Source organism: Streptomyces sp. NPDC002643 (assembly GCF_053592555.1).
This window is the reverse complement of the sequence record NZ_JBSFVY010000019.1, coordinates 151,613-209,283: the sequence shown is the minus strand read 5'-3', so window position 1 is coordinate 209,283 and position 57,671 is coordinate 151,613. Positions and strand designations below refer to the sequence as shown.

The following is a 57,671-nucleotide window of genomic DNA, read 5'->3' as shown; positions in this document are numbered from 1 at the left end:
GCAGTACGAGGGCCTCGAACGCGGCCCTCAGGGCTTCGGTGTCGACGTCCGCGTGGATGCGCAGGGCACACGCGATCGTGTAGGCGGAGGTGTCAGGAGCCAGCCTCTGGAGAAACCACATGGCGGCCTGCCCGGCGGACAGCGGATGCCCGGATACACCCTCGGTGGCGGCGGGCGAGAAGAGACTAATGGGCGCCGGGGCGTCGATCGCCTCGGCGAGCCGGTCGATGATCTCGCTCACCGTCGGGCCGTCGAGGAGCAGCGCGAGCGGCAGCAGAACGCCCAGATCGGCTTCCACCGCGTGCTGGAGTTGGGTGGCCTTCAGGGAGTCCAGGCCGAGGTCGGCGAGCGAGTGGTCGGCCGACACGTGTCCGGCGCCGCCGGGCAGACCGAGTGTTCGTGCGATCAGCCGCTGCGTATGGGCCGCGACGAGCGCTCGCCGCTCGGCCCCGGGCGCGGCGAGGATCTCCTCACGCGGACGCGGTCCGGTCGCCGGCCCGGCCGTCCCGGACGGGTACGTGTCCGTCACGTCGAGCCGGTGCCGGGCCACCACGAGCAGTTCCCCGGCGAGATGGCGTTGCCTGCACCGGCCACGCTGTACCTTGCCGCTGGTGGTGCGGGGCACACTGCGCGACCTGACCAGGACCACCTCGAAGACCGGGAGTTCGTGGTCCCGGAGCACCTCGCGCCGTACCGCCGCCGCGATCTCCTCGGAGGGGAGGTCGTCCCTGCCGACTTCCACCTCGTGCACGAGGACCAGGCGTTCCTCGCCCGCCTCGTCCACGGAGAAGGCCGCGGCGCCGTCGGGCCGCAAGGCGGGATGCGCCCGGGTGGCGCTGGCCTCGATGTCCTGCGGATAGTGGTTGCGTCCGCGGATGATCACAAGGTCCTTCTGCCGCCCCGTGACGAACAGTTCTCCCTCATCGAGGAATCCCAGGTCCCCGGTGCGCAGATAGGAGCCGGTGCCGTCCTCAAGGCACGCCGCGAACGTCTCGGCGCTGAGTTCGGGCCGGTTCCAGTAGCCGGCGGCCACGCTCGGCCCGGACACCCAGATCTCGCCGACACCGCCGGGCGGGCTCGGCCGGCGCGTCTGCGGGTCGACGATCCGGACGTCCAGCTCCGGCCGGGGCCGGCCACAGCCCACAAGCCGCGCCGCGGCGGTGTCGTCGGCCCGGCTCCGCCGTACCACGCCGTCGGCGAGCGCCGTGCGCGCGAAGAAGCGGGTGACCGGCGCCGCCGCCGGTTCCACGCTGCTGACCAGCAGGGTCGACTCGGCCAGTCCGTAGCAGGGGAGGAAGGACTCCGGCCGGAATCCGCACGGGGCGAAGCGGTCGGCGAACCGTTCCAGGGTCTGCGCGCGCACGGGTTCCGCACCGTTGAACGCCACGCGCCAACCGCTGAGGTCTAGCTGGGCGAGCTGTTCGTCGGTCACCCGCTGAACGCAGAGGTCGTAGGCGAAGTTCGGGCCGCCGCTGATCGTCGCGCCGGTCTCGCTGATCTGGCGCAGCCAGTCGAACGGTGACTGGAGAAAGGCCAGGGGCGCCATGAGGGTCACGGGGAAGCCGGCGTAGAGCGGCTGGAAGATTCCTCCGATAAGCCCCATATCGTGGTATGAGGGCAGCCAGATCACCGCGCGTGTGTGCGTGTCGCTGCCGAAACTCCCGGCGATGAGCGAGGAGTTGTGCAGCAGGTTCGCGTGAGTCACCACCACGCCGCGGGGGCTGGCCGTCGAGCCGGAGGTGTACTGGAGCAGGGCGGGCGCCGCGGGATCGAGCCGCTCCCCGGAGAGGACCTCGGCCGGCAGGTCGGCCGGCGCGTCCAGGGTGACCCTCGCGATCGAGTCGGGCAGCGCGTCGACCGCGTCCAGCTTGCGCAGCAGCGCCCGGGTCGACAGCGCGGCACGGGGGCGGGCGTCGGCCACGACCGCCGCCAGCCGGGAATCCGAACGGCCCGCCCGCTGCGGGTAGGTCGGCACTGCGACGAATCCGGCCGCCATGCAACCGAACATCGCGACGACGAAGTCCAGACCGGGCGGGCAGAGCAGCAGGGCACGGTCGCCGGGGGCCCCGTGAGCCCGGAGTTCCCGTGCGACCCCCTCCGCCCGGCGGAACAGTTCCGCGTATGTCAACGAGTACTCGTGTGTACCGTCGAGGAAGGTGTAGGCGATGTCGTCGCCCTGGTGTGTTGCCCGCCGGTGAAGGATGTCCACCAGGCCATGGGCCGATTCGTGCATGGTTTGCCCCGCCATCGTCACGTTCTCTTTACTCCCCGGGGAGGACGGTTCACTGGATCCGCGTCAGAATCGGCAGAGCCGACAGGTCATCACGACGACGATGTTCAAGAGCGCCGGCAGCGATAGAAGGTCTGGGTCCCCCACGGACCGCCGTACTTCTCCTCCCAGCGCAGTCCCGCGTCCTCCAGCAGCCGCTGCCAGTCGGCACGGTGCCGTACGGCGGTGACGTGCTCGTCGACCTCCACCCGGCGCTCGCCGTCCTGATGGATCACGAAGATGAACGTCGCGAGGCAGCGGGGATCGTCGGGCACCGGCTTGTGGTACGAGCGGAAGTAGACGACTTCGAGGCCGTCGGGTTTGTCCGCGGCTTCCGCCACGGACACGGGGGTGTGCAGGCGGGGGCAGGTGTCCCCGACCTCGTCGAGGGCGAGTACCAGTCGGCCGTCCGGCCGGAGGTGGCGGACGGCGGCGGCCAGAGCGCGGCGCACGTCCTCTTCTCCGAGCATGTATCCCATCGCGTCGTCGATGAAGACGCAGTCGAACTTCTCGTCGAGGTCCAGCTCACGCATGTCCGCCTGGAAGTAGGTACCCGTGGGGCACGCCTTGGCGGCGTGTTCGAGCATCTCGGCGCTCTGGTCGACGCCGACCAGCCTGGCGAACCGGGGGGCGAGGTTCTGGTCGTACCGGCCACCTCCGCAGCCGATGTGGAGGATGGACTTCTGCGCTAGGTCCTCGGTGGGTCCGAGGAGATCCGTCAACTTGTCCGTGAAGCTTCGGGCGAAGCCCGTCGAGTCCTCCAACATGGGCCAGAGCCAGGCCAGTTCTCCGTAGAGCCGGGTCGGTATCAAGGAGATTTCCTTCCTCAGGATTCGGTTCCGCGCCGCAGGATCGCGGTGTATTCCCAGCGTTCCAGGAGGGCGGTGGCAAGGTCGGTGTCGGTGGCGTCCGGGCCGAACGACCTGTCCGGCACGCGAAATTCGGTGACTTCCAGGCCGAGTCCCTTGATCAGGACCAGGAAATCCGCCGGGGAGTAGCAGCGGCCGTACTGGGAGATGACGGTGTCGGGGTCGCTGCGGCGCCACCACCGTTCCTCGAATCGGGATACCACCGGGTCGAAGCGGTTCTCACAGATCAGGTCACGGTATTCGTAACTCTTGCCGTGTATGGAGGCCCATCGCCAGGGCGAGTAGATGTCCATGATCAGCACTCCGCCCGGGTCGAGCCACTCCGTGGCGATCCGGCGCAGCAGATGCCGCTGGTTGTCGTCGGTGCCGACCCCGAACCCGTTCCAGCAGGTGACCACGTCGAAGGTCTCGGCCAACTCGGTGGTGTAGAAGTCCGCTCGGCGAAAGACCGGCCGGATCGCGGGCGTCGTCCCGGCGGTTGCCAGGAGTCCGGTGAGCCGGTCCTCGGCCTTCGCGATCCTGACTTCGCTGACGTCGATCCCGGTGACGGCGTAACCCGCCGCCGCGGTCGCCACCGCCGTCGCCCCCGTCCCGCAGCCGAGTTCGAGCACCTTGCCGGGGGCGGGCGCCGTGGACCGCAGCAGGCGCACCCGACGGTCGTCCTGCGGGCCGATCTCGGGCGTCGTCCACCAGCCCGACGCCACGTCGAAGAAGTCCGCGCACCAGCGGTCCAGTGACTCCGGTGCCGACAGGCCGCGGGGATGGCCGGCCCGTAGCGCCCTCCGCGCGTCGTCCGATATCGGTGCCGTCACCGGGCCGGCCCCTCCGGGGTGAAGAAGAACGTCTGGAAGAGCCGGGCGCTCTCCGCGTCGTGGCCGTAGCCGGCCTCACCTCTGTGCAGCAGAGGAGCCGAGAAGAGCACCAGCCGGTTGAACTTCGGCGGCACGGTCGTCAGCAGCCTGAAATTCTTGGGCCGGGCGTCGTACATCCATGTGGTGTCGGCGCAGCGGCCGGTGGCCCGGCGCACCCAGAACGACGTGCCGTTCGCGATGTCCTCGCGGTGGTCCAGGAACACCAGGCCGCTCCAGGAGCGTTCTCCCAGGTTGGCGTGGTTGTGGATGTCGCACGCGGTGGTGGTGAGCCAGTTCTCCGCCAGCTTCGCGTGCAACGCGCCGTTCCACCCCTTGGCCTGTCCGTCGCATTCGGCGGCGAAGGTCTCGGCGGACAGCGGTTCCCCGACCGCCTTCCCCAGCTTGACCCGGGCCTCCTCCATGACCTCCGACCGCAGCGAGGTCTCTCCCCGGACCGTGTTGAGCCAGCCCCTGTCGAACGGCCGCATGGGATGGCGCCGAGCCTGTTCGCGCACCGCCTCCGGGTCATCGTAGAAATCGTCGACGACGATGATGCGCGCCGTGTCGCCCAGGTACTGGCGTGTCAGCGGACCCGGCGTCAGAAGGTCGGTGTAGGACTCGACGAGCGGCTTCTCACCTCCCCTGAGCCGCTCTGTCGCCACGCCCCAGAACGCGCCCGCCCCCACGGTGTGCCAGAAGAGCGAGGACGGCCCCCGGTAACGCGGGTTGTCCGTCTTCCGCAGCCGGGACCGGTGCGCCTCGGCCAGCCCCAGCCACAGGGGCATTCCGACCGCGACCGTCGCGTGCCCGAGGAACTGGGCCCAGCGGGAAACCGAGTTCACGTAGAGCGTCGGGTCCGGGTTGGTCAGGGAACCGGAGAAACCCAGATGGAACGGCTTCGCTCGTGCCTCGTCGTGGATCGCCCATCCGGCTGTTGACACTTGTTCACCCGTCATCACACGAACTCCCTACTCGATGGTGACTACCTGAGCGCCGGCATACGCCTGTCACATGGAGCGGCCCTCCGTCCGCTCCTTCACCACCCCTCCTTCTGCGCACGTGCCTCGAACAGCATCACTGCCGCGGAGATCGACACGTTCAACGAGTCGGCCGACCCCAGCATGGGGATGAAGACCCGCTGGAAATCCGCCTCGTACCACGGCTTGGGAATTCCGTACCGTTCGGCGCCGAGAACGAACGCGGTACGCCGGTTCCGATAGGAATAGGAGCGGTAGCTCTTGGCATTGTCGGTGTCGGCCAGATACACGTCGAAGCGGTTCCGTTTCAACCAGTCGATCGCGCCCTCCGGCGAATCGAATTCGACGACTGGCAGGCTCAGGACCATTCCCTGGCTCGCCCGGAACACCTTGGGGTGGGTCAGCCTCGTACGGCGGTTCGTCAGCACGAGACAGTCCGCCTGGCAGGCGTCGAGCGTACGGATCAGGGTGCCCAGGTTCCCCGGGATCTCCATTCCGTCCGCCACCATGACGAGTGCCGACTTCTTGAGCCGGAGAGTTTCCGGATCCCATCGCGGCAACTGCGCCAGGGACAGCAGCCCGTCCGGCTTGTCCCGCTCCGAGATGCGCGCGAAGGTCTTCAGCGACACCTGGTAGGAGACACGCGCCGTGGCCATCATCTCCTCGGCCCGCTTGCGCGCCTCATCGCCGTACGCCGCCTCCGGACACCAGAAGAAGGTGTCCACGTGCGTGTCCTTGGCCAGGAGCAGGTTGTGCGCCCAAAGACCCTCGGCGATAAACAATTTGTGTGGATTGGGTGCGGAATTGTTCTGGATCGACTGGACTTGCTTGATCTTGGGGTGGTGCACACCGATGTGCTGGACGTTCATCAGACCCTTTTCGCTCAACTTCCGCGGCGGTCGCACGGCAGAGCCATTCAACTGGATTCCCGCCCTTCGGCCTGCCGCCCCGGCGCGCCGGTGATCATAGCCGCGAGCGCCACGACGGTCGGCTCCGCGAAGAACCGGCGCAGGGGCACATCGACCCCGAACGACTCGCGGAGACGCGCGATGAGCTGGGTGCTCCGGAACGAATCCCCTCCCAGGCCGAAGAAGTTGTCGTCTATCCCCGGCGGCTGTGCGCCGAGCAACTCCCCCCACAACTGGACGAGATGCTTCTCGACGTCCGTCCGCGGCTCCCGTAGGGGCCGGTCCACGACCGGTTCGGGCAGGGCGCCGAGGTCGGCCTTCCCGCTCGACGTCAGCGGAATCTCCGGCACTGCGACGATGACCGCCGGCACGAGGGCTTCGGGCAGTTGTTCCACCAGCCACTCCCGCAGGGCGTCCTCGGGCGGCGCCTCCGCCCCCGCGGGCACGACGTATGCGACGAGCGTCCGGCTTCCCGCCGCATGCGCCCGTGCGGTCAGGACGGCTGCCCTGACGTCCGGGTGACGTGCCAGCGCCTGCTCGACCTCGGCCGGCTCGATCCGTACGCCGTTGACCTTGAGCTGACGATCCAGCCGGCCGAGGTACTCCAGCACCCCGTCGGGGCGCTGGAGCACGAGGTCACCGGTGCGGTAGAGCCGCGCGCCGGGGGTAAAGGGATCGGGCACGAAACGCTCGGCCGTGGCCGCGGGGTCCCCCTGGTAGCCCCGGCCCACCGCGACTCCGCCGACGTACAACTCGCCGGGCATGCCGCAGGGAACCGGCTCCAGCGCGCGGTCGAGCACATACAGCCGGACGTTGGAGAGCGGTCGCCCGATGGGGCAGCGAGGCCCTTCCTGGAGCCCGGTCAGCAACCCGCCGGCCACATTGTCGGTGCACTCGGTGGGGCCGTAGACATTGGCCAGCGGCACCTCGGGATACCGTCGCGTCCAGCGGCGGGCCAGCGCGGGCGGCAGCACCTCACCGGTGCTGAGCAGCCGGCGCAGGTCCGGGAGCGCGGTGCGACCCGTCGGCTCGGCGTCCAGGACGGCTTGGAGGTGCGTGGGCACCAACTGGGCCACGGTGACCCCGGAAGCGGCCAGCTCGGGCAGCAGCCGGGCGGGGTCCCGTCGTACCGCGTCGGGTATCACCACCACCTGTCCGCCGACCAGCAGAACCGCCAGGAACTGCCACAGGGAGACGTCGAAGGTCAGGGGCGCGATCTGTGCCACGCGGTCCTCGGGCCCCAGAGAGAGGTCGTGGATCTTCGTGTACAGGTGGTTGACCATCGACCGCTGCTCGATCAGCACGCCCTTCGCCTCGCCCGTGGAGCCCGAGGTGAAGATCGTGTACGCGAGATTGCCGGGCCGGGCGCGCACGGGGCCGTCCGTGTCCGGCAGGCGTTCCTGTGCGGGGTCGTCGACCGACAGGATCGTCACCCGGTGATCCGCGGCGCCGCCCGACAGCGTGGCCTCGACCACCGCGCGGTGCCCCGGCGTGTGCAGCACCACGCCGACGCCACCACGCCGCAGCGCGCGGCCCAGCCGTCCGGGCGGGTCGTCCGGAGCGAGCGGGAGGATCGCCCCGCCGGCCTTGAACACCGCGAGGACGGCCACGAGATGGCCGACGCCGCGGTCCATGACCAGGGCGACCCGGCTCTCCGGTCCGACCCCGAGTTCGACCAGGCGGTGCGCCAGCCTGTTGGCCCGTCGGTTGAGTTCCTGGTAAGTGACGCGCTCATGGCCCGAGGCCACGGCCACGGCATCGGGCGTGCGCGCCGCCTGACGCTCGAAGAGCTGGGCGTAGCCGACGTCGGTGGGGAACGGGCGCCCGGTGTCGTTCCACTCGGAGATGACCCGTTCCCGGGTGCGGTCGTCGATCAGCCGCCGGTCCAGGTGCCGCCCCTCGGGCTCGGCGGCCATCGCCCTCAGGCACTCCTCGTAGTGCCGTGCGGCCACGGCGACCTGGTCCTCCCCCAGACCGTTGCAGTTGAGCACGAGGCGCACCTGGGACGTCTCGGCGTCCACGCTGAAGTCCGCCAGCAGGGACAGGTCGGTGCGCTCGAAGAAGTCGTCGTCGAGCAGTTCGACGCCGCTCCCGCCGAGGAGGCCCTGGTACACGTGGAAGTGCGTGAAGTTGAAGGCGTGGTCGCACAGGGGCTCGCCCCCGTCGGCGCGGTGCACCAGCGCCACCGGATACCGCCGGTGCGCCAGCAGCTCCCGCTCGGCCTGGAAGGCGGCCTGGACCAGGTCGTTCCAGGTTCCGTCAGAGACGTTCATCCGCACTGGCAGCGTGTTGAGGAACTGGCCGATCACACGTTCCCCGTCCGGCACCTCCAGCCTTCCGTTGACGACGAGGCCGGTCACGGCGTCCGTGGTGTCGCACAGCGCGGCCAGTACGCGCAGGTGGGCGGCGAACACCACGCTCTTCAGCGGCAGCCCCAGCCCGGCCGCCAGAGCGTGCAGACCGTCGGAGGTCCGCGCGTCGACGGGAACCTCGACCACCACATGCGCGCGCTCCTCCCGAGCCGCGCCCCCGCCCGGGAGCGGCCAGCGCGGCAGCCGGGTGTCGGTCAGCCCGTCGAGGTACGTCCGCCAGAACTCGCGGTGCTCCGCGTCGGCCAGAGCGCGCAGTTCGGCCGCGACGAAGTCGCGGTACTCGCTGCGGGGCGGGGCCAGGGGCAGCGGTACGCCGGCCAGGTGCGCGAGGTAGCGGGTGAACAGCTCCGACAGCAAGGAGGCCACACTCCAGCCGTCGGTGATCGCCTCGTGGACGGTGAGGGTGACCTGCATGGTCCCGGCGGAACGCCGGTGCACCGCGAAGCGGATCAGCGGCCCGGTGCCCCAGTCGAAGCGATTGTCCTCCTCGGCCCGGCGGAACGCCGCGAGGCGCTGTTCCTGCGCCTCGTCGTCGAGCCCGCTGATGTCCTCATGCAGCAGCGGTATCTCCAGCCGCCGGTGCACGAGTTGGAGCGGTTCGCGGAACGTGGTGAGGTCGAACGACGTCCGCAGCAGCGGGTGTTCCTCGGACAGTTCGTCCAGCGCCCGCCGCAGACACCCCGGGTCCCACGCCATCCGCAGATGGACCGTGCGGATGTTGTGGAAGAGCGGCTCCCGGGGGCGGTATTCGCCGTGGAAGACCATGCCCGCCTGCATCCGCGTCAGCGGACAGGCGTCGACGACGTCGTCCGGCAGCAGGGCGCGCTCCTCCCGCGTGAGCCCCGCGAACGGAGGCGTCCGTACCGGCTCTTCGCCCGCCTCGTCCGGCTCCGGCGTCAGAGCGGCGGCGAGTTCGCGGACCGTCTGGCAGCGGAAGAGCTGCTGGATCGAGAAGTGCAGCCCCTGCCGAGCCGCCCGCGTCCTGACCTGGATGCTGCGGATGGAGTCGCCACCGAGGGAGAAGAAGTTGTCGTCGACGCCGACCCGGTCCACGCCGAGGACGGAGCCCACGATCTCGGCGAGCGCCTGCTCGTCGGGCGTCCTGGGAGCGACATAGGCACTGCCCAGCAGCGGCCGGGCCGCGTCGGGAGCGGGCAGAGCCCGCCGGTCCAGCTTGCCGTTGACGTTGACCGGGAAGGCGTCCATCGGGACGAAGACAGAGGGGACCATGTAGTACGGCAGCAGCTGACCGAGGAAGTCGCGCAGTTCCTCCGCCTGTGGAGCCGACGGACCCCGCGCCACGAGATAGGCGGCCAGCCGCGCGTCGTCGCCCCGGGCGACGACCACCGCGTCGCGTACCTCGGGGTGACCGCGCAGTGCCTCCTCGATCTCACCCGGCTCGATCCGGAAGCCGCGCACCTTCACCTGGTCGTCGAGCCGCCCGAGGAATTCCACCTGCCCGTCCGGCAGGAAGCGGCCGAGGTCACCGGTCCGGTACAGCCGGCTGCCGGGACGAGCGGCGAACGGGTCCGGTACGAAGCGCTCCGCGGTCAGCCCGGGCCGCCCCGCGTACCCGCGGGCGACGGCGGGCCCTCCGATGTGGATCTCACCGGGGACCCCGACCGGCACCAGCCGCGACTGGGCGTCGAGGATTCTGACGCGGTACTCGGGCAAGGGTCCGCCGATCACCGGCGCGGACCGCCCGGCGTCGATCCGTACGGCCGTGGCGTTCACGGTGCACTCGGTCGGGCCGTAGATGTTGAAGGCGGCCGTGCCCTCCACGGCCGCCAGCCGCTGCCACAGCGGCGCGGGCAGCGCCTCACCGGCGGCCAGTACGCGCTCGGGCCGGTGCTCCCCGGCCGCGAACAGGCCCGCGTCGACGAGCGTCTGCAACTGGGTCGGCGTGCAGTTGAGGACATCGATCCTGTGCCGTCGCACGTACTCCACGAGAAGCCGGTCGTCGCGGCGCACTTCGGTGGGCAGGACGTGCAGGGTGTGGCCGTCGAGCAGCCGGACGATCTGCTGGACCGAGGCGTCGAAGGTCAGCGCGGCGTTCAGCGCGACCTGCCGGTGCGCGCCGCCGTCGCCGTGCACCGCCGCACGCATGGCGTCGGCGAAGCGCACGACCGAACGGTGCTCGACCAGAACGCCCTTCGGCCCGCCGGTGGACCCGGACGTGTAGACGAGGTAGGCGATGTTGCGCTCGGTCACGCCGCTGTCCGGGAGAGTGGCGGCGGCCTCGGCCCAGGGCGCGGTGTCGAGACGGACGGTCTCGACGCCCTCCACCATGGGGAGACCGGAGGCCTGGGCGGAGCCGGTCAGCAGGACCCGCATGCCCGAGTCCCGCATCTGACGGGTGAGCCGCTCCGGCGGGCTCTGCGGGTCCAGCGGCACGTAACCGCCGCCCGCCTTCCACGTCGCGAGCACCGCGGTCAGCAGGTCGAGCGACGGCTCCATGCAGAGCCCGACCAGGTCCTCCGGGCCGACCCCGAGGTCCCGCAGATGGTTCGCCAGACGGTTGCTGCGCGCGGAGAGTTCCGCGTAGGTGAGCTCTTCGCCCCCGCAGACCAGCGCTGTCCGATCGGGGTGCTCCCGGACCTTGTCCTCGAACAGCTCGTGCAGGCAACCGCCGCCCGACGGGAGCGGCCGGCCCTGTCCGGCGTCGGTGAGTTCCCGCCGTTCGGCGTCGTCCAGCAGGTCGAGTCGGTGGCACGGGGTGTCGAGCAGGTCGGCGGCCCGCTCCAGCAGCGAGGCCAGCCGGTCCGCCAGGCGCGTCGCGGTCGCGGCGTCGACCACCGCCGGGTCGTGGTGCACTTCCGCCACGAGGTCGCCGGCGCGGCGCACGCAGGACAGCCGCAGCCCGGACCGGTCGGCGCAGGCGTCCTGGCCGACCACACCGAACGTGACGTCCCCGTGCGTGCCGCCGACGCCGGAGACGTCCGCGTACCCGAAGGAGACGGGGAAGCCCGCCGCCCGGCCGTCGGGGGCGGCGGCCGTGTCCCAGTCGAAGTACCCGGCCAGTTGCCCGGCTTCACCCAGCGCACGCTCGCAATCGGCCGCCAGCGCCCCCAGTGTCCCGTCTCCCGAGAAGTCGGCCGGCATGGGAACCAGCCGCGCCAACGGGCCCATGACATCCGCGAGTTCGGGGTCCTCCCGGCCGTCGACGATCAGCCCCAGGGGGAGTTCGCCGTCGTAGAGCTGCCGGGCCAGCAGATACCAGCAGGCCAGCGTCAGGGAGGCCGTCGTGGCGCTGTGGGCGCCGGCCGCGGCCTCCAGCCGGGCCAGCGGTCCGGGTCCGACGAGCACCGGGACCGAACGGGGTGCGAACCCCGCACCGGGCGGCCCGGGAGCCCCGGCGGCCGGCGGGGCGTCACCGCGCAACAGAGCGGGATCCGCGCGGTTGAGCAGCTTCTGCCATTGCGCGCGTCCTTCCGCCGTCTCCTCCGATTCGAGAAGCTCGCTCAGCCACTCGGCGAGGTCGGCGTACTGAAGCGGCTCCTCCTCCGCGTCGGCCACCCGGCTCCGGCCCAGCTCCTCGGCGTAGCCCGCGGCAAGGGCGTCCACGAGCCCGGCGAGCGTCGCCCCGTCGGCGACGAACGCGGACGCCGTGATCAGCAGGGCGTGCAGCCGGGCCGAGCCATGGGCCACGGTGACACGCAGCAAAGGCCCCGCGGCCAGGTCGAACGGCTCCTGCCGGTGGGCCGCCAGTGCCTTGCGGCAGGCGTCCTCGAAGGCGGGACCGTCCGCCGGCACGCCGGTCTCCTCCCAGGCGGGCGCCGAGACCTCGCCGATCACCTGGACCGGCACACCCAGTGCGGAGATGCTCCGGAATCCGGTACGCAGGATCTCGTACCGGCGCACCTCACGCAGGAGCAGCCGATGCAGCACCTCGGTGTCGAGCGGTCCGTCGATGCGCACCGCGCACTGCGCCAGGTACGCCGCTCCCCCGTCCTCGGCATGCAGCGTCCACAGACGTCGCTGCACCGGGGAGAGCCGGAAGCCCTGTTCCGTCATGGTTGTTCCTTCCCGGGCTCAGGCCCGCGGCGCGGACGCGCCCGTCGTCAGCGGCTGCGCCATGGTGACGACGATCTTGCGTGCTCCGGTGTAGGGCGACCTGGCGTGGGCCGCCAGCATGTTGTCGAGCAGCAGGACGTCCCCCTGCTGCCAGGGGAAGGCGACCGTGGCTCGCCGGTAGGCGTCCCGCAGGGTGTCGAGGACCTCCGGTTCGATCGGCGAACCGTCGCCGTAGAAACTGTTGGTCGGCAGATCGTCCTCCGCGAAGTCGGCCAGCAGCGCGTCACGCAGCACCGGCTCCAGGGTCGAGACATGGAAGAACGTCGCGTGGTTGAACCACACCTGCTCACCCGTCACCGGATGGTGTCTGACGGCGTCTCCCACCATGCGGGTGCACAGCCGATTGCCGCCCTTCCACTCCGCCGACATGCCCGCCTCCCGGCAGTAGGCGTCCACCACCGCGGGATCGTCGGTCTGGAAGGAGGTCTGCCAGGACAGGCCGAATCCGTCGTTGTAGTTACGGACGTACATCACCTTCTTGGCCTCGAACCGGTCCCGGATCTCCTGCGGAATCAGCCGCAGCACCTCACGCGTGGACGCGATCGGGGTCTCCCCGCCGGTCTCCGCCGCGGTGACGCAGTGGAACGCGATGCGCATGGGCCAGGTGTTCGAGTACGACATCTCGTTGTGCAGGAAGATCGTCTGGTCGGCGGGGTGGTCGGTCGAGGTGAACACGTTTCCCGCCACCTGGTGCCGTGGTGAGGACCGCTCGTGCTCACCGACCAGCTCCGGGTAGAGCGAGGAGATCACCTGCTCGAACTCCGCGGCACCGCGGACCCCGAAGCCGCGGAAGAGCACCCCGCCGACATCGGTGAGGTGGGCCTCGATGGTGCTTCGGTGCTCCTTCGCCCATGCCGTCAGGTCGACGTCCGCGACCGTGGGCCGGACGCACAGCGGAAGCGTCCGGCCGGCGAGGAGCGGGCCGCTTTCCACCAGGGCGTCGGGGGTCATCCCGATCCCCTTGCGCCGTACGGCTCCCGGGCGCCTCGGGCTGCGATTCTGCGTCATACCTGGCCTTCGTCGTCGGAGTGGCTGATCGTCTTTCGCCGGGCTCGGGAGAGCCGCCGCAGGCTGCCGTCCCGGAGCCGGGAACCGAGCTGCTCACGCTGGTGGCGCTCCCCGGCCACGAGTTCGGCGTCGAGCCCGGAAACCCGCGTCCCGGGGTCCTCGACGACACGCCGCAGCACGGTCTCCAGCTGTGCCAACAGCACCCGCACCGTCGCCGCGTCGAAGAGGTCGGCGTCGTACTGCGCGGACAGCACGAGTCCTTCCGCCGTACGGGCCGTGCGCAGGTTGAGATCGACCTGGGCCCAGTCCCGCTGGATGTCGAGGAGTTCCACGTCCAGACCGGGGAGTTCGGCCGCCCGCTGCGGCACGTTCTGGAACACGAGCTTGACCTGCACGACCGGCGCGTGCGCGAGGCGGCGCGCCGGGCGCACGGCCTCGACCAGCCGGTCGAAGGGCATGTCCTGGTGCGCGTACGCCTCCAGGGTGTTCTCCCGTACCCGCCCGAGGAGTTCCCGGAAGCCCGGGTCGCCCGACAGGTCGGTGCGCAGCACGACCTGATTGACGAAGAAGCCGATCAGGTCCTCCAGTTCGACGTCCGGCCGCCCGGCGACATCCGTTCCGACGACGATGTCGTCCGAACCCGCGTGGTGGCGCAGGACCACGTCGAACGCCGCGAGCAGCACCATGAACAGCGTGCCGTCCTCGTCCCGGGCGAGGCCTTGGACCCGCTCGACGAGGTCGACGGGCAGCACCCGGCGGGATGTGGCCCCACGGTGCCCCTGCTCAGCGGGCCGGGGACGGCCCGGAAGCAGGTCCAGCAGCTCCGGCGCGCCTTCGAGCCGCGTCGCCCAGTAGCGTGCGAGCCCGGCCAGCCGATCGGCGTCCAGGACGTCGCGCTGCCATGCGGCGAAGTCCGCGTACTGCACCTTCAACGTCGGCAGTGACGACGGCACGCCGTCGCGGAACGCCCCGTACAGGCTCCACAGTTCGTGCACCAGCACTTCCATCGACCAGGCGTCCCCCGCGATGTGGTGGACGACCAGCAGAGCGACGTGCTCGGTGGCGGAGACCCGCACGAGCAGGGCACGCAGCAGCGGTCCGGACGACAGGTCGAACGGGCGCGCGGTGTGTGCCGCGAGCACCGCGTCCAGCCCTTCCCGGTCCGCCGGGCCGAGCTCGACCCTGACGATCTCCGGGTCGAGCCTCGGGTGGATGACCTGGGCGGGTTCGCCGTCCACCACGTCGAAGGTCGTGCGCAGGGTCTCGTGCCGGCGCACGACCTCCCGCAGGGCCCGCTCCAGCACCTCCGGGTCCAGCTCGCCGGTGATCCTGGCAGCGGCGGCGATGTTGTAGGCGGAACTGCCCGGTTCGAGCTGATCGACGAACCACAGCCGCTGCTGGGCGAAGGAGGGGCGCACCACGTCGCCGGTCCGCTCCAGCGGAACCAGAGGTGTCGCCGCCCCCGGCGCCGTGTCACCACCGACGGCCACGACCCGGGCCAGGCGCGCCACGGTCGGCGCCTCGAACAGCGCACGGACGGAGAGGTCGACGCCCAGCGCGCGCCTGATCCGGGCCATGACCTGAACCGCCAGCAGCGAATCGCCGAGGTCGAAGAAGTTGTCGTCGACCGTGACCTCGTCCCGGCCCAGCACCTGGGCCCAGATCTGGCACAGCAGTTCCTCGACGGTGTCGCGGGGGGCGCTCGCCCCCCTCTCGTCGTCCTCGGCCGACGCGGCGCCGGGAGCGGGCAGCGCCAGCCGGTCGAGCTTGCCACTGGTGGTGAGGGGGAGACGGTCGAGGAGGACGAGCCGTGTGGGGCGCAGGGCCGGGGGCAGCCGGTCGCGCAGGAACTGCCGTACCCCGGCGGTCTCGGGCCGGTTCTCGCCCTCGCCCACGAGGTAGGCCGTGAGTACCGGGTCGGGTCCGTCCTCGGACACCGTGACGACGGCCTGCCCTATCCCCGGGCACCGCCTGAGCACGGCCTCGATCTCTCCGGGCTCGACCCGATGCCCACGGATCTTCAGCTGGCCGTCGAGCCGTCCGAGGAGCTGGATGTCTCCGCCCGGCAGCAGACAGGCCAGGTCACCGGTGCGGTAGAGCCGGCTCCCGGGAGCCCCGAACGGGTCGGGGGCGAAGGCCTCGGCGGTCTGCGCCGGAGCGCCCAGATAACCCCGGGCGAGTCCCGTGCCGCCGACGCACAACTCCCCGGGAACGCCGATCGGGGCCGGCTCGCCGTGGTGGTCGAGCACATAGGCGCGGGTGTTCCACAGGGGCCGGCCGATCGGTACGTTGCCCGCCCCGGCGGGCCGGCCGCCGGGCACGTACCAGGTGGCGTCCCACACCTCCGACGTGCCGTAGAGGTTGTACAGCACCGCGTGCGGCATCCGCTGCCGGAACCGCTCGGCGAGGTCGCTCGGCAGGGTCTCGCCGCTGCTCACCCAGAAGACGAGGTCGGGCAGTTCGATCGCGGCCTCGTCACAGGTGTCGAGCAGGGCGCGCAGCAGAGTCGGCACGAGCCACAGCCGCGACACCCGGTGCTTCGCCAGCGCTGCCGTGAAGCGCGGCAGGTCCACGACCTCCCAGTCGGGGACGATGACGGTGGGCACGCCCTTGAGCAGCGGTCCGAGCAGTTCCCACAGCGCGTCGATGAAGCCGAGGCTGGTGCGTTGGCAGGCGACCTCTCCCGGGACGAAGGGATGCGTCCGCCACATCCACAGCAGCCGGTTGACGATCTGCCCGTGCCGTCCGGCGACGCCCTTGGGACGACCGGTGGAGCCCGAGGTGAACAGGATGTACGCCAGTTGCTCGGGGTGCGCCGGCACGTGGACGCGCGGTCCGTCCGGGACCCGCGCCTCGTTCGCCGGCACGTCCGGCGCGATCACCTCGGCGGCGCCCGCGGACAGCCCGGCGGGCGGCTCCCCGCTCGCGAGCAGCACGGTCGGCCGGGCCTCCTCGATCATCAGGGCGAGCCGTGCCGCGGGGTAGGCAGGGTCCAGGGGCAGGTACACGCCGCCCGCCTTCAGGACCGCCAGCAGACATACGGCCAGAGGGACGGAACGCTCGACGTACACGCCGACGACGCGTTCCGGCCCGACGCCGGCCGCTTGCAGGCGGCGGGCCAGCCGGTCCGCCCGTAGATCGAGTTCCCGGTAGGTGATCTCGTCCTCGCCGCAGCGGAACGCGACGGCGTCCGGGGTCCGGTCGGTCTGCTCGTGGAAGAGCCGTACCAGGTCCGGGTCCTCGCCCAGGTCGGCTTCTGTGTCGTTGAACCGGCCAAGGAGTTCCCGGTGCGCGGCCCGCGACGACAGTGTGAGCCGGTCGTAACGGCTCTCGGCGTCCTCGGCCATCGCCGTCAGGACGTCCGTGTAGTACCGGCCGATCCCCGCAACCTGCTCGTCCGTCAACTGGGCGGCGTCATAGGTCAGTTCCAGTTGCAGGCGAGAGGTACGGTGGCTGACGCTGAACTCGGTCCACAGGGTGAAGTTGGTGTCGTCGAAGGTGTCGGCGCCCAGCAACCGCAGACCGTCCAGCTCCGCGAGCGCGTCGTAGACATGGAAGTTGACGAAGTTGAAGGCCGTCTCGAACCAGCGGCCGCCCTTTCGCTCGGCGCGCAGCCGGGACGCCGGGTAACGGCGGAACGGCACGATGTCCCGTTCGGCCCGGAACACCTGGCGCACGAGCTGTGTCCAGGTACCGCCCCTGAGCTCCTCCACCACGGGTACGACGTTGAGGAACAGGCCGAGCGCGCGCTCACCGTCGTGGCCCTCGGTCCGCCCGTTGACCACCATGCCAGTGGCCGTCGACGTCTTTCCCGACAGGAGGTTCATCACCCGCAGGTGGCCGGCGAACAGCACGCTCTTGACCGGAACCCCGGTGCGCCGGGCGAGGTCGCGCAGCCCGGCACCGGTCGTCGCGTCGATCTCCACCGGATGGACCCGGCGGACCGGCCCGGTTCGGTCCAGCGGGGCAGCGGGGTGAAGTCGGCGTCGGCCAGTTCTTCGGCCCAGAAGGACCGCGCCTCGGCGGAATCCAGGGTCTCCCGTTCCAGGGCCACGAAGTCCCGGAAGGCGCTCGCCGGGGCCACCGACGCGTGCGCGCCCGGATGGTCCAGCAGCGTCACATAGGTACGGAAGAGTTCGGTCAGCAGCGAGGCGAGGCTCCAGCCGTCCAGGATGACGTTGTGGCAGCTCAGCGAGAAGTGGAAGCTGTCCTCGTCCCGCAGATGCACCTGACAGCGCAGCAGCGGCGGAGTCTCCCAGGAGAACGGCCGGACCCGCTCGGCCCGCGCCCACTCCCGGACGGCCTCTTCCCGCAGGCGCTCGTCGGTTCCGCGCAGGTCCTCGACCTCAAGAGGGACGTGCGCCGAGCGGTGCACGAGTTGCAGGGGCTCCCGGAACCCGGCCCGGTGCACGGAGGTGCGCAGCACCGGGTGGCGGGCGACGAGCAGATCCAGCGCGCTCTCCAGCGCGGCGCGGTCGAAACGGCCGGCGAGGTGGTAGCTGAACACATCGTGGTAGATGGCGAAACTGTCGTCGAACTCCGCGTCGAAGACCATGCCCGCCTGGAGGGCGGACAGCGGATAGGCGTCCTCGACCTCCTCCGGGACCCGGGCCCGGTCCTCCGCGTGGATCAGGGCGAACGGCGCCGGGGACGGGATGTCCTCCACCGTGCCGGTGCCTCCGGAAGCCAGCGCGTGGGCCAGCTCGCGGACGGTCTGGTGGTCGAAGAGCTGCTGCAGGGCGGGGGTGAGTCCTTCGGCGCGCAGCCGCGACAGCACCTGGACACTGCGGATCGAGTCCCCGCCGAGGGAGAAGAAGTTGTCGTCGATGCCGACCCGCTCCTGGCCGAGCACTTCGGACCACGCCATGGCCAGCAGCCGCTCCGTGGCGGTGCGGGGCGCGGTGTACCGGTCGGCCCGCGGCCGGGTGTGATCGGGTGCGGGAAGGGCCGACCGGTCCAGCTTGCCGCTGGCGGTCAGGGGCAGTTCGTCGAGAGGCACGAGGACGGTCGGGACGAGATGCTCGGGAAGTCGACGGCGCAGCCAGTCCCGCAACTCGTCGGCGGGCGGGGTCGCGGTGTCCGCCGCGGGGAGGACGTAGCCGACGAGGGTGCGGTGGCCGTCGGCCGCCTCGGCCACTGTCACGACCGCCTGGCCGACCCCCGGATGACCGGCGAGGGCCGTTTCCGTCTCGCCCGGCTCTATCCGGAAGCCGCGGATCTTCACCTGCCGGTCGACCCGGTCCAGATACTCGATGGTGCCGTCGGAGCGGTGGCGTGCCCGGTCACCGGTGCGGTAGAGGCGGGCGCCCGGCCGGTCGGAGAACGGGTCGGGGACGAACCGGTCCGCTGTCAGACCGGGCCGGTCCAGATAGCCCCGGGCCAGTCCGGCGCCGCCGATGTACAGCTCGCCCGGCACTCCGACCGGGACCGGGGCGAGCCACGCGTCGAGCAGATGGATGCGGGTGTTGGCGATCGGCCGGCCGATCGGTACGCCGCCGCCGACCGCCTGGGGGTCGCACTCCCAGGCGGTGACGTCGATGGACGCCTCCGTCGGGCCGTAGAGGTTGTGCAGTCGCGCGTCGAGACGCTCGGCGAACCGGGTCACCAGGTGCGCCGGCAGGGCCTCGCCGCTGCACATGACATGACGCAGGCTGCCGCAGGCATCGAGGTGCGGCTCCTCCAGGAAGGGGCCGAGCATCGAGGGGACGAAGTGCAGCACCGTGACGCCTTCGCGGCGTACCAGATCCACGATGTAACCCGGTTCCCGGTGCCGGCCCGGCTCCGCGAGAACGACGCAGGCGCCGGTGAGCAGCGGCCAGAAGAACTCCCATACGGAGACGTCGAACGTGAAGGGCGTCTTCTGCAGGACGCGGTCGTCCGGGCCGATGTCGTACGTCCGCTGCATCCAGGCCAGCCGGTTCCTCAGGCCCTCATGGGTGCTGAGCACGCCCTTGGGCGCCCCGGTCGACCCGGAGGTGTAGATGACGTACGCGAGGTCCTCCCCCCTGAGGTCCTCGACCGGGGGAAGGGCCTGTCCGTCCGCCGTACGCTCCCAGCCGGGCGTGAGCGGGACGCTCGCGGTGACGGCGGAGAACACCTCGGCCAGGGCGCCCGGACGGACCACCACCGCCGCCGCCCGCGCATCGGCGGTCAGCAGGGTGAGTCGTTCCTGCGGATAGTCGGGGTCGAGGGGCAGATAGGCGGCTCCGGCCCGCTGCACCGCCACCAGGGTGACCACCAGGTCCACCGAGCGTTCCAGGCAGACGCCGACCACCGCGCCACGCCGTACGCCCCGTTCCCGCAGCCACCGCGCGAGCCGTCCGGCCCGCTCGTCGAGTTCGCGGTACGTCAGCCGCCCGTCGGGCGCGATCACGGCCTGGGCGTGCGGCGTGGCGGCGGCCTGCCGGGCGATCTGCTCAGGGACGTGGCCGAGGGGGCCCCAGTCGGTCGCGGTGTCGTTCCAGTTCCGTACGACGTCGGCGTGTTCGGTGGGCGGCAGGATGCCGAGCCGGGCGACGGCCACGTCGGGGGTGGCCACGACGCCCCGCAACAGGTGGAGGTAGTGCTCGGTCAGCCGGTCGATCCGGTCGGCGTCGAACCGGTCCTCCGAATACTCCACCGCTCCATTGATGCTGCCGTCCGGGGCCTCCGTCAGCGACAGGGTCAGGTCGAACTTGGCGGTGTTGTTGTCGATGGGGAGTTGCTGCAGGCGCAGGCCGGGCAGTTCGACCGGGGGGACCGGGGCGTTCTGGAGGATGAACATCACTTGGAACAGTGGGGTCCGGCTGGGGTCGCGGACCGGGCGCAGTTCCTCCACCAGCCGCTCGAAGGGCAGTTCCTGGTGTTCGTAGGCGTTGAGTGTCACTTCGCGGATGTCGCGGAGCAGTTCCCGGAACGACGCGTTTGCCGTTATCTGTGAGCGCAGGACCAGTGTGTTGACGAAGAACCCGATGAGTCCTTCGGTCTCCGCCCGTGAGCGTCCCGCCACCGGGGTCCCGACGCAGATGTCGTTCTGGCCGGAGTACCGCGACAGCAGCACTTTGAACGCGGACAGCAGCACCATGAACGGTGTCGCCCGCTCCTGCTGCCCCACCTCCCGCAAAGCAGCCGTCAGTTCGGCGTCGACGACGAAGGAACGGCGCCGGCCTCGCCGCGTCGGCCGGGCGGGAGCGGGGCGGTCCGCGGGCAGGTCGAGCAGATCGGGTGCGTCGGCCAACTGCCGGCGCCAGTAGGTCAGATGGTGTTCGGCTGCCTCGCCTCGCAGATGGTCGCGCTGCCACACCGCGTAGTCCGCGTACTGGACCGGCAGCTCCGGCAGCGGGTCCGTACGGCCTTCGGCGAACGCCCCGTACAACGCTGTCAGCTCCCCGACCAGCACGCCCAACGACCAGCCGTCGGAGACGATGTGGTGCATCGTCACCAGCAGCACGTGCTCCAACTCGCCCAGCCGCAGCAGCACCGCCCGGAACAGCGGGCCTTGCTCCAGGTCGAACGGACGGCGCGCCTCCCGCACGGCCCGCTCACGGGCCACCGCCTGCGGATCTCCCTCCCCCGACAGGTCCACCACCGGCAACCCGAACCCGGCGGCATCCCCCACCACCTGAACCGGTTCACCACCACCCGACTCGAACACCGTCCGCAACACCTCATGCCGCGTGAGCAGTCGGTCGAGGGCCGCCTCCAGTGCGGTGACGTCCAGCCGGCCGGCCATGTGCACGGCCTCGTACACGTTGTAGTGCGGGGTGCCCGGTTCGAGTTCGTCGAGGAACCACAGGCGCTGCTGCGCGAACGACAGCGGGGCCTTCCCGGAGTCGGACCGGCGCACGATGGCTTGCGCCGGTGCCGTGCCGCGCTGCCGCATGAGCCGTTCCAGCAGGGCCCGCCGGGCGGGGGAGAGCTGCTGGATGCGCTCGTCGACGTCCCTGGATGTGTCACCTGTACGCGTCATGAACGGGACGGCCTTTCCTCACGCAGTATCTGTTCGACCTCCGCGTCGCTCAGGTTCTCCACCTGATCGAGGAGGGACGCGAGGCGCTCCTCCTCAGTGGGGGCGGCGGCCAGTTCGCGCTCCACCCGCCGGGCCAGTCCGGCTACGGTGTCGGACTCGAAGACCGCCCGCAGCGGCAGCTCCACCTTCAGGGCCTGCCGTACCCTGGCGACGATCCGGGTGGCGAGCAGCGAATGGCCCCCCAGGTCGAAGAAGCTGTCCTCCACGCCCACGCGCTCGGCATCGAGCAACTCGGTCCAGATGTCCGCCAGGACGTGCTCGACCTCGGTGCGCGGCGCCACGTACTCCCGGATCTCCGCACCGCTGTCCGGGCCCGGCAGCGCGGACCGGTCCACCTTGCCGTTCGCGTTGAGCGGGAAGGCCTCCAGCAGCGTGAAGTTGCTGGGCTGCATGTAGTCCGGCAGCGTCTCCCGCAGGGCCTCGCGCAGTCGCCGTATCAGCGCGCTCGCGTCCTGTTCGACGACGGCCGGGTCGTGCGGGACCACATAGGCGGCCAGCCGCTTGTCACCGGACGCGGCGGCGAACGCGGTCACCAGCGCCTCCCGCACCGCCGGATGGCGTTCCAGGGCTGTCTCGATCTCGCCCGGTTCCACCCGGAAACCGCGGACCTTGATGAGGTTGTCCGTCCGGCCCAGGAACTCGATGGAACCGTCGGGGCGCAACCGGACCCGGTCCCGGGTCCGGTAGAGCCTGCGACCGGGCTCGGGGGAGAACGGGTCGGGCACGAAGACCTCTGCGGTCCGGACGGGATCCGCGAGATAGCCGCGGCCGACTCCGACGCCGCCGAGGTACAGCTCACCGGGCACACCGATCGGCAGCGGGGACAGCCGCCGGTCCAGTACGTAGGCGCGCATCTCGCCGATGGGCCGGCCGATCGACACGATCGGCAGCGCGGGGTCGACGTCCTGTGGCCCGTGCAACGGGTGATGGCACTGATCGTCCGAGCACTCGGTCGACCCGTAGGTGTTGAGCAGTGGGATGTCCGGATACAGCGCGAACCAGTCCGTGCACAGCGCGGGCATGAGTGCGTCACCGGTGGGTACCGCCCAGCGCAGCGCGGTCAGGGCGGGCCGGGCGTCGCCCGCGGAGCGCGCCTCGTCGATCAGCCCGCGCAGGACGGACGGCACCGCCTGGAGGACGGTGACCTCCCGGCGGTCCAACTCGGCCAGGAGCCGGGCCGGGTCGTGTGCCGTCTCGTCCTCGAAGATCTCGACCCGGCCGCCCAGCGTGAGCGCCGCCAGGAACTGCCAGACCGAGACGTCGAAGCTCTGCGGGCCGTTCTGGGCGAGGACGTCCTTCTCGGTCATGCCGAGGTCGCGGATCTTCGCCCGGATGTGGTTGAGCATGCCGGCGTGCTCCAGCATGGCGCCCTTCGGGGTGCCCGTGGAGCCGGAGGTGAACAGCACATAGGCGAGGCTGCCCGGCGAGGCGACGACCGGCAGATCGTCCTCGGGACCGGGCCGGTCCGACAGCAGGTCCAGCCGCAGGGCGCGCGGTCCGCCTCCGGCGGCGTCACCGGCCAGGGCCTCGGCCAGGAGCGTCTCGTACCTTCGGGCGGTGAGCACCAGCGGACTGCCGCTGCGCCGGATCACCTGGCCCAGCCGGCTCGGCGGCTGCTCGGGGTCGAGGGGCAGGAAGGCCCCACCCGCCTTGAGCACCGCGAGGATGGCGACCAGGTAGTCGATGTTCCGGTCGGCGAGCAGGGCGACCAGTGTCTCCTGGCCGACGCCTTCGCCGCGCAGCGTATGGGCGAGCCGGTTGGCCCGCCGGTTCAGCTCGCCGTAGGTGACGCGGTCCGCACCGCACACGGCGGCGATCCGCTCGGGGTGGAGCGATGCCCGCCGCGCGATCAGCTCGTGGGTCGGCCGGTCGAGTGGCTCTCCCGTGCCGGTGCGGTTCCACCGCACCAGGATCCGCTCGTGCTCTTCGGCCGTGAGAACAGGCAGGCGGTCGAGCGGCGCGTCCGGATCGGCGACGATCGCCTCCAGCAGGACCCGGTAGTGATCGGCGAGCCGGGCCATGGTGGCCTCGTCGAAGAGGTCCGTCCGGTACTCCAACACGGCGGCCATGCCCTCCGGCCGCTCGGTCAGCTCGAACGTGATGTCGTAGTTGGCGGTGTTGTTGTCGATGGGGAGTTGCTGCAGGCGCAGGCCGGGCAGTTCGACCGGGGGGACCGGGGCGTTCTGGAGGATGAACATGACCTGGAACAGTGGGGTCCGGCTGGGGTCGCGGACCGGGCGCAGTTCCTCCACCAGCCGCTCGAAGGGCAGTTCCTGGTGTTCGTAGGCGTTGAGTGTCACTTCGCGGATGTCGCGGAGCAGTTCCCGGAACGACGCGTTTGCCGGTATCTGTGAACGCAGGACCAGTGTGTTGACGAAGAACCCGATGAGTCCTTCGGTCTCCGCCCGTGAGCGTCCCGCCACCGGGGTCCCGACGCAGATGTCGTTCTGGCCGGAGTACCGCGACAGCAGCACTTTGAACGCGGACAGCAGCACCATGAACGGTGTCGCCCGCTCCTGCTGCCCCACCTCCCGCAAAGCAGCCGTCACAGCGGGGGGCAGAGTGAAGGTGTACTGGGCGCCGTCGGGGGTGTACCGGCCGGGACGGGGGCGGTCCAGCGGGAGGTCGAGCAGATCGGGTGCGTCGGCCAACTGCCGGCGCCAGTAGGTCAGATGGTGTTCGGCTGCCTCGCCTCGCAGATGGTCGCGCTGCCACACGGCGTAGTCCGCGTACTGGACCGGCAGCTCCGGCAGCGGGTCCGTACGGCCTTCGGCGAACGCCCCGTACAACGCTGTCAGCTCCCCGACCAGCACGCCCAATGACCAGCCGTCGGAGACGATGTGGTGCATCGTCACCAGCAGCACGTGCTCCAACTCGCCCAGCCGCAGCAGCACCGCCCGGAACAGCGGGCCTTGCTCCAGGTCGAACGGACGGCGCGCCTCCCGCACGGCCCGCTCACGGGCCACCGCCTCCGGATCTCCCTCCCCCGACAGATCCACCACCGGCAACCCGAACCCGGCGGCATCCCCCACCACCTGAACCGGTTCACCACCACCCGACTCGAACACCGTCCGCAACACCTCATGCCGCGTGAGCAGTCGGGTCAGGCTGCGCTCCAGCAGTTCCGCGTCGACGTGCCCGGTCAGCCGCAGGGCGAAGTGGATGTTGAGAGCCGCGCTGTCGGGGTCGTACTGCTGCATGAACCACAGGCGCTGCTGCGCGAACGACAGCGCCGCGGGGGCATCCCCCGTCCGCCGGGGAATGCGCCGGTCCCGGGGTGCTCCCGCGTCCACCAGAGCCTTCAGCAGCAGCGCCCGCTTCGCCGACGACAGGCCGTCGACCCGGGCCATCCTGTCCTCGTTCACTTGGTCTCGCCCTCGTTGTCGGTGAGCCGGTGCGCCCCGGCCTCCTGGAGCAGTCGCTGCGCCTCGGCGTCGTCCATGTCCTCGAGCGCTCGCATGACGGAGTCGAAACGGCTGTCCGCGGAGGTGTCGAGCAACTCCTTCTCCACCGCCGCGGCGAGATCGGCCACGGTCGGCGCGATCAGCAGATCCCGCACCCCGACCTCGACCCCCAGACGCTCCTGTATTCGGCCGACCAACCGGATCGCCATGAGTGAATTGCCGCCCAGGTCCAGGAAGTTGTCCTCGATCCCGATCTCCGAGCGGCCCAGTGCCTCACACCACAGGTCGTGCAGCACCTGCTCGACAGGTGTGCCCGGCCTGGTCGTGCCCATGGGCTCCGGCTCCGCGACCGCCTCGGTCCGCAGGGCGTTCCGGTCGATCTTTCCGCTCTGTGTCGTGGGCAGCCGGTCCACCAGCGCGTACGCGGAAGGGACCATGTGCTCGGGCAACCGAGCGGCACAGAACCTGCGCAGATCCCTGCTGTCGGGTGCGGCCCCCTGTGTCCCCACGGATTCGGGCGCGCTCTGCGGCACCAGGAAGGCGACCAACCGGGGGGCTCCGTCCGGACCTGGCTGAGCCACGACCGCGGTCTGCCGGTATCCCGGGTGCTGCTCAAGCACCGCCTCCACCTCGCCCGGTTCGACGCGCATACCGCGGATCTTCACCTGGTGGTCGGCTCGTCCGAGGACATCGATCGTGCCGTCGAGGCGGTACCGGGCGAGGTCACCCGTGCGGTACATACGGGCACCCGGTTCCGCTGCGAACGGATCGGGCAGGAACCGTTCGGCCGTCGCCGCCCCGGTGGCGTAGCCCCTCGCCAGCCCCCGGCCTCCGATGTACAGCTCCCCGGTCGCTCCGAGCGGGGCGATCCGCAGGCCGGCGTCGAGCACATAGGCCCGGTTGCCCGCGATGGGGCGCCCAGCGGGCACGGTGGGGCTTCCCGGCGGCAGTTCACGGCAGTCGTACGCCGTCGCGTCGGCGGACACCTCGGTCGATCCGTAGAGATTGAGCAGTACGGCGTCCGGGAGCACCGCGGCGAAACGGCGCACCAGGTCGGCCGAGGCAGCCTCACCGCTTGTCACCACCCGGTGCAGGGCCGGCAGCGCACGGTCGCCGCGGCCTAGGGCGTCGAGCAGCGCCCGCAGCAGCGCGGGCACCACCACCAGCCGGCTCACCCGGTGTTCCCGCAGAGCGCGCAACAGGCTCCGCGGATCACGCACCACCTGGTCGGACAGGACCACGGTGGACGCACCACTGGTCAGCGGCGCGAACAGCTCCCACACCGAGTCGACGAACCCGATGGCCGTCTTCTGGCAGCAGACCTCTCCCGGCCGCAGCGGATGCTCCCGCCACATCCAGGCGATGCGGTTGGACGTGGCAGCGTGGGTGCCGACCACCGCCTTGGGCCGGCCCGTCGAACCCGAGGTGAACATCACGTAGGCGGCGCTGTCCGCATGCGGCTGCGGCGTCGGCCCCAGGTCCTCGGCGGACCGGATCACCGGCGAGTCGTCGTCCAGGGACACCACACGTACCCGCGTGCCCGGACCGGGCAACCGGTCGGCGGTTCGTCGTTCGGTCAGGACCACGGAAGCCCCCGACTCCTCGATCATGAACGCCAGCCGCTCGGAGGGGCTGTCCGGGGACAGCGGCAGATACGCCCCGCCGGCCTTGAGCACACCGAGGACGGCGACGAACAACCGGGCCGATCGCTCGAGATGGACACCGACCACGGTCTCCGGGGCGACGCCCAGCCCCCGCAGCCGGCCGGCGAGCCGGTCGGCCCGTTCGTTCAGCTCGCCATAGGTCAGCGTGCCCTCGTCGTCGGTCACGCACAGCGCGTCCGGGCTCTGCGCGGCCCGCTCCTCGAAGGCAAGGTGCAGCAGCGGCTGGGCCACAGGCGCGGCGGCGATGTCGTTCAGGGTGTCGAGCACCAGCTCCCGCTGCTCCGCGGAGTGCAGGGGCAGCTGAGCGACGCGGGCGTCCGGCCGCTCCGTGACACCGCGCAGCAGCACCAGCAGATGTTCGGCCCAGGCGGCCACCACGGCCTCGTCGAAGAGGTCGGTGCTGTAGGTGAACTCCAGCCGCAGAGTCTGCCCCACCGTGACGACATTGAGCTCGAGGTCGAACTGCGCGTGCCGGACGGGGAAGGCGAGATGTTCGACGCTCAGCCCGTCCAACTCGGGTACGGCGAACGCCCGGTCGAGGTTGAACAGCACGTCGACGAGTGGTGCCCGCGCCGGATCCATCGGCGCCCCCACCTTCTCCACCAGGGACGCGAAGGGAAGGTCCTGGTGCTCGAAGTCGTCCAGGAGATCACCCTTGGCGCTGGTCAGCAGATCGCTGAACCGGCTGTCGCCGGTCACGGTGAAGCGGGGGGCCAGGAAGTTCACACAGTGGCCGATCACGCGTCCCGTCCCCGGTGCGGTACGCCCGCTGACGGGCACGCCGACCATCAGATCGGTCTGCCCGGTCAGCCGGTGCAGCAGAGCCGCGTACGCCGAGATCAGCAGCATGAACGGCGTGGCTCCCTGCTCGGCCGCCACGCCGCGCAGACGCTCCACGAGGTCGGCGTCCACCTCGGCGACGTGCCGCGCCCCGGCGTACGTCTTCGCCGCGGGCCGCACCGATCGCGTGGGCAGCTCCAGCGTGGGCAACGGCCCCTGGAGCCGCGCCAGCCAGTGACCCTCCGCCGCTTCCAGGCCCGTGTCCACCGGTGGGGCGTCCCCGTCGGCCGCGCCCCCCTCGCCGTGCTGACGGAAGGGAACCGGGGGTGGCAACGCCGGTGTCTCGGCCCGGCAGACCGCCGAATACATGGCGGCCAGTTCCTCCAACAGCAGTCCCATGGAGATGCCGTCGGCGACGATGTGGTGCGCGCACATGTGCAGCAGGTGGGACGTCTCGCCGAGCGGCACGACGGCCAGCCGGATCAGGGGGCCGGTCGCGAGGTCGAAGGGCCGCTCCGCCTCCGCGGTCACCAGCCGGACGGCGGCGCTCTCGTCCTGTTCACCCCCGGAGGGCAGCGGCAGCACCGTCACCTCGGCACGGGTCACGGGGAGTACCTCCTGGTACTCCCCACCGGAGTGGAACACGGTCCGCAGTGCCTCGTGCCGGTCCACGACCCGGGCGAACGCGTCACGGAGAGCACCGAGGTCGAGGTCGCCCGTCAACCGCAGCAGCGAATTCTGGTGGTAGGCGGCTGACGCCTCGGGACTGATGTTCGCCAGCGTCCACAGGTTGCGTTGAGCGGGGGTGAGAGGGAAGCGGACGGGCGCCGCCCTCCCGGCCGACTCCGCGACGGGCTCCTTGGCGGGCTCTGTGACGGGAACCGGCGCGGACGCGGCCACGGGCCGGTCCTCGCTGTCGCGCGGAAGCAGACCCGCCTCGGTCATCAGCCGGGCACTGGTCAGCACCGCCGCCGCGATCCGCTCCACGTCCTCGTCCGTGTGGGCGGCGGACAGGAAGGCGTTGTGCCCCTCCCGGATGTGGATCCCCTGGTCGACCAGGTGGTAGTAGAGCATGTGGATGTCGTGCTGCGACGTGAACCGGAACAGCGAACTGAAGGTGACCATCCGGATCGGGACGCCGTCCGCCTCCAGTCCCTCGTTGACGACGCGGGCGAACCGCTCGGTGCGCCGGTTCAGGTCCCGTTGCAGCCCCGGTCCCTGACGGTCGAGCTCGGTCAGCACGGCCAGCGCCGAGGCCATCGCCAGCGGATGCTTGCAGAAGGTGCCCGCGAAGAACGTGGTGGGAGCGGCCGGGTAGGAACCGTCGCCGTAGTGCCATAGGCCACCGTCGACCGCGTCGAGGATGGCGGCACGCCCCGCGACCGCGCCGATCGGCAGCCCGCCGCCCAGCACCTTTCCGTAGACGGCGAGGTCGGCCTTGACCCCGAACCACGCCTGGGCGCCCCCGGGGTGGGAGCGGAAACCGGTGATGATCTCGTCGAAGACGAGCGCGGCACCCGCCTCGGTGGTCAGCCTCCGCAGCTCCCGGAGGAACTCCCTCGGCTGTACGTCGGGGCGACGGCTCTGGACCGGTTCGACCAGGACGGCGGCCAGTTCGTGACGGTGCGCCCGGAGCTTCTCCAAGGATTCCGGCCGGTCGTAGTCGAGGACGATGAGGTCGTCGACCATGTGCTGCGACACGCCCGGAGCCAGGGGCGCGGTGCCGGCGACGAGCCGCTGCTGGCGGCCGAGCGTTCCGTCGAACGTGCCGTGGTAGGACCCGGCGAACATCGCGATCTTGGTACGGCCGGTCGCGGCCCGGGCCAGCCGCAGCGCGTGCATCACCGCCTCACTGCCCGAGTTGCAGAACACGACGCGCTCGGTGCCGGTGAGCCCACAGGTGAGTTCGGCGACCCGGCCCGCGACGTCGGACTGGGCGCCCAGGTGGACGCCTTTCTCCAACTGCCCCATGACGGCCTGGGTGACGAACGACGGCGAGTGGCCGAACAGGTTGACGCCGAAGCCCATGACCACGTCGACGTACTCGTTGCCGTCGACGTCCCACAGCCGCGAACCGGCGGACCGCTCGGCGACGATCGGATACACCATCTCCTTGATGGACATCCGGAAGTTCGACAGGACCCGGTTGTCGTTGTCCGCGAGCGAACGACGGTAACGCTGGGCGCTCTGCTTGGACCCCTGGGTCCGGGTGGTGTACCGCGTGACGAACTCATCGAGGTACTGGTCCTGCGGGCCCTCGTCGTCGGTCACGACCGTGATCGGCCGGTAAGGCACGAACACGCGGTCGGACGGCGCGCCCGCGGGTGCCTGCGCGGCCGGTTCGTCCCGTACCGCCGTGTCCGGCTCACCGGGCGCCTGGTCCGGCACCACGACCGGCGTCCGGTCGGGCAGGGACTGGGCGATATGGGCGGCGATGGCGTCGACGGTGTTCAAGTCGTCCATCAACTGACGGACCTTCAGCCGTACGCCGTAGGTGTTCTCCGCGACCGCCACTGCCTCCAGCATCGCCATGGAGTCCAGGCCCAGATCGAGCAGCGGGGTGCCGCTCTCCACCTCTTCCGCGGGCATGCCCAGCAACTGCCCGATGAGTGACCGCAGATGATCGCCGATCGCCCGCGCACTGTCCTTGGCCCCGAGGGGCGCCGACCCGGTCCCGGCGATGTCGGACACCACCACCGACGGCGCACTCGCCGGCGGCGGCTGCACCCCCCGCGCCGAAGGCGGAGCGGGTTCGTTCATCACGGCCGGAGCGATGGCCTGGGGCGGAGCGGGTTCGCTCACCACGGCCGGAGCGACGGCCTGGGGCGCGGTGCGCCGGTCGATCCAGTACCGCTGGCGCTCGAAGGGGTAGCTGGGCACGGTGACGCGGCGCGGGGCACTGGCGGCGTGCACGGCGTCCCAGTCGACCGGCACGCCCTCGACGTACAGGCCGCCCAGCGCGGCGAGCACGGCGCCCCACTGCCCCTGCGGACCGTCCAGGCTCGCCAGCCAGCAGGCGTCGGCCCGCAGGGTGCGGCCCAGCTTGCTGAGCACCGCGGCCGGGCCGATCTCCAGGAAAACCGTGCAGCCCGCCTCGGCCAGCGCGTCCACCCCCCGGGTGAACTGCACGGGCTCGCGCATGTGCCGCACCCAGTGCTCCGTGTTCGGAACGTCCCCGGGAGCCAGCGGGGCACCGTCGACCGTCGACACCAGCGGCACGGTCGGCGACGTGTAGGCGATGCCGGCCAGGGCCTCGGCGAAAGACGCGGCGGCGGACTCGACCAACGGTGAGTGGGAGACGGGAGTACCCGGCAGCTCCCGCGTCTGCAGGCCGTCCTGCTCAAGCCGATCCAGCACCTCGCGGACGTTGTGCGCCTCACCCGCGACAACGGTGTTCGCCGGCCCGTTCACGGCGGCGACGGAGACCCTGTCCGCGTGGTCGGCCAGGGCCGCGCGGACGGTGTCGGCGTCGGCGAAGACCGTCGCCATCAGGCCGTCCGGCATGTCCTCCGCCATGACGCGGCCACGCGCCGCGGCGAGCGTGATGCCGTCCCGGAGGCTGAACACACCGGCCACACAGGCGGCCACGCATTCGCCGAGACTGTGTCCCAGCACCGCGGTCGGCCGGATTCCGTAGGCCATCCACATCTGCGCCAGGGAGTATTCGACCGCGAACAGCACCGGCTGACCGATCCTGGTGTCGGTCAGCTGTCCGCTCAGCGGGTCGTCCTGGTCCAGGTACCGGTGCACCGGGGCGTCCAAGTGGGGGCGCAGCAGCTCGGCGCACTCGTCGAGGGCGGATCGGAAGGCCGGCTCCGCGTCGTAGAGTTCGCGGGCCGTGCCCGGGGCCAGGAAACCCTGACCGGTGAAGACGAAGGCGACCGAGGGGGGTGAGGCGGTCGCCTCACCTGTCGTCAGCCCCGCAGGGCTCTCGCCGCGCGCGTACCGCTCCAGCGCGTCGGCCAGCGCCGGGGCCGTCCCCCCGGACACGGCGAGCCGGTGCCGGAAGCGGCGCCGTGAGACGGCGGCCGTCCAGCTGTAGTCGGCCAGCGACGTCTGCGGGTGTCCCCGCAGATGGGCGGCGTGGCGCCCGGCGAAGGTGCGCAGGGCCTCCTCGGACCGGGCCGAGACGGTGAGCAGCTCGGCGGGGCGCTGGACGGTCACAGGGGAGCGGGGGACCCGCGGGGCCTCTTCGAGGACGACGTGCGCGTTGGTCCCGCCGATGCCGAACGAGCTGACGCCCGCGCGGCGGGGTGTGCCGGTGTCCGGCCAGTCGCGCAGCTCCGTGTTGACGTAGAAGGGACTGTTCGCGAAGTCGATCCCGGGGTTCGGGCTCTCGAAATGAAGACTCGCCGGTACCTGCTTGTGGTGGAGGATGAGCGCTGTCTTGATCAGCCCGGCCACGCCGGCCGCCACGTTGAGATGGCCGATATTGGTCTTGATCGAACCTATACCACAATAATTCTTCTCGTTCGTGTCCGCTCGGAACGCCTGAGTCAGTGCCTCGATCTCGATGGGATCGCCGAGCTCTGTCGCGGTGCCATGCGTTTCGACGTAGCCGATGGTGTCCGCCGTAACATCCGCAAACGCCAGAGCGCCGGCCACTACGGCTGCCTGGGCCTCGACACTGGGGGCGGTGTAACTCACCTTGGCGCTCGCGTCGTTGTTGACGAACGAGCCCTTGATTACGGAATAGATACGGTCACCGTCGCGCACCGCGGCGTCCAGGGGCTTGAGCACGACGGCGCCCACCCCATTGCTGAACACGGTGCCGCGGGCGTCCCGGTCGAACGCCCTGCAGTGCCCGTCTGGCGAGAAGATGGCGTCTTCCTGGTAGATGTAGCCCGTCTTCTGATACGCCTGGAGAGACACACCGCCGGCGATCGCCACGTCACTCTGCCCCGACAGCAGACTCTGGCAGGCGAGATGGACGGCCACCAGCGAGGTCGAGCACGCCGTCTGGACGGTGATCGCCTCACCGGACAGGTTCAGCTTGAAGGACACCCGTGTCGCCAGATAGTCCTTCTCATTGCCCACCAGTCCCTGATAACTCCGCAGTTGGGTGTTGGCGCCGCCGTTGACCAAGGACATCAAATAGGTGTTGCTGGCCGATCCCGCATAAATGGAGACGTTGCCGTCGAACGACGTCAGGTCACTGCCCGAGTTCTCCATCGCGGCCCAGACGGTTTCCAGGAACACCCGGTGCTGTGGGTCCATCATTTCTGCTTCGGAGCGCGATATACCGAAGAACGGGGCGTCGAACTTATCCACGTCCGGCACAATTCCAGCGGCAGGTACGAAACGCGGGTTGTCGGCGTCGACGGGGAAGAACGCAGAGTCTTCCAGCTCATCGGGGGCGAAGAAAGAAATACTCTCCTCGCCGCTTCTGAGATTTTCCCAGAACTGATCGAGATCGGAGGCGCCCGGGCACCGGATGGCCATCCCGACGATGGCTATGTCGGACGAGTTCACTTCCACAGCGGTCTCCCGGCTGGCAAAAGGGGTCCATGATGAGACGGATTGCCTGGTGGCAACGACCGAAATGTCGCGGTCGGCCCTGTCGACGAGGTCGCCGAACAGCGCCGAGGCGCACTCGTGCGGCCCGGCGTCGAAAGGACGGAGAACGTCCTGACGTCGGGCGGAGTGATCAGCAGGCCGCCGAGGACATCGGCAGGGCCCAGCGTGCGAGATTACGAGCGACTGGGAACGAGCAGCCGCTCGTAGTACCCGGCTGAGTACGCCTACGGCCGCTTGGTACTGCCCAATGGACAGTCAACTGAAACACCCGCATGTGTTTTGACACACCGTCAGCGGATGAACGCCTTCTGGAATCTTGAGCAAAATGGTTCCACCACCCCGTTGCGACAAGCTACCGTCCGATCTTGCCCACTGCTTCACGTTTGGACCTGATCGCCAGTGAGTATTATTGATCACATCCTTGTGACGTGCTGTCAAGTGGTCTACTGGGTAAGCGGGTTGCTGGGGAGGACCCGCACTTTCACGAGGCCGGCAAGGTTTAAGGAGCCAACAGGAGTGGCTGTCTCACCACGGGCGGGGTCACAGCGGTCATCCCCACACGGGATGACTGAAATTGACCGAAAGCGGACACATTCCTCGCGGAATCACAACGAAGGAGCCCCGGCAGGAATCCTCTCTGCGGTCGGCGGAACACCACTGGTAAGACTCGAACGAATCACTCCCGGTGCCGAGTTCGCCGTTTATGCGAAGTTGGAAGCACTGAATCCGGGTGGCAGCATCAAGGACCGGCCCGCGACGGCGATCGTCGCCGACGCCGTACGTAACGGACTCGTCACACCCGGCAAGACGGTGGTCGTGGAGTCCAGTTCGGGCAACTTCGCCATCGGCCTCGCCCAGGCATGCCGCTACTACGGCATCGACCTGATCTGTGTCGTCGATCCGGCGGCCACACCGCAGAACCTGGCGATCCTCAAGGCATTCGGGGCCAGGGTCGATCTGGTCGGCCGCCCGGACCCGGTCACCGGAGACTTTCTGACGGCCCGTCGTAGAAGGGTCCAGCAGATCCTCGCGGAACTACCTCACACCTTCTGGCCCAACCAGTACGGCAGTCTGCTCAACCCCGCGACCCACTTCGCCACGATCAAAGAGGTCACGGAGGAACTGAACGGCCCCCTCGACTACCTCTTCTGTGCCGTCAGCACCTTTGGCACCTTGCGGGGCTGTGCCGAGTACGTCCGCGACAACGGCCTGCCGACCAAAGTCATCGCGGTGGACGCGGTCGGGAGCGCCATCTTCGGGCTGCCTCCCCGGAACCGGCTCATACCGGGACACGGTGCGTCCGTGCGGCCCGAGCTGTTCGAACCGGACCTGGCGGACGACGTCGTTCACATCACCGACCATGAATGCGTGACGGCATGCCGACGGCTCGTCCACCACGAGGCGTACCTCGCCGGCGGTTCCTCCGGCGCGGTCCTGGCAGCCCTGCTCAAGTACGCACCCCGCATACCTGCGGAAGCCAACTGCGTACTCATCATGCCCGACCGCGGCGAGCGGTATCTCCACAGCATCTACTCCGATGCCTGGGTCCGGGAACACTTCGGCGATCTGCCGGACGTGGTCCTGCCCCCCATCGAACTCACCGTAGGCGGATGATGTGCTAATTCTCACAGGTGAACAGGTTCGCAGCCTTCTGATCGGGCACGAGGACGACATCGTGAGCGCGGTGCGCGACGCATATCTCGCGCACGCCGACGGCGACACCACGCTTCCGCACTCCTCCTTCCTCCGACTGCCGGAGTCCCGGAACCGGATCATCGCCCTGCCCGCCCATCAGGCGAAGCCCGTACCGACGGCGGGGTTGAAGTGGATCGCGTCCTTTCCGGGCAACGTGGAGCGTGGCATGGACCGCGCCTCCGCCGTCATGATCCTTAATTCCGCGGAAACCGGTCATCCGACCGCGGTGGTGGAGGGCTCCCTCATCTCCGCACAGCGGACGGCGGCCAGTGCCGCCCTCGCGGCTCAGGTACTCGGGGTACCGGGCGACGGGGCCCGGGCGGGCTTCGTGGGATGCGGGGTCATCAACTTCGAAGTCGCCCGCTTCCTTCGCACCACGCGTCCGGACATCCGCATGCTGACGGTCAACGACACGGACCCGCAGCGGGCGAAGAGCTTCGCCGAGCGCCTGGGCGCCGCCTTCCCCGAACTCACTGTGACGACGAGCGAAACCCTTGACGTGGTCATCGCCGAATCCTCGGTCCTGTCGATCGCGACCACCGCGCTGACACCCCACATCCCGGACCTGAGCAAGGCGCCGGCAAATGCCGTGGTACTGCACGTCTCCCTGCGCGACCTGACCCCGGAGGCCATTCTGGCCTCTTACAACTACACCGACGACATCGATCACGCGGTGCGGGAGCAGACATCGCTCCACCTCACGGAACAGCAGACAGGTAACAGGGATTTCGTCCGGGCCACGCTCGCGGACGTGCTCCGCGGCACAGTGACCGTGCCGGACGACGGCCGTCCCCACGTCTTCTCCCCGTTCGGCCTCGGCGTCCTCGATCTCGCCCTCGCCAGCCTGGTCCTGCGCCTCGCCGAGGAGCAGGGCGTGGGCGTGGACATACCCGACTTCCTCCCTGTACGTCATGGGTGAGGTGGTGGGTTCGCGTCGAACCGAGGAATGCGAACTGCTGGAGTACCGCTACGGGCCCCAGTTGCTGCCGGACACGCTGATGAGCGCTCCCGGCATGTGGCGCTATGCCGGGCTGCTCCCCCTGGAGGATGGTCCGATCCGCTATCCCCTGCCGGTCGGTGGAACTCCGCTGATCGGGTCGCCGGGGCTGCGCCGTGATCTGGCCATGCCTCGGCTGTGGATCAAGGACGAGACACGCGGCCCCAGTGCGTCCAACAAGGACCGGGCGACCGCCTTGGTGATCGAGTCCGGTCTGCGCGCCGGTGCGGACACCATCACCATCTCCTCCACCGGCAACGCGGCGGTCGCGACTGCCTTCGGTGCGGCGGCGGCAGGAATGCGGAGCGTCATTTTCGTGCCCGAAGACTGCAACCCGGGCAAGATCGACCTCATGCGTGCCGCCGGAGCGTTGGTTCTGCGGGCTGCCGGAGGCTACCCGGAAGCGTTCCGTCTCTCCCGGGAAGCGGCGCGGCGACTGGGCTGGCTCGACCGCAATACCGGCGTCAACCCGCTGACGCTCGAGGCGAAGAAGACCGTCGCCCTGGAGATCTGGGAGCAGTTGAGCCGCAGTCGTCCCGACGTCGTCTTCGTACCGGTGGGCGACGGACCAACACTGTGCGGTCTCGCCAAGGGCTTCCGCGAGTTGCTGCTGTGCGGCGCGATGGACCGCGTACCGCGCTTGATCGGGGTACAGGCGGCCCACTGTCAGCCGCTGGCGCGGGCCTGGCGTGGCGAACCGGCCGATGCGCGGGCTCATGGCCCGACGATCGCCGACGGCATCGCTGTCACCGAGCCCTCTATCGGATCGCTCGCTCTCCAGGACGTGCGCGACAGCGGCGGCGCCTACGTCGCGGTATCCGACGAAGAGCTCCAGCGGGCCGTTTCCGTCCTCGCGAGTACGGCCGGGATCGGCAGCGAGCCGGCTGGGGCAGCCTGTCTGGCAGGGCTGTGGAAGGCACTGGAGCTGGGCTTCGTGGAGCGGTCCGAGACGGCGGTCCTTCTGGTAACCGGACGTGAACTGGCCCATCCGACCGTCTCCGGAGCCCGAGGCGGGCAGGCTCCCGTCGTCTCCGGCTGGAAGGACGTCGAGGAACACCTTGCTCATCTGTGACCAGGTGAGCCGCCCATACATCATCTTCGAACGGAGAGGGAGCAACCATGGCCAATGACACCCAGACTGATGACGTCGAGTACACGGTCGTCGTCAACCACGAAGAGCAGTACTCGATCTGGTTCGTCGACAAGGAGATACCCGAGGGCTGGCGTGAGGTGGGCAGGAGGGGCCCCAAAGCCGAGTGCCTGAGCTACATCGAAGAAGTGTGGACGGACATGCGGCCCCTCAGCCTGCGCCGCCAGATGGAGGGCGCGCAGGGCTGACCTGCGCGCCGCGACCGCCGGGCTGAGCGCCGGTCCACGGCCGCTCAGCCCTGCGGTCCGCCCGTCTTCCGCCATGCCTCATAGAGAAGGACCCCGGCCGACACGGCGAGGTTCAGGGACTCGGCGGTACCGGTCATCGGAATATGCAGCCGCAGATCGCCCCGTTCGAGCACATCCGGGGGCAGTCCCGGTCCCTCCGCGCCGAGCAGGATCGCGAGCGGCGTCGGGTATTCAATTTTCCAGAAATTACTGTCGGCCGCCGCCGACGTAGTGGCTACGGTGATGCCATGTTCTGCCGCCCAGGAAAAGAATTCGTCCGCTGTTGTCACATGAGCAATCGGAACGTTGAACAACGCCCCCATGCTCGCCTTGACAGCCGCAGGGTCGAACGGGTCGGTCGCCTTGCCGATCAGAATGACTCCGGCGGTGTCCGTGGCATCGGCGGTACGAATGATGGTTCCCAGATTTCCGGGGTTCCCGACCTCGTGCAACACAACCAGGCGTGTGTCGGACCCCACCGGAATTTCGTCGAGCTCACGCAGTCGGCCTCGGACGACCGCAGCCAATCCGGACGGGCCGTCCCGGTCCGCGAGGCGAGTGAAAAGGTCGGCGCTGATTCGCACGACGCGAACACCGCGACCTTCCTGTTCCTCAACCATCCGCGCGGCCGGGGCGTACTTCAACAGCTCCGGAGCCACCGCGAGAAACTCGATATCGGCCTGTGCCTCGACGGCCTGCCAGACGGGCTGGATGCCATGAACGACGAAAACTCCCTCGCGGCGGCGGTGCTTACGCTCCGCCAGCTGTCGCATTCGTTTGACGACGGGATTCCCCGCGCTGGTGATCAGATCGGCCATCTTTGTTCCGTCCGGGCTGCTGTTCGGCGATTCGGCGTGACTCGACAGATTGTACAGGGGCGCCCGGCCACTGAATCAGGTGGAGGCCACCCCGGTCTCCGCCGCGGCGCCCCATCGAAATAAAGACCCGCCGTGCCGGGTAGAGCTGAAAGGTTTGTGGACCCATGAGCAGGAGCCGTCGGCACCTCATATCGTTGCGGGATCTGACTGCCGAGGACATCGAACGGATCGTCGATCGCGGCCTCGCCCACGCGACGGCCGACGGAAGGTACGGGCAGTCCCTTTCCGGAAAGGTCGTGGGTGCCTACTTCGCCAAGACCTCCACCCGGACGCGCACCGCGTTCGTCTCCGGGGCCATGCGGCTCGGAGCGCACACCCTCACCTACGGCCCCGGAGATCTCCAGCTCAACACGGGGGAGACCTTCGAGGACACGGGTCGGATTCTGGGCTGCATGCTCGACGGTCTGGTGGCGCGCACGGCGGACGACCCCGGGCAGTTGCGTGCCCTGGCCGGCTCCGGCGAGATGGCCGTCGTCAATGCCATGAGCGCGGACGAGCACCCGACGCAGGCCCTGGCCGATCTGACGACGATGCGGCAGCGCTTCGGCACCATCTCGGGGCTGCGCGTGCTGTACGTGGGCGAGGGAAACAACACGGCCGCCGCGCTCGGTCTTGCCCTCAGCAGATATGCGGGCACGGAGGTGCATTTCCGTACGCCGCAGGGATACGGTCTCCCCTCCGATTCACTGCAAAGCGCGACACATCTGGCCTCCGAACATGGAGCCGTCTGCACCGAACAGCATGACCTCGACGGCTTGCCGGAAAAAGTCGACATTGTCTATACGACGCGCTGGCAGACCACGGGAACATCGAAGGAGGATCTGAACTGGCGTGATACCTTCCAGCCTTTCAAGGTGACCGCGGAACTCCTCAACCGCTATCCGAACGCGGTTTTCATGCATGATCTTCCGGCCCATCGCGGTGAAGAGGTCGATGCCGAAGTGCTGGATGGATCGAGCAGTATTGTATTCCAGCAGGCGGCCAATAAACTGTACAGCGCCATGGCGGCCCTGGAGTGGTCTCTCGATGTCCTCTGACGGAAGATAAGAGAAGGTCATCATGCGTGTACTAGTCACCGGGCACCAGGGTTATGTTGGAACCGTAATGGTTCCGATTCTGAAATTGGCAGGACATCAGGTAACCGGAATGGACGCCGATCTTTTCCGTGACTCCTGGGCGGGGCCCAAGGAATCGGAACCGGATAGATACCTCCTGGATGTCCGCGACGCGGAAGCGAAGCATTTCTACGGCTACGATGCCGTTATCCATCTGGCCGGTCTTGCGAACGATCCGACCGGAAAAATTCCTTCCAGGATCACCGAGGACATCAATTTTCGGGCCTCGGTCGGTCTCGCGGCCGCCGCGAAGGCGGCTGGTGTCCGGCGGTTCCTTTTCTCCTCGTCATGCAGCGTGTACGGGCACGGCAAGGAGGACCCCTGGACGGAGGACGACGAGCCCCAGCCGCTGACCGAGTACGCCAAGTCGAAACTGCGGACGGAGAAAGCCCTGGGGTCGCTGGCCGGGCCGGAGTTCTGCCCCACGTATCTGCGCAGTGCCACGGCCTATGGATTCTCGCCTCGCTTCCGGACGGATCTGCTGGTCAACGAGCTGACCGTCAGTGCCCTGACCACGGGGGAGGTACGGCTGTCCGGCGGCGCGATGTGGCGTCCCTTCCTTCACGTCCAGGACATGGCACATGCCTTCGCGGCCCTGCTCATGGCACCCACGTCTACCGTGTGCGACCGCACGTACAACGTGGGTAGCGACAGCGAGAACTACTCGGTTGAGGCGGTCGCCGCCCTGGTTTGCGAATCGGTTGCCGGAACCAGGCTCACCGTCGTGGACGACGTACCGGCCGATCAGCGCAGTTACCGGGTCGACTTCGGGCGCCTGGCCCGGGAAGTGCCGGGTTTCGTCCCCCGGTGGAGCGTGGGGGCGGGGGTGCGCCACCTGGTCGAACAGCTTTCGCTGCACGGCCTGCCGACGGACAGTCTGGCTGGACCGGCCTACCGGCGGCTCGACGCGCTGCGGACCTCGGTTCTGGAGGGACGCATTTCGTCCGACCTCAGGCGGGCCGGCTCCTAGGGCATCGTACGATCGCGGCACCGGCCCCCGGCAGCGGTCGGGCGCCGGCCCGGTCCAGCTGCGGCGCGAGGGCGCCGCACACGAGCCGGGGCACGGCCTCCGTCCGACCGGCGGGGTGGAAGTGCTCTCCGGAAGCACATGGCTGGGTGAATCGCGCGCCGGTGTGCCGCGCGCAGTGGAGCTTGTCGTCGGCCTCCATGTGCGGTCCCGGTCTCCCACCAGTGCCGTGATCGGGCGGGACAACGGAGCTTCGGGCCAGTACCGATACCGGTATGTCGCGACGGCGGTGAAGTCGCTGCGCGGCGGGGGCAGGGCGGCGCTGAGGAGTTGTGCCCGAAGAGCGCGATCGGGCCACGCCAAGGGGCAGAGCCTGCAGCACGTGGTCGGCCAGGCCCCCCATGTCTTCCACGGCCTGCCCGTGCGGCGCGCCCAGTTCACCTCGATCGCGCACCGCAGGCGACCTAGGACGTCCTGCCTGCCGGGGTACTGCGCAGCCGGCGCTTCGACGTCCGGAAGAAGCTCCCCCGTGAGTTGGTACTCCAGCAGGAGTTCTCGGTGCGGCCGACGGTGCCGGAGTACGGCCGTTGCACCCCGGCGGAGGCAGTGCTGTGCGGTCGGCATGTTCGGCCAGCTGCCAGCCCTTTTTTGCGGGCCACCGGGGCGAGCGGGCTGCCGCGGACGGAGTCGCGCATGCGGCGGCGTGGTTCGACGCGGTCGAAGCGGTGGCCGATGTCGGTGAACAGGTCGTCGAGGTGTGTCGGTCCCACGTCTGGGCTGCGGGTGCCGCCCCAGTGCTCACCGGTGATGACTGCCCAGGCCAGTGGCGTCCCTGACGGCGGGACACTCGTTCGAGGGGCGGGCGCACGGAACCCGCGTGACCGCCGACCGGCCGCTACACCCCCGCCGCTCGACGTTTCAGGCCATCTATGCGTGCTGCGTCGTCGGCCGGCGGGAGCTCTACCTGAAGCGTGCCGAAGCTGCTCTGGAACTCCCAGAAGTGTGGGACGTATGCGGGACGGACACCCGTAGAAGCCCGGTTCTGACCGGTTCCAATCGGACTCGGCCCCCGGCGAGGCGAGGAATCCGATCGACGTGGAGACCAGGAGATGGAGCCTGACCTGCTAAAACTTCGCCATCCTGACCTGTGGCCGGTGGCGCCCCCGGCAGGACTCGAACCTGCGGCCAAGCGCTTAGAAGGCGCCTGCTCTATCCACTGAGCTACGGGGGCCGGGTGTGGTGGCCTCTGTCGTGGTGCCCGGGTGTGGGCTGATCCGTGACGTTGCCGGGGACAAGGATAGGGCTCCCGAGTCCTTGTCCCTGTTGCTTCGCCTCCGTGGCTCAATGTGGAGGTTCGGTGAAGCGGTCCTGATAATCGCAGGCAGGTACGAATCGCGCACCTCTTTTGGCGCCCCAAGCCTCGGGTGTTGTGCACTCGTTATGCCTGCGCCTCTCTCGTCCCCTCCGTCCCGTGTGTCCTGTCGGCGCGCAGACGTACTTATATGCTTCAGAAAGTCCACAAAATTGGGCATTCTTCGCATGTGGTGACCTTGGACGTACGGCCTCAGCTGCTCGACGCGCTCTCCGCCCTGCGCGACCGTGTCGCCGCCGCGCGCTTCCCGCTGCCCCTGGCGGGGGCCCCGCGCGCGCGTGCCAACCGCGACGAACTGCTCGCGCAACTCGACGACTACTTGGTGCCCCGGTTGCGGCAACCCGAAGCGCCCTTGCTTGCCGTTGTCGGCGGCTCCACCGGCGCCGGGAAGTCCACCCTCGTCAACTCCCTGGTGGGACGGAAGGTCAGCGAGGCCGGGGTGCTCCGGCCGACCACCCGCACACCGGTACTCGTCTGCCATCCCGAGGACCACCACTGGTTCAGCGGCATGCGCGTCCTGCCCAACCTCAGACGCGCGCGGGTGCCCCAACAGGAGCTGGGGCAGGGGGTGGGGCATGCGCCGGTCGGTGCGTCGTTTCCGCAGGGCAAGGACGGCGAACGCGTACTGCGCATCGAGACCGCCGACAGCATGCCGCGCGGCCTCGCCCTCCTCGACGCGCCCGACATCGACTCCCTGGTCGCCGAGAACCGCGTCCTCGCCGCCGAACTCATCTGCGCCGCCGACATCTGGGTGACGGTGACCACCGCCGCCCGCTACGCCGACGCCGTGCCCTGGCATCTGCTGCGCACCGCCAAGGAGCACAGGGCGACCCTGGTCACCGTTCTCGACCGGGTGCCCCACCAGGTGGTCTCCGAGGTCTCCCGGCAGTACGCGGCGCTGCTCACCAAGGCGGGGCTCGGTGACGTACCCCGGTTCACGGTGCCCGAACTGCCCGAGTCCGCCTGGGGCGGGGGGTTGCTGCCGGCCACCGCCGTCGCCCCGCTGCGCGACTGGCTCATCCAACAGGCCACCGACCCCGGCGCCCGCTACGAGGCCATGGTCCGCACCGCCCGTGGCGTCCTCGACTCCCTGAATTCCCGGCTGCCCGAACTGGCCGGTGCGGCGGCCCAGCAGTACGCCGTCGCCCTCCGCCTCACCACCTCCGTCGACATGGCGTACGACAACGAGCACGCGCGCGTGAAGGCGCGATTGCAGTCGGGGGCCGTCCTCGCGGGCGACGCCCTCAAGCGGTGGCGCAGCTATCCCCTGGACTGCACCGCCCGTGAACTCCTCGACGCCCTCATGGAAAGTCTCGGCGCGCTGCTGCTGTGTGCCGTCACCGCCGCCGACGAGCGGATCGCCGACGCCTGGCGGCGTGAACCGGCCGCCGTCGCCGCCGGGCTGATGGACCGTGACCCCTCGCCGGCGAACGCCGAGCACCGCATCGGGATGACCGTTCGACGCTGGCGACGCGTCCTTGAGGAGTACGTGGAGGAAGAGGTCCGCGACCTCGACCGGAGTCTCGCGCCCGATGTCGAGGTCGTGGCCGCCCTGGTCGCCACCGCCTTGCTGGGCGGTCGGCGGGCCCGTGCCGCCGGTGAGGGGCTCGCCGAGCGGATCGGGGCGCACGGGGCGCTGCGGTTGCGCGACCGGAGTGGACGGCTGCTCACCGAGTACCTCGACCGGGCCCTCGACGCCGAGCGCGACCGCCGTCTGGCACCCCTTGACGCACTCGACGTCCATCCCGAGCCACAGGCCGAACTCATCGCCGCGCTGTCCGTACTGCAGAAGGAGAGGTGACCGTCGTGACCGCCGTCACTGACCACGCGGATCAGACGGAGGACGACGTCCCCGAAGGGGGCGACGATCGCGGAAACGACCTCCCTATGGGGAACGTTTCGACGGAGAAGGCCTCCAGGGAGGGCGCTTCCGCGAGGGGCGACCAGGAGGACGTGGCCGACGACGTGTCCCGGAAGGACATCTCCGGGGAGGCCGTTTCCGAGGACGGTGTCTCCAAGGAGGGTGTCTTGGCGAAGAGCGGTCCGGAGGAGGGCGGCTCCGAGGAGGGCGCCGCTGAGAAGGGTGCCGCTGGGAAGCGTGCGACGTCGGGACAGGCTCGCGAGAACGGCCTCCACGCGCGCGTGGCCGCCGTCGGCACTTCCGGTGTCAGGTCGCGTGCCAGAGCGTCCTCCGGTGCCGCGTCCCGCCGCGAGGAGCCCGAGGACTCGTCCCGCCGTACGAGAGCGGGCGGCCTGTTCCGTCGCGCGCGAACGGGCGGTTCGACGCGGCGCGCGGAAGGGCGTACCGAGGATCGCGCGACAGGACGTACCGAAGCTCGCCCGGGACGTACCGGGGATCGCCCGGGACGGTCCGGAGGTACCTCGGGAGGGCGTGACGTACGCCCTGGGGAGGGCCGGGGAGAAGGGCGGCCGGAGGCCGAGGAGGTCTGGGACGACGGGCTGATCGCTCGGCGGGTGCCCGAGGAGAGGGCCGCCGAGAAGGCCGCTCAGGCGTTGGCCTCGATCGTGGAGACCCGGCCACAAAGCTCCCAGGCGGTCACGCCGCTGGCGTACGACGGGGCGCTCAGGTCGCGGCTCGACGCGTTGCGGGAATTGGTGGGGCAGTCGCGTACGCGGTTGGACAGCAGGACGCTCGCCGAGGCGGGGCGGGTGCTGGACGAGGCGGCGGCGCGGCGCAGGCTCTCGGGGCAGCACACCGTGGTGGCGATCGCGGGCGCGACCGGCAGCGGCAAGTCGACGCTCTTCAACGCGCTCGCCGGAGTGGCGATCTCGGAGACCGGCGTACGCAGGCCCACTACCGCTGCGCCGATCGCGTGCAGTTGGAGCGACGGCGCGGCGAGCCTGATCGACCGGCTGGGCATTCCGGGGCGGTTGCGGCGGCGGCCGTTGCAGAGCCCGGAGGCGGAGGCGCAACTGCGGGGGCTGGTGCTGGTGGATCTGCCCGACCACGACTCGGCGGCGGTGCAGCACCGGCAGCAGGTGGACCGCGTGCTGGGGCTCGTGGACGCGGTCATCTGGGTCGTCGACCCGGAGAAGTACGCCGACGCCGTACTCCATGAGCGCTATCTGCGGCCCCTGGCAGGGCACGCGGAGGTCATGTTCGTCGTGCTCAACCAGGTGGACCGGCTGCCCGGGGAGGCCGCGCACCAGGTCCTCGACGACCTCCGGCGCCTCCTCGACGAGGACGGGATCGCCCTCGGTGAGCACGGCGAACCGGGGGCCACCGTGCTCGCGGTGTCCGCGTTGACCGGGACCGGGGTGGCGGAACTGCGGGACGCGGTCGGGCAGTTCGTGGCCGAGCGGGGAGCGCCGGCCCGCCGGGTGCGGGCCGATCTGGACGCCGCCGCCGCGCGGTTGTGGCCGGTGTACGCCACCCGGCGGCGGACGGGGCTCAGCGAGCGGGCCCGGGAGGAGTTCACCGCCCGGCTCGCGGACGCCGTGGGGGCGACGGCGGCGGGCGAGGCGGCCGAGCGGGCCTGGCTGCGCAACGCCAACCGCGCGTGCGGCACGCCGTGGCTGCGGCTGTGGCGGTGGTACGAGGGCCGCGGCGACCTTCCGACCGGGCGGCTCGCGGCGTCGGCCGTGGACGAGGAGGCCACCGCCCGGCAGCGGGTCGAACAGGCCGTACGGATGCTGTCGGACCGCGCCGCGGCGGGGCTGCCCGCGCCTTGGGCGCAGGCGGTGCGCGAGGCCGCCGCACGCGGGGCGCAGGGGCTGCCGGAGGCCCTCGACCAGTTGGTGGCGCGGGCCGGGGCCTCGACGGGGCGGCTGCCTCGGCCGGGCTGGTGGCCGATCGCGGTGCTGGTGCAGGCGTCCATGACCCTGCTGCAGATCACCGGCGGGCTGTGGCTGCTCGGGCAGATCATCGGCTTCATGTCGCCGAACCTCGGGGTGCCGGTGCTGCTGATGGTGATCGGCATCGTCGGCGGTCCGGCCGTGGAGTGGAGCTGCCGGCTGGCGGCGCGGGGGCCTGCCCGGCGGTACGGGCTGGAGGCGGAGCGACGGTTGTGGGAGGCCGCCGCCGGGTGCGGGCGGGCGCGGGTGCTGGACCCGGTCGCCGCCGAGCTGCTGCGGTACCGGGAGGTGCGGGAGCAGTACGGGCGGGTGCTGGGGGCGGCGCCGGTGGGCTGACCATCCGTGGGGTGAGGGGTGGGCCTCCGGGCGGCGGTTCACCCTGTCGGGTGGCGAAGTTTTCCACAACCGGCGAGTAACACACAGGGCTCAGCGGGCTCGGCCCGACGGCGGCAATCTGATCTCGCGGCGATCACGACGGACGCGATCACCGTGAGCAGGAATGCGAGCAGCCGTACGGGACGGGCCCGTGCGTGTGTGAGGCGGCGGTGCCGGGAGCGGTGCCGACGCGGAGGAGGGGCTCAAGGCCATGAACGAGACGCTGGTGTGTGTGGTGGGGAACGTGGCGACGCAGCCGGTCTGCCGGGAGTCGGCGTCGGGGGCGTCGGCGAGGTTCCGGCTGGCGGTGACCTCGCGGTACTGGGACCGGGAGAAGAGCGTGTGGACCGACGGCCACACCAACTTCTTCACGGTGTGGGCGAGGCGCACCCTCGCGGCGAACGTGGCGTCGTCCGTGTCGCTGGGTGATCCGGTGGTGGTGCACGGCCGGTTGAAGGTGCGCAGTGAGCAGCGGGACGGGCAGAGCTGGGTCTCGGCGGACGTCGACGCGGTGGCGATCGGCCACGACCTGTCGCGGGGGACATCGGCCTTCCGGCGCAACAACGCCAGGGGAGAGGCGGCGACACCGGCCCCGCCCGAGCCGAACTGGGAGACACCGCCCGCCAGTTCGCCTCAGACGCCCATCGAACTGCGCCCGGAGCCGGTGGGGGTGACGTGACGTCATGGAGCGGGCGGCGGACGGACACTGCGATCATCCGAACCGCTCCGGCCGAACTGCGGCTTATCGGCGAATGCGTTGTGAACACTCCTGACGTAAGTCCCATCGATTTGTCGATAAGCCCTGTTCGCAAGCTGTGCAACCGATAACGATTCCGATTCGGATCTCTTGTCCGACGATACGACTGGGAAGAGTGGTGCGCCGCGTCCTTAGGATGCCGGGCATAGCTCACGGGGCTTCTGATTCTGCTGGTGGGACCACAACCCCCACGTCAACGGGTCCTGCTCGAAGGGAAATTCAGTGGTGTCTTCGTTCTCGGGGTCGCTCTCCGCGTGGTGTGCGCGCAGGCGAGGGGCGGCTCGTCTCGCCGCCGTGTCGCTCGCCTCCGGCCTCGTCGTCGCGGGTGCGATCGTCACCGCGGGCCCGGCCGCCGCCGACGGGACGGCGCATCGCCCGGGCGGAGCGACCGCGACCATAGGCGGCCTGAAGACCTACGGGACGGCCGTCATCCGTACCGAGGACGGGGAACAGCAGCTGCCGGCGGGCCTGTTCGAGATGTTCGTCGACGGCGGCGGCACCCTGCAGACCTACTGCGTCGATGTGCGGAACCCCACCCAGAAGGACGCCAAGTACCAGGAGACCTCCTGGAGCGGAACCTCGCTGGGCGCCAACAAGGACGCGGGCAGAATCCGTTGGATTCTGCAGAACTCCTACCCGCAGGTGAACGACCTCGCGGCACTGGCCTCCAAGGCGGGCGCCAAGGGCCTCACCGAGCAGGACGCGGCGACCGGAACACAGGTGGCGATCTGGCGGTACTCGGACGGCGCCGATGTGACGGCCCTGGACCCGCAGGCCGAGAAGCTCGCCGACTACCTGGAGAAGAACGCACGCGACCTGGAGGAGCCGGCCGCCTCGCTGACCCTCGACCCGCCGGCGGTCTCCGGCCGGGCGGGCGAGCGGCTCGGTCCGGTCACGGTGCGCACCAACGCCGACGGGGTGACGCTGACCCCGTCGGCGGACGCCACCGCGGCCGGGGTGAAGGTCGTCGACGAGAAGGGCGAGGCGGTCACCACCGCCCGTGACGGCAGCGAGCTGTACTTCCAGGTGCCCGAGGAGGCCGATGGGGGCACCGCCGAGGCATCCGGCGGCGGGGGAGGCTCGGCCGAGCTGACCGTGGAGGCCTCGACCACCGTGCCCGTCGGTCGTGCCTTCGCCTCCGAGACCCGCAGCCAGACCCAGATCCTCGCCGGGTCCAGCGAGTCCACGGTCTCCGCGACGGCGACCGTGAGCTGGGCGGAGAAGGGCGCGATACCGGCACTGTCCGCCGAGAAGAACTGCGTCGACGGCGGTCTGGACATCACCGTGGCCAACGAAGGGGACGATGCCTTCGCCTTCGAGCTGATGGGCGTCGAGTACTCCATCGCCGCCGGTGAGACCCGGAAGGTGACGGTCCCGCTCCAGGAGGACCAGGCCTACGACTTCACGATCAAGGGGCCGAACGGCTTCGCCAAGCGGTTCCGGGGCGTCCTCGACTGCAAGACGGAGACCGAGACGGCTGTGGGCGGAGAGTCGGTCCAGACGCTGAGCGAGCCCAGCCCGGCGACGGTGGGCGGCGGCACCGTCTCCGACACCACCACCGATCTCGCCGAGACCGGCAGCTCCGGCGCGACCCCGGTGATCGGCGGCATCGCGATCTCCCTGGTCGTGATCGGCGGCGCGGTGATGGTCGTCCTGCGCAAGCGGGAGCAGTAGGCGCCCGCGAGGGCGGGAGCGATCGAGTGCGGGCCGGAGCGATCGTCGGCTTCGGGCCGCAACGGTCGCCGGCTCCGGGCCGGAGCGGTCGCCGGCGATGAGGCGCGGCGGGTGCGGCGTGCGCGGCCAGGGAGTGCCGCCGCGGTGTTGAAGTGCGCTCCTTGACAGCTCAACAGCGAGTGACCGCGCGATGACACATGCGTGTGACGCGGCCCCGGAACGCCCCTGCGGCACCGGGGCCGTGTCGCTCTTCCAGGGGGTTCACCATCCGGTTTCCGTCGAGGGCTCGCCGTGCGGCAAGATGGGTGGTACTGCCCACTGCCAGATTTCAAGCTGCCGGACGGTTTCTCTTGGCTGAGTTCATTTACACCATGCGCAAGACGCGCAAGGCGCACGGCGACAAGGTCATCCTTGACGACGTATCGCTGAGCTTCCTGCCCGGCGCGAAGATCGGTGTGGTCGGTCCGAACGGTGCCGGTAAGTCCACCGTCCTCAAGATCATGGCCGGTCTTGAGCAGCCCTCGAACGGCGACGCGTTCCTCTCCCCGGGCTACACTGTCGGCATCCTCCTGCAGGAGCCGCCGCTGAACGAGGAGAAGACGGTCCTGGAGAACGTCCAGGAGGGTGTCGCCGACATCAAGGGCAAGCTGGACCGGTTCAACGAGATCGCCGAGCAGATGGCGACCGACTACTCGGACGCGCTGCTGGAGGAGATGGGCAAGCTCCAGGAGGAGCTGGACCACGCCGAGGCCTGGGACCTGGACGCCCAGCTGGAGCAGGCCATGGACGCCCTCGGCTGCCCGGCCGGCGACTGGCCCGTCACCAACCTCTCCGGCGGTGAGCGCCGCCGCGTCGCCCTCTGCAAGCTGCTGCTGGAGGCCCCCGACCTGCTGCTCCTCGACGAGCCCACCAACCACCTCGACGCCGAGTCGGTGAACTGGCTGGAGCAGCACCTCGCCCAGTACAAGGGCACCGTCGTGGCCATCACCCACGACCGGTACTTCCTGGACAACGTGGCCGGCTGGATTCTGGAGCTCGACCGCGGCCGGGCCATCGGCTACGAGGGCAACTACTCGACGTACCTGGAGACCAAGCAGTCCCGTCTCAAGGTCGAGGGCCAGAAGGACGCCAAGCGCGCCAAGCGCCTCAAGGAGGAGCTGGAGTGGGTCCGCTCCAACGCCAAGGGGCGGCAGGCCAAGTCCAAGGCGCGTCTGGCCCGTTACGAGGAGATGGCCGCCGAGGCCGAGAAGATGCGGAAGCTGGACTTCGAGGAGATCCAGATCCCGCCGGGCCCCCGTCTGGGCAACGTGGTCGTCGAGGTCAACAACCTCAACAAGGCCTTCGGTGAGAAGGTCCTGATCGACGACCTCTCCTTCACCCTGCCGCGCAACGGCATCGTGGGCGTCATCGGCCCGAACGGCGCCGGCAAGACCACCCTGTTCAAGATGATCCAGGGCCTGGAGGAGCCGGACTCCGGCACGATCAAGGTCGGCGAGACCGTCAAGATCTCCTACGTCGACCAGAGCCGCGAGAACATCGACCCCAAGAAGACGCTGTGGGCCGTCGTCTCCGACGAGCTGGACTACATCAACGTCGGCCAGGTCGAGATGCCCTCGCGCGCGTATGTCTCCGCGTTCGGCTTCAAGGGCCCCGACCAGCAGAAGCCGGCCGGTGTCCTCTCCGGCGGTGAGCGCAACCGCCTGAACCTGGCGCTCACCCTGAAGCAGGGCGGCAACCTGCTGCTCCTCGACGAGCCGACCAACGACCTCGACGTCGAGACCCTGTCGTCGCTGGAGAACGCGCTGCTGGAGTTCCCGGGCTGCGCCGTGGTCGTCTCCCACGACCGCTGGTTCCTGGACCGGGTGGCGACGCACATCCTCGCCTACGAGGGCGAGTCGAAGTGGTTCTGGTTCGAGGGCAACTTCGAGTCGTACGAGAAGAACAAGATCGAGCGGCTCGGCCCGGACGCCGCTCGTCCGCACCGTGCCACCTACAAGAAGCTGACCCGGGGCTGATCTTGCGGCACATCTACCGCTGCCCACTGCGCTGGGCGGACATGGACGCGTACGGCCACGTCAACAACGTGGTGTTCCTCCGCTATCTGGAGGAGGCCCGTATCGACTTCCTGTTCCGCCCGGAGAAGGACTTCAAGCAGGGGTCCGTGGTGGCACGCCATGAGATCGACTACAAGCGGCAGCTGGTCCACCGCCATCAGCCGGTCGACATAGAGCTGTGGGTCACCGACATAAAGGCGGCGTCGTTCACGATCACCTATGAGGTCAAGGACCCGGACCAGGTCTATGTCCGGGCCTCGACCGTGGTGGTGCCGTTCGACTTCGAGCGGCAGCGGCCCCGCCGGATCACCTCCGAGGAACGGGAGTTCCTCCAGGAGTACACGGACGACGAGGAGGAGGCCGTCGCCGCATGACGGTGCTCCACCTCGCCGACGAGGGGGAGGCGGCGGACTTCGCGGCCTTCCTCTCCCGGCTGCTCCACTACGACCGTGGAGCCGCGGTGCGCCTCCAGGCTGCCGGCACCGCACTGGCCGTCTTCGGCCGGCCACCCTCCTTCGAGGTCCTGGCGATCCGCACGGTACGGCTCGCCAAACCGTACGAGAACGGGCTCGACGTCACCCTCGACGTGACCGTGTCCGCGGGTGAACTGCTGGAGTCCATCGACGAGCCGGCGGCCACGGCGGTCGTACCGGCCACCGTCACCGGGCCGCCGTGGGCCGGGGTACTGCCCCCGCGCGGCGGCTGGCGGCGCGAGACGGGACTGCCCGCGCCGGACGCGTTGCGGGCGGCGGTCGCCGAGGTGGTCGCCGAATTCCGGTCCCGCACCGAGGAGTTGGCACCCGATCGGCGTACCCGGGCCGAACTCGACCGGATCGGGCGGGAGATCTGGTCCCGGCCGGTCGGGGACACACGGCTTCCGGTACGGGCCGTGCACGCGGCCCAGTCGCTGGGCTTCCTCCGCCCCCGAGGCGACACGCAAGCGCCCGACGAGGCGCCGCTCGGGCTCTTCTCGTCGGGCGCGTGGCTCAGGCTGCGTACGCCGTACGGTTCGATCGCCGTACGCAGGGCGGGACTCGGGGCGTTGGACGTCAGCGTCCGCTGACGCCGGTCGGCCGCCGACTCTGGTGGCGGTCGGCCTGGGCCGGCCGCCGGCCCCGGTTAAACGAGCGGCCAGAGGGCGGCCGTCAGGCCGAAACCGATGAGGCCCATGACGGTCGTCAGGACCGTCCAGGTGCGCAGGCCGCTCGCCACGTCGAGGCCGGCGAGCTTGGTGAACATCCAGTAGCCGGCGTCGTTGATGTGCGAGACCGCCAGGCCGCCCGCGCCCATCGCCAGGGCGACCAGGGAGAGCTGGGGCGTGGACAGGTCGGCGCGTTCCAGGAGCGGGGTGAGGATGCCGGCCGTGGTGATCAGGGCCACGGTCGTGGAGCCCTGGGCGGCGCGCAGGGTCAGCGCCATCAGGAAGGCGAGGACCAGGGCGGGCAGGCCCGTGCGGTCCAGGACATCGGCGATCGCGTCACCGATACCGCTCGCCACCAGCACCTTGCCGAAGACACCGCCCGCGCCCGCCACGAGGATCACCATGGCGACGGAGGGGAGAGCGGAGCCCATCACACTGGCGATATGGGCGCGGTCCCAGCCTCGGCGGGCGCCGAGGAGGTAGGCGCACAGGGCCACATCGATGAGGAGGGCGACCATCGGGGCGCCGAGGACGGTGAGGACGGCGCGGAAGGGGGCGCCCTCGGGGAGGAGGTTCTGGCCCAGGGTGCCGGCCAGGATCAGCAGGATGGGCGTGACGATCAGGGCGAGGACCATGGCGAAGGAGGGCGGGCGCAGGGCCGGGTCCTGGCCTTGGCCGTGGTCGGCGGTCGTCGGGGCGGCGGACCTGGTGAGGACGGCGGTGCCGTGGCCGTCGTCCGCGCGGGACAAGGCGGTGGCCGGGCCGCCGGTGGCCCCGGGGGCTCCTGGGGCGAGAGCGGGGGCGGAACCGTCGGTACCGTCGGTGGTCTCGGGAGAGGACTCCTCGCCGTAGACCTCCGCGTACACGGCCGGGTCCATCGGGTACTCGCGGCGCGTCATACGGCGGGAGATCAGGTGGCCGAGCAGGACCACCACGGCGGTGACCGGGATGCCGAGGAGGAGGACCAGGCCCTGGTCGGCGCCGATGGCCTGGGTGACGGCGACCGCGCCGGGGTGCGGAGGCAGGAAGGCGTGCACGGTGAGCATCGCCGCGCCCATCGGCAGGGCGTAGATCAGCAGCGGCTTGCGGGAGGCGCGGGCGACGCCGTACGCGATCGGCATCAGGATGATCAGGCCGACCTCGAAGAAGACCGGGATGCCGAGGACGAAGCCGGCGACGGTCAGGGCGAGCGGAGTGCGTCTGGAGCCGAAGCGGTCGATGAGGGAGTGGGCGAACGCGGCCGCGCCGCCGGAGAGTTCGATGATCCGGCCGATCATGGCGCCGAGGGCGATGATCGTGGCGATGTGGCCGAGGGTGGACCCCATGCCCTCCTCGATGGTCTTCACCAGGTCGGCGGCCGGGACGCCTGCGGCGAGGGCGACGCCGATGGAGACCACGACCAGGGCGACGAAGGGCTGGACCTTGGCGCGGAGGATGAGGAGAAGGAGGGTGGCGACGCCGACGGCGGCTATGAGGAGAAGGGCGGTGTGGCTCATCGGGTGCCTCCTTCTGGAGAACCGTTCTGGACAGGCTCGGGGGACGTGGCGGGCTTCGGGGAGAGGACGGTGACGACCGAGGAGTCGTCGTGGGCGGCCAGGCCGGCGGCCTCGCCGAGGAGGTAGAGCTGCTGGGCGGCCGAGGCGAGCGGGACGGGCACATGGGCGTCCTTCGCGATGCCGGTGACGATGCCCATGTCCTTCACGAAGATGTCGAGGCGGGACTTCACCTCGGGGGCGATGTCGCTCTCGTACGTCTCGACCATGCGGGGCCCGCGATCACCGAACATGAAGGAGCCTGCGGCGCCGTGACGGAGGCTGTCCACGACCGTCCGCGGGTCGAGACCGAGACCTCGGGCGAGGGCGATGGCCTCGGCGGCGGCGGCGATGTGGACGCCGGCGAGGAGTTGGTTGATCGCCTTCAGGGACTGGCCGTCGCCGGGGTGCCGTCCCACGACCGTGAGGGTGGAGGCCAGGAGGTCCAGGACGGGGCGGGCCAGGGCGAGGGCGTTGTCGTCGGCGCCGACGACGATCAGCAGATCGCCGTCGCCGGCGCGCACGGGGCCGCCGCTGACCGGGGCGTCGACCGTGCGGACGCCGTGTTCCGCGAGGCGGGTGGCCGTGGTGCGGGCGGCCTCAGGGCCGACGGTGCTGGTGAGGATGACGGTGGCGCCGGGGCGGAGGGTCTCGGCGGCGCCGTCCTCGCCGAAGAGGGCGGCGTCCACCTGCTGCTGGTCGCGGACGGCCAGGAGGACGACATCGGCGTCACGGGCTGCTTCGGCGGGGGTCGCGGCCGCGGTGCCGCCGACGGAGGTGAGGTGGGCTAGGCGGGCTTCGGCCACGTCGAAGGCCGTGACCGGGAGGTGGGCGGCGAGGCGGGTGGCCATGGGGAGGCCCATGGCACCCAGGCCGATCACTGCGGTGTGGGGACGGGGGGTCATCGGGAGGGCCTTTCTGGGGAGGGGAGGGGAGGGGAGAGAGTGGGGGCTGGGGAGCGGTCGTGCGTTGTGGCGGGGTGTGGGTGCGGTGGGGCCGCCGGGGGTGTCAGGTGGCGTTTCTCAGGAGGGTGAGGGCGTCGGTGAGGGCCTCGTCGGTGCCGACGTTTCCGGCGAAGACGATGTAGGGGACGCCGGTGGCGGGGCCGTCGACCGGCTGCCAGAGGGAGACGATGCCGGGGAGGAGGGTGCCCCGGGCCCAGGCGCGGCGGATCTCCAGGCCGTGGGTGGCGGTGTCGCTGGAGGTGATGCCGCCCTTGGCGATGACGAACGCGGGGTGGCGGACCGCCGTGATCAGACGGACCGTCTCGACGAGCGCGGCGGAGACACTGCGGGAGATGGCGAGGCTCTCGTCTGGGTCGGTGGCGGTGACGACCGTGCGGGTGGTGCGGATGACGGTGTCGGCCGTGGTGAGGGTGGCCGCCGCCCTGTCGGCGATCTCGTGGATGTGTTCGTCCCGGTGGGCCGGGTCGAGGAGTCGGGTGACGTCGAGTTCGTGTTCGGCGAGGTGGTCGGTGGTGGCGCGGAGGTGGTTCAGCTGGCGGGTGGTGAGGGAGACATGGGAGCCGACGACGATCAGGCCGTGCGGGGCGTCGGGGGCGCGTAGGGGGCGGAGTTCGGCGGTGGTGAGCGGGGCGTGGGCGGGCTGGCCGGCGCGGGCGCGGACGAAGGAGGGGCCCACTCGGTAGAGGAGGCGGGTGCCGTTCTCCTCGGCCTCGGCCAGGGCGAGGGCCAGGACGCGGAGGTCGTCGTCGCAGACCGCGTCGACCACCGCCGTGGCGCCGCCGCGCAGCGTGGCCAGACGGGCGGCGACATGGGTGGGGCCGCCGGTGCGCAGATCGGTGAGCGTGATGCGGAGGACCTGGTCGGCGGGGGTGCGGCCCTTGGTCTTCTCCTCGACCCAGTCGGGGAGGGAGGAGGAGGTGTAGCCGAAGGTGGCGTCCCTCGCGAACTCGCTCTCGCCGACCGGGAGCAGGCCGTCCGGGGTGCGCATCCAGTGGGTCGAGTCGATGGTCAGGCGCCCGGCCTCGATGTAGGCGGGGACGAGGACGACGCCGTCGGGGGCGGCGCCGAATGCCGTCAACTCCTCGGCGAGGACGTCGGTTTCGAGGGGGAAGTGGCCGCGGAGGGTGGAGTCGCCCCGGGAGGCGATGGCGTAGGGGATGTTCTCGGCGAGGGATGCCTCGTGGAGGGCGCGGGCGACCTCGCGGTTGCGGGTCGCGGCGTCCTGGGGGGAGAGGCTGCGGGTGTTGGTGAGGACGAAGAAGGCGGGGGTGTTCTGGCGGAGGGCCCAGCGGAGGTCTTCGACGGACCAGGTGGTGAGGACCGGGATGTCCTTGATGGTCTGGGTGCCGGTGGGGTCGTCGTCGAGTACGGCTAGGCGGGGGGCCGAGCGTAGGCGGGTGGCTACCTCGGCCGGGGAGACATTTCTTACAGGTGGGGCATTGTGGAGCACTTCGGACTCTGGGAGGGCGTGACGGGGTAGGGGCATGGCGGGTCCTGGGGGAGGGAGGAGGGTGCGGTGGGGCGGGGTGGGGCGCGTGAGGGCGCGGGAGGGTGGTGAAGGTGCTGTGGGCGGGGGTTGCTGTGGGGTGGGGGGCTTGCTCGCGCTTGCGGGGTGCGGCTCTCTTTGGGATGGGTGCCGCCCCTTGCGGCGCGCCTGCCCGTAGCTACGTCGGCTGGGAGGTGGGCCCTGTTTGGGTGGGCGCTGCCTCAGTGGTCCGGCTGACCGCAGCTGCGTGAGCGGAACGGCTGCCTGCGGCTACGTGAGTGGCGCGATTGCCTGCGGCTGCGTGAGGGGTCTTTCGGGTGTTACTCGGACGGCTTCACCACGTGGGTTCTGTAGTCCGTCGCCGTTTGGCTCATGTGGGCGTTCATCGCTTCGCGGGCCCTGTCGGGGTCGCCGGACTCCAGGGCCTTGAGGACCGCTTCGTGGTGGGCTATGGCGTTGACGCGGATCTGGGGGATCGCGGACGTCTCGCGGCGGCCCTCGGCGAGGAGGGCACCGAAGGGTTCGAAGAGGAGGGGGACGAAGAGGTTGCCCGTCGCCCTCATCACCGTGGCGTGGAAGTCGATGTCGGCCTGCACGAACTTCTCCGTGTCGGCCTCGTCCGCCGCCTCCCGCATGGTGGCGAGGTGTTCCCGCAGCTCCGCGAGGTGGGTCTCGTCGCGGCGCACGGCGGCCAGTTCGGTGGCGCCGTTCTCGATGAGGCGCCTGGCCTCGATGAGCCGCTCGGAGAGCGAGGCGTGGGAGGCGTGGGACGCGGCGCGTACGACCGGCTCCAGCGCCGTCCACCGGTCCGGTGGGTTCACGTACGTGCCCCGGCCGCGTACGACGCGCACCACGTTCTGGGCCCGGAGTTGCTTGACGGCCTCGCGGACCGTCAGCCGGCTCACGGCGGACTGCTCGGCGAGCTCGCCCTCCGGGGGGAGGGCGGAGTCGGGCGGGTGGGTGCCGTCGATGATCTCGCTGAGCAGGCGCTCGGCGAGTTCTTCGGAGAGCGACATCTTCGGGCCTCCGGCGGGCGGGCGTATACGGATGTCGGAGTCACCGTACGGGGTGGGTGCGGCGGCCTCGACAGGTACCTCAGATATCTGATGTCAGATGTCAGATGTCTTGGTCTCAGGTCTGAGATCGGCTCTGGGCCTGAGGGTCAGATGTCTTACGTCAGACGTCTGATGTCTTGTTGCCCGTAACCATGACATCGGGGTCGGGGTGCGTCAATACCCCGGGTGCTCAGCCGGGAGCGTTCACCATCGAGGCGGCCGCGTAGGTGAGGTAGTTCCAGAGCGTGTGCTCGTGTTCCTCGGAGAGGTTCAGCTCGTCGACGGCGTCGCGCATGTGCTTCAGCCAGGCGTCGTGTGCGGCGCGGTCGACGACGAAGGGGGCGTGGCGCATACGGAGGCGGGGGTGGCCGCGGTTCTCGCTGTAGGTGGTGGGGCCGCCCCAGTACTGCATCAGGAACAGCACCAGGCGCTCCTCGGCCGGACCCAGGTCCTCCTCGGGGTACATGGGCCGCAGGATGGGATCCTCGGCGACACCCTCGTAGAAACGGCGCACGAGGCGCCGGAAGGTCTCCTCGCCGCCGACCTGCTCGTAGAAGGTCTGTTCCTGAAGTGTGCCCCGCCGAATCTCTTTCACGTAGCCCATGGTCTCAGACGGGTGGGCGGAGGACTCAAGGCTTAGGACCACGGAAGGTGCCGTACGCGGTGGGAGGAGGGGAACGGGGTGGGCGATTCCGGAACGGGCGGGTGTGGCGCTCGCCTCCAGGGGCGTCGCGCAGCACAGTGGAGACATGGGCACGCACGCTGTGGATCACGGCCTGGAGCGGGTCGCCGCCGAGGCCCGTTCGGCGCTGGTGCGGGAGATCGAGGCGAGCGGGGCATGGGACGCCGACCCGCGATGGCGGGAGGCGTTCGAGGCGGTGCCGCGCCATCTCTTCGTGCCGTACTACTACGTCAGCGGTGTGACGGGCTTCGAGCGGCTGTGGGGCGAGGAGCGCGACCCCAGACGGCGTGAGCGCTGGGTGCGCGGCGCCTACGCGGACGCTCCGCTGGCCACGCGGGTGCGGGACGGGGAGCTGATCTCGTCCAGCAGCCAGCCATCGCTGATGGCGAAGATGCTGGCCGAGTTGGAGGTGGAGGACGGCAACCGGGTGCTGGAGATCGGGGCGGGGACCGGTTACAACGCGGCTCTGCTCGCCCATCGGCTGGGCGACGACCTGGTCACGACGGTCGACCTGGACACGGACATCACGGAGGCGGCGCGCACACATCTGGAGGCCGCCGGGTACCACCCGACCGTGGTCACGGGGGACGGGGCGCGCGGGGTGCCCGAGCGTGCGCCGTTCGACCGGATCATCGCGACCTGCACACTGCGGTCGGTTCCGCGCGCCTGGCTCGCCCAGTGCACACCCGGGGGACGGATTCTGACGCCGTTCGCGACGGGGCTGGTCCGGCTGCTGGTGGGGGATGCCGAGCACGCGGAGGGGCGTTTTCTGCACACGTCGGCGTTCTTCGTGCCGTTGCGCGGGGGCGGGGACGAGCCGGAGGCGGTGCGTCCGCATCTGGGCGGGCTGCCGCGCCGGGCCAGGGAGCACGATCTCTTCCGGTTCCTGCTGGCCCTGACGGCGAGCAGCCTCGACCCGCACGAGGCGCTCGCGCTGTGGCAGCGGGAGGGCATGCCGTCGCGCGAGCGCTATGGGATCACCGTCAGCGGCGAGCGTTCCTGGGCCTGGCTGGACGACCCGGAGGGGGCTTA

32 protein-coding genes and 1 tRNA gene (2 of these 33 running past the window's edge) are annotated in these 57,671 nt (G+C 70.1%); 14 read left to right on the top strand and 19 right to left on the bottom strand.

Features of this window, described 5'->3' with window-relative positions:
- The 11 genes from ACWD4G_RS27835 to ACWD4G_RS27785 all read right to left on the bottom strand — a co-directional run.
- Window positions 1–2,233 carry the beginning of an amino acid adenylation domain-containing protein gene (locus tag ACWD4G_RS27835; RefSeq protein WP_451298029.1) on the bottom strand. It extends 3,143 nt beyond the left edge of the window, so 2,233 of the gene's 5,376 nt are visible here — the first part of the coding sequence; its start codon is at window positions 2,231–2,233; its stop codon lies off the left edge, out of view.
- A gap of 104 nt (window positions 2,234–2,337) precedes the next feature.
- A complete protein-coding gene (locus ACWD4G_RS27830; RefSeq protein ID WP_451298027.1) occupies window positions 2,338–3,081 on the bottom strand; it encodes a class I SAM-dependent methyltransferase in 744 nt (247 codons plus the stop codon).
- A 14-nt stretch (window positions 3,082–3,095) separates the two neighbouring features.
- A complete protein-coding gene (locus ACWD4G_RS27825; protein ID WP_451298025.1) occupies window positions 3,096–3,950 on the bottom strand; it encodes a class I SAM-dependent methyltransferase in 855 nt (284 codons plus the stop codon).
- Window positions 3,947–4,945 (bottom strand): hypothetical protein, encoded by a 999-nt coding sequence (locus tag ACWD4G_RS27820; RefSeq protein ID WP_451298023.1) that lies wholly within the window; start codon window positions 4,943–4,945, stop codon window positions 3,947–3,949. Before ACWD4G_RS27820 ends, ACWD4G_RS27825 begins: the two co-directional genes overlap by 4 nt.
- 80 nt (window positions 4,946–5,025) lie before the next feature.
- Window positions 5,026–5,835 carry a TrmH family RNA methyltransferase gene (locus ACWD4G_RS27815; RefSeq protein WP_451298021.1) on the bottom strand — a complete coding sequence of 270 codons (810 nt, stop codon included), beginning with the start codon at window positions 5,833–5,835 and terminating at the stop codon, window positions 5,026–5,028.
- Window positions 5,836–5,882: 47 nt separating this feature from the next.
- Window positions 5,883–12,260: an amino acid adenylation domain-containing protein gene (locus tag ACWD4G_RS27810; protein ID WP_451298019.1), complete on the bottom strand. Its 6,378-nt coding sequence runs from the start codon at window positions 12,258–12,260 to the stop codon at window positions 5,883–5,885.
- A gap of 18 nt (window positions 12,261–12,278) precedes the next feature.
- On the bottom strand, window positions 12,279–13,271 hold the full coding sequence (locus ACWD4G_RS27805; RefSeq protein ID WP_451298017.1) for a TauD/TfdA family dioxygenase: 993 nt from the start codon (window positions 13,269–13,271) through the stop codon (window positions 12,279–12,281).
- Between the two features lie 53 nt (window positions 13,272–13,324).
- The gene (locus tag ACWD4G_RS27800) at window positions 13,325–17,254 is read right to left on the bottom strand and encodes an amino acid adenylation domain-containing protein (RefSeq protein WP_451298015.1); all 3,930 of its coding nucleotides are present in this window, start codon (window positions 17,252–17,254) and stop codon (window positions 13,325–13,327) included.
- Window positions 17,155–21,276: an amino acid adenylation domain-containing protein gene (locus ACWD4G_RS27795; protein ID WP_451298013.1), complete on the bottom strand. Its 4,122-nt coding sequence runs from the start codon at window positions 21,274–21,276 to the stop codon at window positions 17,155–17,157. The genes ACWD4G_RS27800 and ACWD4G_RS27795 overlap by 100 nt, the downstream gene beginning before the upstream one ends.
- Window positions 21,273–24,701 (bottom strand): amino acid adenylation domain-containing protein, encoded by a 3,429-nt coding sequence (locus ACWD4G_RS27790; protein ID WP_451298011.1) that lies wholly within the window; start codon window positions 24,699–24,701, stop codon window positions 21,273–21,275. The genes ACWD4G_RS27795 and ACWD4G_RS27790 overlap by 4 nt, the downstream gene beginning before the upstream one ends.
- Complete coding sequence (locus ACWD4G_RS27785) at window positions 24,698–32,656, bottom strand: amino acid adenylation domain-containing protein (RefSeq protein ID WP_451298053.1); 7,959 nt, start codon at window positions 32,654–32,656, stop codon at window positions 24,698–24,700. The genes ACWD4G_RS27790 and ACWD4G_RS27785 overlap by 4 nt, the downstream gene beginning before the upstream one ends.
- Before the next feature lie 609 nt (window positions 32,657–33,265).
- Between ACWD4G_RS27785 and sbnA the strand changes: the two genes are divergently transcribed.
- From sbnA to ACWD4G_RS27765, 4 genes are read left to right on the top strand one after another with little or no spacing between them, the layout of a single operon-like run.
- Window positions 33,266–34,315: a 2,3-diaminopropionate biosynthesis protein SbnA gene (gene sbnA / locus ACWD4G_RS27780; RefSeq protein ID WP_451298009.1), complete on the top strand. Its 1,050-nt coding sequence runs from the start codon at window positions 33,266–33,268 to the stop codon at window positions 34,313–34,315.
- 1 nt (window position 34,316) lies between these two features.
- Window positions 34,317–35,315 carry a 2,3-diaminopropionate biosynthesis protein SbnB gene (gene sbnB / locus ACWD4G_RS27775; RefSeq protein ID WP_451298007.1) on the top strand — a complete coding sequence of 333 codons (999 nt, stop codon included), beginning with the start codon at window positions 34,317–34,319 and terminating at the stop codon, window positions 35,313–35,315.
- A 4-nt stretch (window positions 35,316–35,319) separates the two neighbouring features.
- Window positions 35,320–36,465, top strand: a complete 1,146-nt coding sequence (locus ACWD4G_RS27770) for a threonine synthase (protein WP_451298005.1) — start codon at window positions 35,320–35,322, stop codon at window positions 36,463–36,465.
- 47 nt (window positions 36,466–36,512) lie between these two features.
- On the top strand, window positions 36,513–36,731 hold the full coding sequence (locus tag ACWD4G_RS27765) for an MbtH family protein (protein ID WP_451298003.1): 219 nt from the start codon (window positions 36,513–36,515) through the stop codon (window positions 36,729–36,731).
- Window positions 36,732–36,775: 44 nt separating this feature from the next.
- Here ACWD4G_RS27765 and ACWD4G_RS27760 read toward each other — a convergent pair whose 3' ends face one another.
- Entirely contained in the window at window positions 36,776–37,588 is an 813-nt protein-coding gene (locus ACWD4G_RS27760; RefSeq protein ID WP_451298001.1) for a TrmH family RNA methyltransferase, read from the bottom strand.
- Window positions 37,589–37,752: 164 nt separating this feature from the next.
- Between ACWD4G_RS27760 and ACWD4G_RS27755 the strand changes: the two genes are divergently transcribed.
- On the top strand, window positions 37,753–38,685 hold the full coding sequence (locus ACWD4G_RS27755) for an ornithine carbamoyltransferase (RefSeq protein ID WP_451297999.1): 933 nt from the start codon (window positions 37,753–37,755) through the stop codon (window positions 38,683–38,685).
- A 22-nt stretch (window positions 38,686–38,707) separates the two neighbouring features.
- On the top strand, window positions 38,708–39,733 hold the full coding sequence (locus ACWD4G_RS27750; RefSeq protein WP_451297997.1) for an NAD-dependent epimerase/dehydratase family protein: 1,026 nt from the start codon (window positions 38,708–38,710) through the stop codon (window positions 39,731–39,733).
- A gap of 461 nt (window positions 39,734–40,194) precedes the next feature.
- Here ACWD4G_RS27750 and ACWD4G_RS27745 read toward each other — a convergent pair whose 3' ends face one another.
- Window positions 40,195–40,500 carry a hypothetical protein gene (locus ACWD4G_RS27745; RefSeq protein ID WP_451298055.1) on the bottom strand — a complete coding sequence of 102 codons (306 nt, stop codon included), beginning with the start codon at window positions 40,498–40,500 and terminating at the stop codon, window positions 40,195–40,197.
- A gap of 385 nt (window positions 40,501–40,885) precedes the next feature.
- Window positions 40,886–40,961 (bottom strand) — tRNA-Arg (locus tag ACWD4G_RS27740).
- Window positions 40,962–41,271: 310 nt separating this feature from the next.
- Between ACWD4G_RS27740 and ACWD4G_RS27735 the strand changes: the two genes are divergently transcribed.
- The 7 genes from ACWD4G_RS27735 to ACWD4G_RS27705 all read left to right on the top strand — a co-directional run bounded on the left by ACWD4G_RS27735 (window position 41,272) and on the right by ACWD4G_RS27705 (window position 50,841).
- Window positions 41,272–42,903, top strand: coding sequence for a dynamin family protein (locus tag ACWD4G_RS27735; protein WP_451297995.1), 1,632 nt, complete (start codon window positions 41,272–41,274; stop codon window positions 42,901–42,903).
- Between the two features lie 5 nt (window positions 42,904–42,908).
- A complete protein-coding gene (locus ACWD4G_RS27730; protein WP_451297993.1) occupies window positions 42,909–45,254 on the top strand; it encodes a GTPase in 2,346 nt (781 codons plus the stop codon).
- A 250-nt stretch (window positions 45,255–45,504) separates the two neighbouring features.
- Window positions 45,505–45,972, top strand: coding sequence for a single-stranded DNA-binding protein (locus tag ACWD4G_RS27725; protein ID WP_451297991.1), 468 nt, complete (start codon window positions 45,505–45,507; stop codon window positions 45,970–45,972).
- A gap of 300 nt (window positions 45,973–46,272) precedes the next feature.
- Window positions 46,273–47,724: a TQXA domain-containing protein gene (locus ACWD4G_RS27720; RefSeq protein WP_451297989.1), complete on the top strand. Its 1,452-nt coding sequence runs from the start codon at window positions 46,273–46,275 to the stop codon at window positions 47,722–47,724.
- Window positions 47,725–48,074: 350 nt separating this feature from the next.
- Window positions 48,075–49,739 carry an energy-dependent translational throttle protein EttA gene (gene ettA, locus ACWD4G_RS27715; protein ID WP_451297987.1) on the top strand — a complete coding sequence of 555 codons (1,665 nt, stop codon included), beginning with the start codon at window positions 48,075–48,077 and terminating at the stop codon, window positions 49,737–49,739.
- Between the two features lie 2 nt (window positions 49,740–49,741).
- The gene (locus ACWD4G_RS27710) at window positions 49,742–50,152 is read left to right on the top strand and encodes an acyl-CoA thioesterase (RefSeq protein ID WP_451297985.1); all 411 of its coding nucleotides are present in this window, start codon (window positions 49,742–49,744) and stop codon (window positions 50,150–50,152) included.
- Window positions 50,149–50,841, top strand: a complete 693-nt coding sequence (locus ACWD4G_RS27705) for a hypothetical protein (RefSeq protein WP_451297983.1) — start codon at window positions 50,149–50,151, stop codon at window positions 50,839–50,841. Before ACWD4G_RS27710 ends, ACWD4G_RS27705 begins: the two co-directional genes overlap by 4 nt.
- Before the next feature lie 56 nt (window positions 50,842–50,897).
- Here ACWD4G_RS27705 and ACWD4G_RS27700 read toward each other — a convergent pair whose 3' ends face one another.
- From ACWD4G_RS27700 to ACWD4G_RS27680, 5 genes are all read right to left on the bottom strand, one after another.
- Window positions 50,898–52,415, bottom strand: coding sequence for a GntT/GntP/DsdX family permease (locus ACWD4G_RS27700; protein ID WP_451297981.1), 1,518 nt, complete (start codon window positions 52,413–52,415; stop codon window positions 50,898–50,900).
- On the bottom strand, window positions 52,412–53,356 hold the full coding sequence (locus tag ACWD4G_RS27695) for an NAD(P)-dependent oxidoreductase (protein WP_451297979.1): 945 nt from the start codon (window positions 53,354–53,356) through the stop codon (window positions 52,412–52,414). The genes ACWD4G_RS27700 and ACWD4G_RS27695 overlap by 4 nt, the downstream gene beginning before the upstream one ends.
- Window positions 53,357–53,459: 103 nt before the next feature.
- Window positions 53,460–54,902 carry a four-carbon acid sugar kinase family protein gene (locus ACWD4G_RS27690; protein ID WP_451297977.1) on the bottom strand — a complete coding sequence of 481 codons (1,443 nt, stop codon included), beginning with the start codon at window positions 54,900–54,902 and terminating at the stop codon, window positions 53,460–53,462.
- A gap of 320 nt (window positions 54,903–55,222) precedes the next feature.
- Complete coding sequence (locus ACWD4G_RS27685; RefSeq protein ID WP_451297975.1) at window positions 55,223–55,918, bottom strand: FadR/GntR family transcriptional regulator; 696 nt, start codon at window positions 55,916–55,918, stop codon at window positions 55,223–55,225.
- Between the two features lie 229 nt (window positions 55,919–56,147).
- Entirely contained in the window at window positions 56,148–56,561 is a 414-nt protein-coding gene (locus ACWD4G_RS27680) for a globin (RefSeq protein ID WP_451297973.1), read from the bottom strand.
- Between the two features lie 145 nt (window positions 56,562–56,706).
- On the opposite strand from ACWD4G_RS27680, the gene ACWD4G_RS27675 reads away from it, so the two are divergent.
- A protein-coding gene (locus tag ACWD4G_RS27675) for a methyltransferase domain-containing protein (RefSeq protein ID WP_451297971.1) crosses the window boundary here: on the top strand, window positions 56,707–57,671 show its 5' portion. The gene runs 19 nt beyond the window's last position; 965 of the gene's 984 nt are visible here — the first part of the coding sequence; it begins with the start codon at window positions 56,707–56,709; its stop codon lies beyond the right edge, outside the window.

What these genes read in the sequence shown, in the direction of transcription:
- ACWD4G_RS27820 (WP_451298023.1), bottom strand. Translation starts at nt 4,945, where the DNA reads ATGACGGGTGAACAAGTGTCAACAGCCGGATGGGCGATCCACGACGAG.
- ACWD4G_RS27815 (WP_451298021.1), bottom strand. Translation starts at nt 5,835, where the DNA reads ATGAACGTCCAGCACATCGGTGTGCACCACCCCAAGATCAAGCAAGTC.
- ACWD4G_RS27810 (WP_451298019.1), bottom strand. Translation starts at nt 12,260, where the DNA reads ATGACGGAACAGGGCTTCCGGCTCTCCCCGGTGCAGCGACGTCTGTGG.
- ACWD4G_RS27805 (WP_451298017.1), bottom strand. Translation starts at nt 13,271, where the DNA reads ATGACCCCCGACGCCCTGGTGGAAAGCGGCCCGCTCCTCGCCGGCCGG.
- ACWD4G_RS27795 (WP_451298013.1), bottom strand. Translation starts at nt 21,276, where the DNA reads ATGACGCGTACAGGTGACACATCCAGGGACGTCGACGAGCGCATCCAG.
- sbnA (WP_451298009.1), top strand. Translation starts at nt 33,266, where the DNA reads ATGACTGAAATTGACCGAAAGCGGACACATTCCTCGCGGAATCACAAC.
- ACWD4G_RS27765 (WP_451298003.1), top strand. Translation starts at nt 36,513, where the DNA reads ATGGCCAATGACACCCAGACTGATGACGTCGAGTACACGGTCGTCGTC.
- ACWD4G_RS27760 (WP_451298001.1), bottom strand. Translation starts at nt 37,588, where the DNA reads ATGGCCGATCTGATCACCAGCGCGGGGAATCCCGTCGTCAAACGAATG.
- ACWD4G_RS27755 (WP_451297999.1), top strand. Translation starts at nt 37,753, where the DNA reads ATGAGCAGGAGCCGTCGGCACCTCATATCGTTGCGGGATCTGACTGCC.
- ACWD4G_RS27750 (WP_451297997.1), top strand. Translation starts at nt 38,708, where the DNA reads ATGCGTGTACTAGTCACCGGGCACCAGGGTTATGTTGGAACCGTAATG.
- ACWD4G_RS27725 (WP_451297991.1), top strand. Translation starts at nt 45,505, where the DNA reads ATGAACGAGACGCTGGTGTGTGTGGTGGGGAACGTGGCGACGCAGCCG.
- ACWD4G_RS27705 (WP_451297983.1), top strand. Translation starts at nt 50,149, where the DNA reads ATGACGGTGCTCCACCTCGCCGACGAGGGGGAGGCGGCGGACTTCGCG.
- ACWD4G_RS27700 (WP_451297981.1), bottom strand. Translation starts at nt 52,415, where the DNA reads ATGAGCCACACCGCCCTTCTCCTCATAGCCGCCGTCGGCGTCGCCACC.
- ACWD4G_RS27695 (WP_451297979.1), bottom strand. Translation starts at nt 53,356, where the DNA reads ATGACCCCCCGTCCCCACACCGCAGTGATCGGCCTGGGTGCCATGGGC.
- ACWD4G_RS27690 (WP_451297977.1), bottom strand. Translation starts at nt 54,902, where the DNA reads ATGCCCCTACCCCGTCACGCCCTCCCAGAGTCCGAAGTGCTCCACAAT.
- ACWD4G_RS27685 (WP_451297975.1), bottom strand. Translation starts at nt 55,918, where the DNA reads ATGTCGCTCTCCGAAGAACTCGCCGAGCGCCTGCTCAGCGAGATCATC.
- ACWD4G_RS27680 (WP_451297973.1), bottom strand. Translation starts at nt 56,561, where the DNA reads ATGGGCTACGTGAAAGAGATTCGGCGGGGCACACTTCAGGAACAGACC.